This window comes from Rhodococcus sp. OAS809 (assembly GCF_040546695.1).
Classification (GTDB): Bacteria; Actinomycetota; Actinomycetes; order Mycobacteriales; family Mycobacteriaceae; genus Rhodococcus_F; species Rhodococcus_F qingshengii.
The window spans coordinates 3,325,549-3,383,219 of record NZ_JBEPOI010000002.1; the positions used below are offsets into that span (position 1 = coordinate 3,325,549).

54 protein-coding genes (2 of these 54 only partly in view) are annotated in these 57,671 nt (G+C 62.6%); 17 read left to right on the forward strand and 37 right to left on the reverse strand.

Features of this window, described 5'->3' with window-relative positions; translation table 11 throughout:
- The 14 genes from ABIE52_RS18625 to ABIE52_RS18690 all read right to left on the reverse strand — a co-directional run.
- Positions 1-95, reverse strand: partial view of a rhodanese-like domain-containing protein gene (locus ABIE52_RS18625; RefSeq protein ID WP_003945445.1) — the start only. It extends 328 nt beyond the left edge of the window; 95 of the gene's 423 nt are visible here — the first part of the coding sequence; the start codon lies at positions 93-95; its stop codon lies off the left edge, out of view.
- A complete protein-coding gene (locus ABIE52_RS18630; protein ID WP_007726989.1) occupies positions 92-610 on the reverse strand; it encodes a cysteine dioxygenase in 519 nt (172 codons plus the stop codon). The genes ABIE52_RS18625 and ABIE52_RS18630 overlap by 4 nt, the downstream gene beginning before the upstream one ends.
- A gap of 261 nt (positions 611-871) precedes the next feature.
- A complete protein-coding gene (locus ABIE52_RS18635) occupies positions 872-1,687 on the reverse strand; it encodes a type III pantothenate kinase (protein ID WP_007726991.1) in 816 nt (271 codons plus the stop codon).
- 3 nt (positions 1,688-1,690) lie between these two features.
- Entirely contained in the window at positions 1,691-2,137 is a 447-nt protein-coding gene (gene panD / locus ABIE52_RS18640; RefSeq protein ID WP_003945761.1) for an aspartate 1-decarboxylase, read from the reverse strand.
- Positions 2,138-2,164: 27 nt separating this feature from the next.
- Positions 2,165-3,097 carry a pantoate--beta-alanine ligase gene (gene panC / locus ABIE52_RS18645; protein ID WP_003945953.1) on the reverse strand — a complete coding sequence of 311 codons (933 nt, stop codon included), beginning with the start codon at positions 3,095-3,097 and terminating at the stop codon, positions 2,165-2,167.
- Positions 3,090-4,031: a Rossmann-like and DUF2520 domain-containing protein gene (locus tag ABIE52_RS18650; protein ID WP_003945822.1), complete on the reverse strand. Its 942-nt coding sequence runs from the start codon at positions 4,029-4,031 to the stop codon at positions 3,090-3,092. Before ABIE52_RS18650 ends, panC begins: the two co-directional genes overlap by 8 nt.
- A 110-nt stretch (positions 4,032-4,141) precedes the next feature.
- Positions 4,142-5,263: a DUF6779 domain-containing protein gene (locus ABIE52_RS18655; protein ID WP_179090775.1), complete on the reverse strand. Its 1,122-nt coding sequence runs from the start codon at positions 5,261-5,263 to the stop codon at positions 4,142-4,144.
- Between the two features lie 68 nt (positions 5,264-5,331).
- Entirely contained in the window at positions 5,332-5,799 is a 468-nt protein-coding gene (locus tag ABIE52_RS18660) for a DUF3180 domain-containing protein (RefSeq protein ID WP_153213529.1), read from the reverse strand.
- Positions 5,800-5,816: 17 nt separating this feature from the next.
- Complete coding sequence (gene folK / locus ABIE52_RS18665; protein ID WP_003945848.1) at positions 5,817-6,320, reverse strand: 2-amino-4-hydroxy-6-hydroxymethyldihydropteridine diphosphokinase; 504 nt, start codon at positions 6,318-6,320, stop codon at positions 5,817-5,819.
- Positions 6,317-6,682 (reverse strand): dihydroneopterin aldolase, encoded by a 366-nt coding sequence (gene folB / locus ABIE52_RS18670; RefSeq protein ID WP_003945780.1) that lies wholly within the window; start codon positions 6,680-6,682, stop codon positions 6,317-6,319. The genes folK and folB overlap by 4 nt, the downstream gene beginning before the upstream one ends.
- Before the next feature lies 1 nt (position 6,683).
- Entirely contained in the window at positions 6,684-7,544 is an 861-nt protein-coding gene (gene folP / locus ABIE52_RS18675) for a dihydropteroate synthase (RefSeq protein ID WP_020968349.1), read from the reverse strand.
- Between the two features lie 5 nt (positions 7,545-7,549).
- Positions 7,550-8,167: a GTP cyclohydrolase I FolE gene (gene folE, locus ABIE52_RS18680; RefSeq protein ID WP_019746783.1), complete on the reverse strand. Its 618-nt coding sequence runs from the start codon at positions 8,165-8,167 to the stop codon at positions 7,550-7,552.
- Positions 8,168-8,226: 59 nt separating this feature from the next.
- Positions 8,227-10,806, reverse strand: coding sequence for an ATP-dependent zinc metalloprotease FtsH (ftsH, locus tag ABIE52_RS18685; RefSeq protein ID WP_054187900.1), 2,580 nt, complete (start codon positions 10,804-10,806; stop codon positions 8,227-8,229).
- A gap of 267 nt (positions 10,807-11,073) precedes the next feature.
- A complete protein-coding gene (locus tag ABIE52_RS18690) occupies positions 11,074-11,721 on the reverse strand; it encodes a FadR/GntR family transcriptional regulator (protein WP_058227238.1) in 648 nt (215 codons plus the stop codon).
- 99 nt (positions 11,722-11,820) lie between these two features.
- Here ABIE52_RS18690 and ABIE52_RS18695 point away from each other — a divergent pair, with 99 nt between their 5' ends.
- A complete protein-coding gene (locus ABIE52_RS18695) occupies positions 11,821-13,161 on the forward strand; it encodes an SLC13 family permease (protein WP_058039267.1) in 1,341 nt (446 codons plus the stop codon).
- A 28-nt stretch (positions 13,162-13,189) separates the two neighbouring features.
- Positions 13,190-14,599, forward strand: a complete 1,410-nt coding sequence (locus tag ABIE52_RS18700; protein ID WP_063315066.1) for an acyl-CoA synthetase — start codon at positions 13,190-13,192, stop codon at positions 14,597-14,599.
- 73 nt (positions 14,600-14,672) lie between these two features.
- Here ABIE52_RS18700 and ABIE52_RS18705 read toward each other — a convergent pair whose 3' ends face one another.
- Positions 14,673-15,974 carry a hypothetical protein gene (locus ABIE52_RS18705; protein WP_042451975.1) on the reverse strand — a complete coding sequence of 434 codons (1,302 nt, stop codon included), beginning with the start codon at positions 15,972-15,974 and terminating at the stop codon, positions 14,673-14,675.
- A gap of 181 nt (positions 15,975-16,155) precedes the next feature.
- On the opposite strand from ABIE52_RS18705, the gene ABIE52_RS18710 reads away from it, so the two are divergent.
- From ABIE52_RS18710 to ABIE52_RS18720, 3 genes are read left to right on the forward strand one after another with little or no spacing between them, the layout of a single operon-like run.
- Positions 16,156-17,457: a hypothetical protein gene (locus ABIE52_RS18710; protein WP_156511694.1), complete on the forward strand. Its 1,302-nt coding sequence runs from the start codon at positions 16,156-16,158 to the stop codon at positions 17,455-17,457.
- Positions 17,454-19,490: a phospholipase D-like domain-containing protein gene (locus ABIE52_RS18715; protein WP_156511695.1), complete on the forward strand. Its 2,037-nt coding sequence runs from the start codon at positions 17,454-17,456 to the stop codon at positions 19,488-19,490. The genes ABIE52_RS18710 and ABIE52_RS18715 overlap by 4 nt, the downstream gene beginning before the upstream one ends.
- Entirely contained in the window at positions 19,478-22,219 is a 2,742-nt protein-coding gene (locus tag ABIE52_RS18720; RefSeq protein WP_192711835.1) for a DEAD/DEAH box helicase, read from the forward strand. Before ABIE52_RS18715 ends, ABIE52_RS18720 begins: the two co-directional genes overlap by 13 nt.
- 11 nt (positions 22,220-22,230) lie before the next feature.
- Here ABIE52_RS18720 and ABIE52_RS18725 read toward each other — a convergent pair whose 3' ends face one another.
- The 7 genes from ABIE52_RS18725 to dacB all read right to left on the reverse strand — a co-directional run bounded on the left by ABIE52_RS18725 (position 22,231) and on the right by dacB (position 29,619).
- Entirely contained in the window at positions 22,231-22,587 is a 357-nt protein-coding gene (locus ABIE52_RS18725; RefSeq protein WP_230359472.1) for a hypothetical protein, read from the reverse strand.
- Positions 22,584-25,034 (reverse strand): AAA family ATPase, encoded by a 2,451-nt coding sequence (locus ABIE52_RS18730; protein WP_192711834.1) that lies wholly within the window; start codon positions 25,032-25,034, stop codon positions 22,584-22,586. The genes ABIE52_RS18725 and ABIE52_RS18730 overlap by 4 nt, the downstream gene beginning before the upstream one ends.
- An 89-nt stretch (positions 25,035-25,123) precedes the next feature.
- On the reverse strand, positions 25,124-25,501 hold the full coding sequence (locus ABIE52_RS18735) for a PH domain-containing protein (RefSeq protein ID WP_030534814.1): 378 nt from the start codon (positions 25,499-25,501) through the stop codon (positions 25,124-25,126).
- A 99-nt stretch (positions 25,502-25,600) separates the two neighbouring features.
- The gene (gene hpt, locus ABIE52_RS18740; protein ID WP_003941159.1) at positions 25,601-26,155 is read right to left on the reverse strand and encodes a hypoxanthine phosphoribosyltransferase; all 555 of its coding nucleotides are present in this window, start codon (positions 26,153-26,155) and stop codon (positions 25,601-25,603) included.
- Between the two features lie 3 nt (positions 26,156-26,158).
- Complete coding sequence (tilS, locus tag ABIE52_RS18745; protein ID WP_192711833.1) at positions 26,159-27,136, reverse strand: tRNA lysidine(34) synthetase TilS; 978 nt, start codon at positions 27,134-27,136, stop codon at positions 26,159-26,161.
- A complete protein-coding gene (locus ABIE52_RS18750; RefSeq protein WP_054187886.1) occupies positions 27,137-28,210 on the reverse strand; it encodes an Rv3626c family coenzyme F420 biosynthesis-associated protein in 1,074 nt (357 codons plus the stop codon).
- On the reverse strand, positions 28,210-29,619 hold the full coding sequence (gene dacB / locus ABIE52_RS18755; protein ID WP_192711832.1) for a D-alanyl-D-alanine carboxypeptidase/D-alanyl-D-alanine endopeptidase: 1,410 nt from the start codon (positions 29,617-29,619) through the stop codon (positions 28,210-28,212). Before dacB ends, ABIE52_RS18750 begins: the two co-directional genes overlap by 1 nt.
- A 103-nt stretch (positions 29,620-29,722) precedes the next feature.
- Between dacB and ABIE52_RS18760 the strand changes: the two genes are divergently transcribed.
- Positions 29,723-30,214 (forward strand): inorganic diphosphatase, encoded by a 492-nt coding sequence (locus tag ABIE52_RS18760; protein ID WP_003941181.1) that lies wholly within the window; start codon positions 29,723-29,725, stop codon positions 30,212-30,214.
- Positions 30,215-30,339: 125 nt separating this feature from the next.
- Here ABIE52_RS18760 and ABIE52_RS18765 read toward each other — a convergent pair whose 3' ends face one another.
- From ABIE52_RS18765 to ABIE52_RS18775, 3 genes are all read right to left on the reverse strand, one after another.
- Positions 30,340-31,170, reverse strand: coding sequence for a crotonase/enoyl-CoA hydratase family protein (locus tag ABIE52_RS18765; protein WP_003941098.1), 831 nt, complete (start codon positions 31,168-31,170; stop codon positions 30,340-30,342).
- Between the two features lie 46 nt (positions 31,171-31,216).
- Positions 31,217-31,423 carry a hypothetical protein gene (locus tag ABIE52_RS18770; protein WP_124568973.1) on the reverse strand — a complete coding sequence of 69 codons (207 nt, stop codon included), beginning with the start codon at positions 31,421-31,423 and terminating at the stop codon, positions 31,217-31,219.
- Between the two features lie 133 nt (positions 31,424-31,556).
- Positions 31,557-33,086, reverse strand: a complete 1,530-nt coding sequence (locus tag ABIE52_RS18775; RefSeq protein WP_233405644.1) for an LCP family protein — start codon at positions 33,084-33,086, stop codon at positions 31,557-31,559.
- A 122-nt stretch (positions 33,087-33,208) separates the two neighbouring features.
- On the opposite strand from ABIE52_RS18775, the gene ABIE52_RS18780 reads away from it, so the two are divergent.
- The 5 genes from ABIE52_RS18780 (at position 33,209) to ABIE52_RS18800 (ending at position 39,401) form a co-directional block, all read left to right on the forward strand.
- Positions 33,209-34,027 carry a polysaccharide deacetylase family protein gene (locus ABIE52_RS18780; protein WP_065456184.1) on the forward strand — a complete coding sequence of 273 codons (819 nt, stop codon included), beginning with the start codon at positions 33,209-33,211 and terminating at the stop codon, positions 34,025-34,027.
- 4 nt (positions 34,028-34,031) lie between these two features.
- Entirely contained in the window at positions 34,032-36,011 is a 1,980-nt protein-coding gene (locus ABIE52_RS18785) for an amino acid permease (protein ID WP_007727027.1), read from the forward strand.
- Between the two features lie 435 nt (positions 36,012-36,446).
- The gene (locus ABIE52_RS18790) at positions 36,447-36,869 is read left to right on the forward strand and encodes a hypothetical protein (protein WP_228232423.1); all 423 of its coding nucleotides are present in this window, start codon (positions 36,447-36,449) and stop codon (positions 36,867-36,869) included.
- A gap of 142 nt (positions 36,870-37,011) precedes the next feature.
- On the forward strand, positions 37,012-37,611 hold the full coding sequence (locus ABIE52_RS18795) for a TetR/AcrR family transcriptional regulator (protein WP_039972767.1): 600 nt from the start codon (positions 37,012-37,014) through the stop codon (positions 37,609-37,611).
- On the forward strand, positions 37,608-39,401 hold the full coding sequence (locus ABIE52_RS18800) for an alpha/beta fold hydrolase (protein ID WP_007727030.1): 1,794 nt from the start codon (positions 37,608-37,610) through the stop codon (positions 39,399-39,401). The genes ABIE52_RS18795 and ABIE52_RS18800 overlap by 4 nt, the downstream gene beginning before the upstream one ends.
- Positions 39,402-40,348: 947 nt before the next feature.
- On the opposite strand, the gene ABIE52_RS18805 is transcribed toward ABIE52_RS18800, so the two are convergent.
- Positions 40,349-40,813, reverse strand: coding sequence for a hypothetical protein (locus ABIE52_RS18805; RefSeq protein WP_136472130.1), 465 nt, complete (start codon positions 40,811-40,813; stop codon positions 40,349-40,351).
- A 496-nt stretch (positions 40,814-41,309) separates the two neighbouring features.
- Between ABIE52_RS18805 and ABIE52_RS18810 the strand changes: the two genes are divergently transcribed.
- A complete protein-coding gene (locus ABIE52_RS18810) occupies positions 41,310-41,831 on the forward strand; it encodes a 2-oxo-4-hydroxy-4-carboxy-5-ureidoimidazoline decarboxylase (RefSeq protein ID WP_007727034.1) in 522 nt (173 codons plus the stop codon).
- Between the two features lie 56 nt (positions 41,832-41,887).
- On the opposite strand, the gene ABIE52_RS18815 is transcribed toward ABIE52_RS18810, so the two are convergent.
- The 9 genes from ABIE52_RS18815 to ABIE52_RS18855 all read right to left on the reverse strand — a co-directional run bounded on the left by ABIE52_RS18815 (position 41,888) and on the right by ABIE52_RS18855 (position 52,139).
- A complete protein-coding gene (locus ABIE52_RS18815) occupies positions 41,888-42,343 on the reverse strand; it encodes a tellurite resistance TerB family protein (protein WP_003941110.1) in 456 nt (151 codons plus the stop codon).
- 84 nt (positions 42,344-42,427) lie between these two features.
- Positions 42,428-43,984 (reverse strand): TerD family protein, encoded by a 1,557-nt coding sequence (locus ABIE52_RS18820; protein ID WP_192711831.1) that lies wholly within the window; start codon positions 43,982-43,984, stop codon positions 42,428-42,430.
- Positions 43,985-44,024: 40 nt separating this feature from the next.
- A complete protein-coding gene (locus ABIE52_RS18825; RefSeq protein WP_192711830.1) occupies positions 44,025-44,918 on the reverse strand; it encodes an SGNH/GDSL hydrolase family protein in 894 nt (297 codons plus the stop codon).
- A 157-nt stretch (positions 44,919-45,075) separates the two neighbouring features.
- A complete protein-coding gene (locus ABIE52_RS18830; protein WP_192711829.1) occupies positions 45,076-46,470 on the reverse strand; it encodes a TerD family protein in 1,395 nt (464 codons plus the stop codon).
- Positions 46,471-46,497: 27 nt separating this feature from the next.
- Positions 46,498-47,355: an HAD family hydrolase gene (locus ABIE52_RS18835; protein WP_134932171.1), complete on the reverse strand. Its 858-nt coding sequence runs from the start codon at positions 47,353-47,355 to the stop codon at positions 46,498-46,500.
- The gene (locus ABIE52_RS18840; RefSeq protein ID WP_192711828.1) at positions 47,352-48,461 is read right to left on the reverse strand and encodes a cysteine protease StiP family protein; all 1,110 of its coding nucleotides are present in this window, start codon (positions 48,459-48,461) and stop codon (positions 47,352-47,354) included. The genes ABIE52_RS18835 and ABIE52_RS18840 overlap by 4 nt, the downstream gene beginning before the upstream one ends.
- Positions 48,458-49,747: a phosphoribosyltransferase family protein gene (locus tag ABIE52_RS18845; RefSeq protein WP_192711827.1), complete on the reverse strand. Its 1,290-nt coding sequence runs from the start codon at positions 49,745-49,747 to the stop codon at positions 48,458-48,460. The genes ABIE52_RS18840 and ABIE52_RS18845 overlap by 4 nt, the downstream gene beginning before the upstream one ends.
- Positions 49,744-50,901, reverse strand: a complete 1,158-nt coding sequence (locus ABIE52_RS18850) for an HpcH/HpaI aldolase/citrate lyase family protein (protein WP_037129307.1) — start codon at positions 50,899-50,901, stop codon at positions 49,744-49,746. Before ABIE52_RS18850 ends, ABIE52_RS18845 begins: the two co-directional genes overlap by 4 nt.
- A 92-nt stretch (positions 50,902-50,993) precedes the next feature.
- Positions 50,994-52,139 (reverse strand): hypothetical protein, encoded by a 1,146-nt coding sequence (locus ABIE52_RS18855; protein WP_007727045.1) that lies wholly within the window; start codon positions 52,137-52,139, stop codon positions 50,994-50,996.
- 243 nt (positions 52,140-52,382) lie between these two features.
- Between ABIE52_RS18855 and ABIE52_RS18860 the strand changes: the two genes are divergently transcribed.
- From ABIE52_RS18860 to ABIE52_RS18880, 5 genes are all read left to right on the forward strand, one after another.
- Positions 52,383-52,958, forward strand: a complete 576-nt coding sequence (locus tag ABIE52_RS18860; RefSeq protein ID WP_003941199.1) for a TerD family protein — start codon at positions 52,383-52,385, stop codon at positions 52,956-52,958.
- A gap of 137 nt (positions 52,959-53,095) precedes the next feature.
- On the forward strand, positions 53,096-54,217 hold the full coding sequence (locus tag ABIE52_RS18865) for a DUF475 domain-containing protein (protein ID WP_007727046.1): 1,122 nt from the start codon (positions 53,096-53,098) through the stop codon (positions 54,215-54,217).
- Positions 54,218-54,392: 175 nt separating this feature from the next.
- Complete coding sequence (locus ABIE52_RS18870; RefSeq protein WP_007727048.1) at positions 54,393-54,869, forward strand: GNAT family N-acetyltransferase; 477 nt, start codon at positions 54,393-54,395, stop codon at positions 54,867-54,869.
- Between the two features lie 18 nt (positions 54,870-54,887).
- On the forward strand, positions 54,888-55,337 hold the full coding sequence (locus tag ABIE52_RS18875) for a GNAT family N-acetyltransferase (protein WP_007727049.1): 450 nt from the start codon (positions 54,888-54,890) through the stop codon (positions 55,335-55,337).
- 64 nt (positions 55,338-55,401) lie between these two features.
- Positions 55,402-56,763, forward strand: coding sequence for a lipase family protein (locus ABIE52_RS18880; RefSeq protein WP_007727050.1), 1,362 nt, complete (start codon positions 55,402-55,404; stop codon positions 56,761-56,763).
- Between the two features lie 18 nt (positions 56,764-56,781).
- Here the strand turns inward: ABIE52_RS18880 and ABIE52_RS18885 are convergent, their stop codons facing one another.
- Positions 56,782-57,486 (reverse strand): MgtC/SapB family protein, encoded by a 705-nt coding sequence (locus ABIE52_RS18885; RefSeq protein WP_003941187.1) that lies wholly within the window; start codon positions 57,484-57,486, stop codon positions 56,782-56,784.
- A gap of 9 nt (positions 57,487-57,495) precedes the next feature.
- Positions 57,496-57,671, reverse strand: the end of a protein-coding gene (gene mgtA, locus ABIE52_RS18890) for a magnesium-translocating P-type ATPase (protein ID WP_007727051.1). The gene runs 2,518 nt beyond the window's last position; the window shows 176 of its 2,694 coding nt (coding positions 2,519-2,694); its start codon lies off the right edge, out of view; the stop codon is at positions 57,496-57,498.

The following is a 57,671-nucleotide window of genomic DNA, read 5'->3' on the forward strand; positions in this document are numbered from 1 at the left end:
AAGATCGCGCCGCGGTGGAAGGCTTCGGTGAGCTGGAAGACGTACATACGATCGATCTGTGCGCGAGCGTCGTCGAGCATTTGGTCGATGGTCATTTGGTGCCCCCCTCGGGCAGGTCGGTCAGCTCGGTACGGGTGCGGCGAAGTGTCCGGTGATCCGTCACTTCGTAGAAGGACATTGCCGTCAGCGGCGGCGAGTAGGCGTGAACGCTCAGAGTCGGTGCATCAGAGCTGATTTCGATCGGAGCACCGGGAGCATCCGTCGAACGCACGACATCGTGAACCCATCCGAGCGGGAACGAAGCCTGATCGCCGGCGTCGAGCTGGCGTTCCACCAGGGCGTCACCGGCCCAACGGAATTCGGTGAGCGAACCACTGAGGACGGTCAAGGCACCGAACGAGCCTGCGTGGTCGTGCAATTCGGTGTTGCGTTCGGGCACCCAACTGATGAGCCACACATCGACGTCGTCGTCCGCGTGCAAGCGGGTGGACCAACGGTCGAGCGTCGGGAAGGTGTCGGGGATGAGGTGATCGAAACGGCCGTCGAGCACGCCGTTTGCTCCCTCGTCGGTCAGACGCAGCAGATCGGCCGGGCGAAGGCGGGTAGGCAACGACGCACCACTCGGGCGACGTCCGGACGCCCCACGGTTAGCGCTACGACCTGCGGAAACAGCACGGTCAGCAGTAAGAGTCGGGGCCAAAACAGAGAGATCTGCAGAATATGTGGATAGCACGAGCTAGCTCCAAGGAATGTGAATTGGTCAAGGCAGCGGTCAGCCTCGACAACACTCCTGAGCACCCATGCAGCGATTCACGAGCACCATTGTGGCATAACTTTTGCAATCGCGAAACCGCTGGAACGAAACCATCGATCAGGCGACGGGTCGTCGACCGGATCCACGACGCGCCTGATTGCGCTCGAAGACCAACCTCAGCCCCTCGAGGGTGAGGTCCCGTTCGAGGTGATCGATGGTGTCGGACTCGGGAATGATCAGCGGTGCGCTGTCCCCGGTCGCGATCACGGAGACGTCGTCACCACCGAACTCCGGTAGTTCGTCGCGGACGCGGTTGACCAATCCGTCGACGAGGCCCGCAAAGCCGAATACCGCACCGGACTGCATGCATTCGACGGTATTCTTGCCGACCACCGAACGCGGGCGCACCAATTCGACCTTGCGCAGCGCAGCGGACTGCGACGCCAAGGCATCGGTCGAGATCTCGAGTCCGGGCGCGATGCAGCCGCCCAGAAACTCACCCTTGGCGGAAACGACGTCGACACAGGTCGACGTACCGAAGTCCACGACAATGCATGGCCCCTCGTAAAGATGATGAGCGGCAAGGCTGTTGACGATCCGGTCGGCTCCCACCTCTTTGGGGTTGTCCACCAGCAGTGGCACACCGGTGCGAATACCCGGTTCGACCACCACATGGGGAACGTGACCCCAGTACCGCTCGAGCATCACACGGATTTCACGCAAGACGGACGGCACTGTCGACAGCGCCGCAACGCCGGTGATCTGATCGACATGAGAACCCAACAGCCCACGGAAGGTCAACGCCAACTCGTCGGCAGTCATCCGAGGATCGGTTCGCATTCGCCAGTCCTGCAACAGCTTCGAATACTCACCAGTCCCGGAGAACAGACCGAGAACGATGTTGGTGTTCCGGACGTCGACCGTGAGCAGCATGGATTACACCAGGCTGGATTCGCGCGAGGCCTCGAGCGTCGACAGCATGCGTGGGGTGATCAGACCCGAACCCTCCGGCGCGTGAGCCGGGTCGGAACCGAGTTCGATCTGCTTGTTGTCGGCATCGACGAAGACTACGCGCGGGGAGTACTCCTTGACTTCCTGCTCGTTCATCACGCCGTAGGCGATGAGGATGACCAGGTCGCCTGGCTTGACCAGATGCGCTGCCGCACCATTGATTCCGATGACACCGGTTCCGCGCTCGCCGGCAATGACATACGTCTCGAGACGCGCACCGTTGTCGATGTCGACGATGCACACCTGTTCGCCTTCGAGGAGGTCTGCGGCGTCCATCAGATCCTGGTCGACGGTGACGGAGCCGACGTAATGCAGGTCGGCGTGAGTCACGGTGGCGCGGTGGATCTTCGACTTCATCATCGTGCGAAACATATCCAGGTCCTTACTCGTGAAAAGTGCTCAGTGAGACAGCAGGTCGTCGATGGCGTCGGCGGATGGGTCGGTGTCACGCTCGAGGAAGCCGGTTCCCACCGCGACACCGACGTTGTCGATCAAACGGGTGGTTCCGAGCTTGGCGGCCACCAACAGTCGACCGTCACCTCGCTCGGGCGCGGGGCCCAGATCGACGCCCCGAACCTCGAGGTAGTCGACCTCGATTTCCGGAACAGCTGCCAGAACAGCGCGTGCGGTTTCCAGGATTGCTTCCGCTCCCCCAGCCGCCGCGTGTGCACCGGCGATCAGAGCGGCGGACAGCGCGACCGCTGCCGCGCGCTGGTTCTCGTCGAGGTAGCGATTGCGAGAGGACAACGCGAGGCCGTCGAACTCGCGAACCGTCGGAACTCCGATGATCTGTACATCGAAGTTGAGATCCCACACCATCTGACGGATGAGCGTCAGCTGCTGGTAGTCCTTCTCACCGAAGTACGCGTGATTGGGTGCCGCGATCTGCAGCAGCTTCGCCACTACCGTCAGCATTCCCGCGAAGTGAGTGGGGCGCGCTCCGCCTTCGAGTTCGCTACCCAACGGGCCCGGCACGATGGTGGTGCGCTGACCACGCGGGTACATCGTCTTGGCGCTCGGCGCGAACACCAATTCGACGCCCTCGGCGCGCAACAGGTCGAGATCCGCATCGAGAGTGCGCGGGTACGCGTCCAGATCTTCGCCGGCACCGAACTGGAGCGGGTTCACGAAGATGGAAACGATCACGACGGCGCCGGTGACCTTGGCCTGACGAACCAGTTCGATGTGGCCGGCATGCAGCGCACCCATCGTCGGAACGAGCGCCACCTGACGCCCGACACCTCGCAGTGCCCGCGAGACGCGCCGAAGCTTGTCCGGATCGTGGTGCACCGTCAGTTCGCCGCGCTTGTATCCGCCCTGCAGATCACTCACGACGGTCACCTCCCGTTTCAGTCAAGATGTCGAACAATTCGGTGGGGGCGCCCACCCGCTGGGCCGATCGCAAGGACATCGCCCGATAGCCGGCAGCGAGCTCCGGATCCAGGTCTGTCAGTACGCGCAAATGTGTGTCGACAGCAGCAGCGTCGCCGCGTGCCACCGGGCCGGTCAACGCCGAGGGACCGCGTCGTAGCGCGTTGTCCAAGGCCGCCGACAGCAGCGGCTGCAGGACTCGCTCGGCCACTCCACCCGGATCGCCGTCGACCAACTGCTGACCGAGCAGCTCGTCACCTTGCAACGACGCTCGCAGGGCCTCGACGGCGTCGACCACGAGCGTGACCAGGTGATTACTGCCGTGAGCCAGTGCGGCGTGGTAGAGCGCGCGGTTCTCCTCGCGCACTCGGACGGGCTCGCCGCCGATCTCGAGGACCAGTGACTGCGCGATCGCGTAACCGATGTCGTCGGCAGCGGTGATTCCGAAGCATGCCGACGACAGCCGTGCGGTGTCCTCGTCGTGACCGGTGAACGTCATCGCCGGATGGATAGCCAGGGGTAGTGCGCCCAGTTCGGTGAGTGGAGTCAGGATCGCGATCCCGTTGGCACCGGACGTATGGGCGACGAGCGTGCCCGGCTTGACGGCATGGGTGGCCGCCAGACCTCGAACAAGATCCGCAAGCTGATCGTCAGGAACGGCGAGAATCAGCAACTCGGAACGAGCTGCGACGTCGGCAGCCGGAAGAATTTCGGTATCGGGAAGCCGCTTCACAGCGCGGGCAACCGAGGCGCTGGAGACGGCGGAGCAAGCGCTGACAACATGACCGGCTCGCTCCAATGCGGCACCGACAGCTGTTCCGACCCGGCCTGCTGAGACAATTCCTACCGTCAATCGCGCAGGTGCAGGTCCATTAGTGATCCCGAAGGAAGTCACCGGATTCCTCTCGTTCGTTCCAGTCCCGCTCGGCGGGTACCAGACGTTCTGCGTCCGAGGATATCCTTCGCCCGAACCGTCATGCCATGGCCGGGCGAGTGATCTGCGACTCAGTCCTCTCGGCGACGGCGTCGACCGGAGCCTTCGGACGGGTTGTTCGAACTCAGGTTTGCCATGATTTCGGCGACGGTCAATCCGTTGGAATGAGCACCACTGGCGGCATCTTCCGGGGCAGCACGGCGACGACGTCGCGGCTCCGCGTCAGGCTCCGCAGCGGATTCGGGTTCAGCTTCCGCGACAGCTTCGGGAACAACCGCGGGAACAACCTCGGGCACCTCTTCGACGACAGCGTCTTCGATGACGGCATCTTCGATGTTCGGGGCCTGGGCGGGAGCCTTGACTTCAGGCTCGACCGGCGCGACCGGCTCCGAATCCTTCTTCACCGAAACGTCTTTCACCGTTCGTGTCGGCGAGGAACTCACCGGAGAACTCGGTGCTTGGTTCCCGCTCTGGGGCTTCTGCGTCTCTTGTGGCTTCTGCGTCTCTCGAGACTTCTGGGTCGGGATGACGCGCGGCGCCACGAAGCTGCTGTCACGCCACGACGTCTCCGCGAACACGACGGTTGTCTCAGCAGTCACCGGATCGTCGTTGGGCGAAGCCAAGCCGCCGACGTTCGGTGCCGGTTGGCTGGGCCCGCTCTGGCCGGCGCCGGGAACGTACAACCCCGACGGTGCCGGCTGGTACGCGCCGTACGAACTACCGCCAAGTTCCGGCACTCGCGTCGAATCGGTCTTGAGCGCGGTCTGTTCGGGCAGCAGCCCACCTTCGAACAGTGCTTCGAGGTTTCGGCGCAGCGCCACCAATTCGGCGCGCAGGCCGGCCAGTTCCTCCGCGTCCGCGGTCACCTCACGTCGCACGCGACCTTCGACGCTCAGTTCGTACTCGCGTCGAGCAGAAATTTCACGTTCGAGCTGCAGTTCGTACACGGTCTGCAGATCGGCAACCTTGGCTTTGTCCAGTGCCGACTCACGCCGATACTTGGTCATGGCGATAGCGCCGAGGGTGGCTGCCCACAGAGCGACGACCAGACCCACCCGAAGAAGCTGAACGCTGTTGCTGAAAATCAGAAACAGCGAAGCAATGACAGCAAGTGCCAGAAGAGCAGCAATGATCATCTGGCTCGCGCTGCGCTTGCTTCGGCGCGCAGACTTCGATCGACCAGAATTTGTCATGGTTGCCAGGGTACTTGCCGAGACCGGGGTCGCCACGTACCTCGGTGGGTGATTTGCCGACCAGGCTGTCAGTGCGCAGGCTCGTCAGGTGTATCTTCCGGCGTCTTGCAACAATGTTCGAGCCACAGAGCTGCCGCTACCAGCGCAATTGCGGCGCCCAACCCCACCCACGCGCCCGGCGTGTCGGAGGCTGCAGCCTGCAGAACCGAGCGCTGTGGGATGAGATACACCAGCACTCCGACCCAGACACCGACGGTAGCTGAACCGACCAAAGCGGATGCTTTGGCCAATGCCAGCGCTCGGGCGGCGGTGATCGGATGAAGCTGTCTGAGCCCGTCGCCGACCTGCCGGTTCTTGACGCGTGAACGAATGACAAAAGCGAAGACGGCCTCGGCAACGGCCACGAAGTACAGCGACGCTCCCGCATAAACAGGGATGGGCGGCATCGAACCGTAGAACACGCGAATCAGAATCCAGGTGGCCACGGCCGCCACTGCGGCGAGTACCGCGAGTTCACTGATCCGGGTCGGCTTCAAACCCTTGTCGTTTTCGGTCACCGCGCAAGCACCACATCGGTAGTGCGGACACCTTCGCGCTCAGTGCGATCGAGGCCGTCGAGAATTTGTGCCACCGGCAACTTCTGGCCGTCGACGATCAGCGTCGCGTCAGGCTCGACGTCCAGCCAGGGAACGAGAACGAATGCCCGAAGATGCGCGCGCGGATGCGGAAGTGTGAGCACGGGATCGGAACTGACGACGCCTTCGCAGTCGACTACGTCCACGTCCAGGCTCCGTGGCCCCCACCGCTGTTCGCGCACCCGGTCTGCGGCTTCCTCGAGAGCTTGCGAGCGGCGAAGCCATTCAGCGGCATCGGCTTCGGGATCGTCGACCACCACCACCGCGTTGTAGAAATCCTGCTGCTCGACGCCACCCCACGGCGCGGTCGAGTAGACCGGTGAGACAGCAACGACGGCGCTGCCCAACCCGTCGACAACGGACTGTAGGTGAGCCACACTGTCGCCGATGTTGGAACCGATCGACAGAACAGCGCGCGTCATGCCGATCTGGTCCGATGTGCGACGACGGCGACGTCCGCAAAAACCAGCGGAATCGGTGCCGACGGTTTGTGGACAACAACCTCGACGCTCTCGACTCGCGAATCTTTCATGACGTCGTCGGCGATCTCAGCGGCGACGGTCTCGATGAGATCGCGCGACGGGCCGGCGACTATCGCTGCGGCGGCTTCCGCCAACTCGCCGTAGTGCAGGGTCTGCGTCAGGTCGTCCGACGCCGCGGCGGGAGCCAAGTCCATCCATACGGTGATGTCGATGAAGAAGTCCTGACCGTCACGCTTCTCGTGGTCGAACACTCCGTGATTGCCGCGAACCTTCAGTCCGCGCAATTCGATTCGGTCCCCCATGTCAGGCCCTTTCTCGTCCACGGTTCCAGGCGTCGACCACGGCAATGGCGTCGAGCGAAGCTTGTGCGTCGTGCACCCGAACTCCCCAGGCGCCTTCGCGCGCTGCAAGGGCGGAGACCACGGCCGTCGCAGTCTCGCGGCCACCAGGTGGACGCGGATTGCCGTCGGGATCGCTGAGCAGAGACCCGAGGAACCGCTTTCGGGAAGCGCCGACCAGTACCGGGAATCCGGTCGCGTTGAACTCGGGTAGTGCACGCAACAGTGCCCAGTTGTGGTCGGCGTTCTTAGCGAACCCGAGGCCGGGGTCGAGGATGATCGACGACGAATCGACCCCCGCCTTCAACGCCAGATCGACCTGCGACAGCAGTTCGTCACGGACATCGCGGACCACGTCGTCGTAGTGATCGGCGCTGCCACGATGGACATAGTCACCGGCCGAGCGCCAATGCATGAGGATCCAGGGCACTCCGGCGTCGGCCACAACGGAGGCCATGTCGGGGTCTGCGCGACCACCCGATACGTCGTTGACGATGCCTGCGCCCGCTTCGATCGCGGCGGCGGCGACGGAAGCACGCATCGTGTCGACGCTGACGCGAATTCCGGCTGCCACCAGTTCTTCGATCACCGGGGCAATTCGGTCCGCCTCGAGTTTCGGATCGACGCGGGTGGCTCCGGGACGCGTCGACTCGCCGCCGACGTCGACGATGTCGACGCCGATGCGTTGCAGTTCGAGTCCGCGAGCGATCGCCGCGTCACGATCGAGAAATTGACCACCGTCGGAAAACGAATCGGCGGTGACGTTCAGAATCCCCATCACGACCATCCGGGCCGGATCGCTGCCTGCAACGGGAGCCGCGGACATCTTGCTCACTTACGCAGGATGAGGTCCAGCGCTTCGGACCGTGAGGCCGCGCTGGATTGCAGGAGCCCACGAACCGCAGACGTGGTCGTGCTGGCTCCGGGCTTGCGGATACCGCGCATCGCCATGCACAGATGCTCGGCTTCGATGACGACGATGGCTCCACGCGGGTCGAGCTTGCGCATCAAAGCATCCGCGATCTGACTGGTCAGGCGTTCTTGAACCTGCGGACGCTTGGCGTACAGGTCGACGACGCGCGCGAGCTTCGACAAACCGGTGACCTTGCCCGACTTTCCCGGGATGTAGCCAACGTGAGCAACACCGTGGAAGGACACCAGGTGGTGCTCGCACGTCGAGAACATCGGAATGTCTCGCACGAGCACCAATTCCTGGTGACCCTCGTCGAAAGTCGTGTTCAACGCGTCGTCGGGCTCGGAGTACAGGCCCGCGAAGATCTCCTTGTACGAGCGCGCAACCCGGGCCGGCGTATCGAGCAGGCCTGGGCGCTCCGGATCTTCCCCGACCGCGATCAACAATTCCCGTACGGCAGCCTCTGCCCGCGCCTGATCGAACGGGCGGCCCGTTCCGAGCGACACCAGTTCACTGGCCACATCATTCACCGACAACCGAACTCTCCTCGAGAATTGTTCACAGGTCCCCCGCCGCAGAGCCTAGTGGCGCAAGGTCAGCGAGATCCGTCCGGTCCGTCCCAGCGAACGGTGCTCGGTCCCTCGTCCTCAGCCGAATGGTGCGGCGGAGGAGTTTGCGGCTGTTCCGGTGCGGGGCTCTGCCACTGGTTTTCACCCGACGGGTTTCCCCGGTTCGGATCGGCGAAAGGTCCACTGTCCGGGTACTGCACCGGGTAATCGGGCTGCGCGGGGTAACGGCGGCCGGGATGCGGCTGCTCCGGGTACGCCTGCTGCCCCGGGTGCGGCTGGCCGTACTGCCCCTGATCGGGCTGGGGCTGACCGTGTTGGGGCTGACCGTACTGGCCCTGCGACTGGTTCGGCGGGGTCGGATTCTGTCCACCGGTGTACCCACCCGACTGCTGTCCGGGGTACGTCGGCGACGGGTTCTCACGCGGAGGCCACCCCGGTGCCGACCATCCGGCGGGCGCTCCGTAGTCGGGTGTTCCCGGTTGCGGAGTCTGCTGCGGAGCACTCGGCTGCGGGTACGAAGGCTGTGCGTAGCCGTTCGAGGGTCCCTGGTTGCCGTTGTTGGGGAGACCACCGTTGTTGGGGAGACCACCGTTGGGGGCACCGCTGTTGGGGGCACCGCTGTTGGGTGCACCTGCCTTGACGAGAACAGGTGCGGCAGCGGGCTCCGGCCAGGTTTCGCCGCGCTCGATCGCGAGTTCGCGAGGAGTCTTCACCGGCGGACGATCCGAAGGCGTGCGCCCACCGAAATCGTTGAAAGCCGTGATGCGCGGACGCTTTTCGACGCCGGCAAGGATCTTCTCGAGGTCCTTGCGAGTCAACGTCTCACGCTCGAGCAGTTCGGTAGCGATGAGGTCGAGCGCATCGCGGTACTCGTTGAGGATTGCCCACGCTTCGGTGTGCGCTGCCTCGATGAGGTTGCGCACCTCTTCGTCGATTTCACGGGCGATCTCGTGTGAGTAGTCGGACTGAACGCCCATCGAACGGCCGAGGAACGGATCCCCGCCCTCCTGTCCGTAGCGAACCGCGCCGAGCTTGGCACTCATGCCGTATTCGGTGACCATCGCGCGGGCGATCTTGGTCGCCATGTCGATATCGGACGACGCTCCGGTGGTGGGCTCGTGGAACACCAACTCCTCGGCGGCGCGTCCACCCATTGCCATGACGAGACGAGCGATCATCTCCGAACGCGTCATCAAACCCTTGTCGTCCTCTGGCACGGTCATCGCGTGGCCACCCGTGCGACCGCGAGCGAGGATCGTGACCTTGTAGACCGGCTCGATGTCAGGCATTGCCCAAGCAGCCAGCGTGTGACCGCCCTCGTGGTACGCCGTGATCTTCTTCTCGTGCTCGCTGATGATGCGACTCTTACGCCGCGGTCCACCGACAACACGATCCACCGATTCCTCGAGCGAGGCTTCGGTGATGACGGTTCCGTTTTCGCGTGCGGTGAGCAGCGCAGCCTCGTTGATGACGTTGGCGAGATCAGCACCCGACATTCCGACGGTCCGCTTGGCGAGACCTTCGAGGTCGGCGTTGGGATCGATCGGCTTGCCCTGCGAGTGCACGCGCAGGATCGCGCGGCGACCGGCGAGGTCGGGGGCGCCGACCGGAATCTGGCGATCGAAGCGTCCCGGACGCAGCAGTGCGGGGTCGAGGATGTCGGGGCGGTTGGTTGCGGCGATCAAGATGATGCCGGTGCGATCACCGAAGCCGTCCATCTCGACGAGCAACTGGTTGAGTGTCTGCTCGCGCTCGTCGTGTCCGCCGCCCAGGCCTGCGCCGCGCTGACGACCGACGGCGTCGATCTCGTCGACGAAGATGATGCAGGGGCTGTTCTGCTTGGCCTGCTCGAACATGTCGCGAACACGCGAAGCACCGACACCGACGAACATCTCGACGAAGTCAGAACCGGAGATGGTGAAGAACGGGACGCCGGCTTCGCCTGCGACAGCGCGAGCGAGCAGCGTCTTACCGGTTCCGGGAGGGCCGTACAGCAGCACACCGCGCGGAATCTTGGCGCCGAGCGCCTGGTAGCGAGCCGGGTTCTGCAGGAAGTCCTTGATCTCGTACAGCTCTTCGACAGCCTCGTCCGCACCGGCGACGTCGGCGAACGTGGTTTTCGGCATGTCCTTGGTGAGCTGCTTGGCCTTCGACTTACCGAATCCCATGACTCCGCCGCGACCACCGCCGCCCTGCATCCGGTTCATGACGAAGAAGAAGATGCCGAACAGAATGATCATCGGCAGCACGAACAGAAGGATCGACGTCAGCCAGCTCTCCTGAGTGACCGTCGTGTTGAACTTGTCCGCTCCGGCGCCTTCGACCTTGTCGAAGATCTGCTCCGACGCACTCGCGGGGTACTTCGCCAGGATCTGCGTCTTACCGTCGGTGGCGTCGTTGCCGTTCTTGAGCCACAGACGAACCTGCTGCTCACGGTCGTCGATCTGCGCCGACTCAACGTTCTTGGCGTCGAGTTGGGAGATCGCGACCGAGGTGTCGACGGTCTTGAAGTCGCGGGTGTCGTTGCTGAAGTAGCTGAAGGCATAGATCACCAACAGCACGACGGCTACGAGTAGCACGTTACGGAACACAGTCTTACGGTTCATACAGGTCGGCCGATGTGGCCGGTCCTTTCGAGAGTGCGGGTCTGCCAGGTCGCCTTCCGGCTGCCAACCGGACACCTGCAGGTTACCGCGATCGGCCCCATCGATGCCCGCCAGCGGCCGTGCCGCTTGGTTGGAACGGTCGTCACTGTGTTCAACGTGCGCATTGCCGATCAGGTTCCCGGGCTACGTCGCAGCACAGTTTCCTGTGAGCGAACATGCTCATAGTGGTTATCGTGCGCTTTTCCGACGCTTGTCCGTCGTTATTCGTCAGGCCGTGTCGGAGAGGATTCCCGCAACAGCGTCAGCGGCGCCCGATTGGTCACCGTCGATGATCCGGTGCGCGAGCTGATCGAGTCGCGCGGACAGTCGCGCCGAGGACTCGGGCACGTCCGCCTGCTTGGCGATGGTGTCGTCGAGATCAGCCAGTAAGCCGCCACCGGCCAGGTGCCTGACGCAGCGCCATGTCTCGGCGAAGTTTCTCGCGGTCCCGTCGTCGGTCAACATCGCGACCCGAAGCGCAGCGTTGGGATTCGACGCCGCCGCCCGAGCCAGGCCGGCCATGATCGCCTCCCTGGCGGCAGTCAGTTCGTCGACGGTTCGGTCCTGTAGCCGCACTCCCGAGTCCGCAGAGCGGCCCGCGTCGGGCGTCGGAGCTTCACGAATCACCGCTCCGTTACCGTGCTGAATTTCGACTCTGCCCCGAATCTCGAGGGCCACGAGCGCTTGAGCCAGCGACGCGCGACTCACGCCGAGTTCGGCAGCCAGGCTGCGTTCGGGAGGAAGCCGATCGCCGGGCGAAAGGCCTTGAGCCTCGATGAAATTCGAAATGTGCTCGGCCAACTGCTCGTACAGGCGCGGACGCTTCAATCGTCCGGGCAGGCCCGAGCGCGAGCCGGGCGATGACGTCGAATTCATGCCTCGGAGTGTACTTGACAAATGGAGCAGTGGCAGAGAGGCTAGGCCAATTCCAAGTGATGCAGACCACAAGCTGGTCGCGAACGGATTGAGAGTTCGATGGCAAATGTCATAGCCCTGTCAGTACTTGTCCTGGTGTTCGTCATATCCACCGTGAGGTCGGTGAACATGGGTGCGCTCGCCCTGGTGGCTGCCTTCGTCGTCGGAACACTGGTCTTCACCGTCGATACCAGCGAGATCCTCGACGGCTTCCCGGCCAGCCTCTTCGTCATTCTGGTCGGCGTCACCTACCTGTTCGCGCTGGCCAGAAACAACGGCACGGTCGACTGGATCATTCACGCGGCAGTCCGCGCGGTCAGAGGACGAGTGGCCCTCGTGCCGTGGGCGATGTTCGCGGTGTGCGCGGCCGTCACCGCCATGGGCGCGGTCAGTCCCGCTGCCGTCGCCATCATCGCGCCCGTGGCAATGGGCTTCGCCACCCGCTACCGAATCCACCCCATGCTGATGGGCTTCATGGTCGTCCAGGGCGCAACGGCGGGCAGCTTCTCCCCCATCGGAATCTTCGGCGTGATCACCAACGACGTCATGCGTCAGAACGGCCTCCCGTCGAGCCCGGCCTTGCTGTTCGTCTCGACCTTCGCGGCCGCGGCCGTTGTTGCTGCCATCGCGTACGTCTCGTTCGGCGGTCGCGCACTGATTGCGCGCGGCGCCTCCGAGCGCGTGCTCGTCAACGCAGTCGGCAACGCGTCTGGCGGTGGCGACACCATCACCGGTTCGGGTTCCGGTGACAGCTCGAAGGGTGGCGGCAAGTCCTCGGGTGGGGCCGCTCCGCACGAGGGAGCACTCAACCTCGAGCGCCGACTCACCTTGCTCGGACTGGCGTCGCTTGCACTCGGCGCCTTGGTGTTCGACCTCGACGTCGGATTCACCGCACTGACCGTCGCGGTACTTCTCACCCTGATCTTCCCTGCCTCCGCCCGCGGCGCCGTCGACAAGATCAGCTGGGGCACCGTGCTCCTCATCGGCGGAATCGTCACGTACGTCGCTCTTCTGCAGAACCAGAACACCGTCCAGTGGCTCGGGGATTCGGTTGCACACGTGGGGATTCCACTTCTCGCGGCGTTCTTGATCTGTCTGATCGGCGCGATCGTGTCGGCGTTTGCATCCACCACGGGAATCCTCGGCGCACTCATCCCTTTGGCAATTCCATTCCTCATGACCGGTCAGGTCAATGCAACCGGTCTGGTCATCGCGCTGGCAATCTCCTCGTCTCTGGTCGATTGCAGTCCGTTCTCGACCAACGGCGCGCTGGTGGTCGCGAACGCCGCTCCGGAAGAACGCGACGTGGTGTTCGGGCTGACGATGCGGTGGGGCATGACCATCATGGTGGTGACGCCGATTCTCGCCTGGCTGCTGTTCGTTGTTCCCTGGTCCGTCTGAATCTTCGCTCAAAGAAAGGGAACTCGCGATGAACAGCGAATCCACACTTCTGCGCTCCCTCGACCCCCGCATCTTCGACGATCACGGAGCGGCGGTCAGTTTCGGCGAAGGCGCAACCCTCTCTCGCGCCGACTTGTTTGCCGCCGCCACCGCGGTCGCCGATCGAATCCATGGTGCACAGCGAGTGGCAGTACAAGCCGCCGCCGGCCTCGAGACAGTGGTCGCCGTCGCCGGCGCACTGATCGCCGGTGTTGCCGTGGTCCCGATCCCGCCCGACTCCGGCCCGCTCGAACGTCAGCACATCATCGCCGATTCCAAGGCCGAACTGATACTCGGAGAAGGGCCGACGGATTCGAGTATCCCGTTGATTCCCATCGATATTCACGCGCGATCCGCGACGTCCTATCCCGAACCGAGTGCGGCAGCTACTGCACTGATCATGTACACCTCGGGAACCACCGGAGCTCCGAAAGGCGTTGTCCTCTCGCGAGCATCGATCGCAGCGGATCTCGACGCGCTCGCTCATGTGTGGAATTGGACGCCAGAGGACACACTCGTCCACGGACTGCCCCTCTTCCACGTCCACGGGTTGATTCTCGGCGTGTTGGGCGCCTTGCGCGTGGGTTCGCCGCTGATTCATACCGTCAGACCAACTCCGGATTCGTATGCCGCAGCGGGTGGCTCGTTGTACTTCGGTGTTCCGACCGTCTGGTCACGCGTGTGCGGTGATCCCTCGGCGGCAGCAGCATTGCGATCCGCGCGCTTGCTCGTGTCCGGAAGTGCACCACTTCCGGTTCCATTGTTCGAGCGGATGAAATCGCTGACCGGGTTGGCTCCCGTCGAGCGCTACGGAATGAGTGAAACCCTCATCACCGTCAGCACGACGCACGACGGCGAACGTCGCCCGGGTTGGGTCGGGCACGCCGTTCCGGGAGTCAGGACGAGGTTGCGCGGCGAGAACGGCCAATTGTCGGCGCACGACGGAGAGCAGCTTGGGCAACTGGAAGTTGCGGGCGCCGTTCTCTTCGACGAGTACCTCGGGAACCCCTCGAAGACAGCGGAATCCATGACCGAAGACGGCTGGTTCCGCACCGGCGACATCGCGGTGATCGACGACAGCGGATTCCACCGCATCGTAGGTCGCGAGTCGGTCGACATGATCAAGTCCGGTGGATACCGCATCGGTGCCGGCGAGGTGGAACAGGCACTTCTGGCATACCCCGGCGTTCGCGAGGCCGCCGTCGTCGGTATGCCGGACGACGATCTCGGCCAGCGCATAGTCGCCTTCATCGTCGGCGACGTAGCCGACTGCGCTGTGGTTTCGGACTTCGTCGCCGAATCACTGTCGATCCACAAGCGCCCACGCCAGGTTTGTCTGGTGGACAGCTTGCCGCGCAACGCTATGGGCAAAGTCCAGAAGAAGCTGCTGACGCTCTGAGGCTGGACCTGTAGCAGCCACCGACGAACCCAGTGGCTGCTACGTGCTCATTTGCGGTGCGAGTCAGCTCGGACTAGGCGGCCAGGGCGGGAAAGACGACAACCGATCCATCACGCCGTCTTGCGATCTCGATCGCCACGTCGGATTCGTTGTCCGACATTGCGACCCCATCTCCCAACTCCCGCAACAGGTATGCGGTCCGCAGCATCTTGTCGACTTCACTCGACTTGAACACAAAATCACGAACACCGTGGGATCGGTCAAGCCTCAGCTCGGAAAGTCCCATGAGCAGTGACGCGATGCCCGACTCCAACTTCGCGACACGCTGCTGATCGCTCTTCAACGCGCGAGTGAAGCTCTCGAAAGGGTTGGCTTCGTCCATCTGAGCGTGCTCCACAGCTTGAAGGACGATCACACGCTTCTTGAGCGCGATAGCGAGTGCGGCAAGCTCGAGGTGGGCGCGGAACTCGCCACCGTCCTCGTCGATTCCGGTGAACGCTTTTCGCAGAGTATCGAGCTCGACGCGACCGGTCTTCAATGCGTCGAGTCCCTGCTGCCATTTCTTCAGTCGCCCTTCGGCATCCGCCATACCGACACTGATCGCGTGTACGGCGGAGTCCAGTCCAACTGACGCGCCGATGCGTCCCTGATCGAGCAGAATCGCAGTCGCAGTGTCGATCGCGCCCCGACATCCGTTCAGGGAGTTACGTTCCTTTTGCAACGCGTCATCGTGGAGCTTCTCGAGTAACTTGGTGATGTTCTCGATTGCGAGTTCACGCTTGTGGTCGGCGTGGGCGCTGACACCAACCGCGACTGCCATCAACACCAGGGGAGCCGCGACTGTCAGTGCACCCGCACTGGCTGCTGCAAGACCTGCCGTCGCGGCGGACCCGCCAGCGGCACCAACCGCGGCTGCCTGTCCTGCAACAGGCACGAACGAGGCCTGCGCAGCAATCCCCGAAGATCCGATAAGCGCACTGTGCACGCCACCCGCCGCCGCCTTGGACGTCATCGGTTTCACCAGCCCACTGCCAACTTGCGCGGCGACTTTTGCCGGGACAACCATGCGGTACAACGTCTCGCCACTCGCGACCGCTGAACTCGACGAAGCTTTGGATGTCTGGCTGATCAGCTGCGACAGATGGGTAGCCAGTGGACTCGCACTATCCAGGGAGATCCCTCGATCGAGGTCGATCGACTTCGGAAGCGGATGCGCCTCGAGTGTTGCGATCGGGGTCTCGGCCAACACCGCCAGGACTGTCCGCAACTCCGCCAGTCGGTCGGGCGTCATGGTTCCCTCGTCCGGAATAGCGGGCACCTCCGCCTGCTTTGTAGCAAGCGTCCACACCGGAATTACATTGTCATTGTCGACCACATCGAGCCTTCCTCGGTTACGTCGCGCTCACGCTATCCGGTCACTCAGATCTTTGGATGCGTACACGGTATGCGGCTGGGATGGACCAGTGCCGCCAACGTTCCCCCACGCCAAGACTGCAGTGCTGGTACAACCATCTCGTGGACACACCGCTCGCACCAACATGTCATGAGGTGTGCTCATGACCTCAGCGCTCACGGGCTTCACGGTCCCCCAGTTCTCAGAGTTCGATCCGCCGGTCGCAGGAGAAGGGAGCCTGGACCCAATGGGTCTCGGCGCCATTTCGGAAAAGTTGTCTGACAAACTGGTTCCCGACTTCCGCGCGCGAATGACTCGGTTTCGCCTGATGACAGCCATGGCCGTCGGCAGTATCGTCTGTGACGATTTCGAATCCACACGTGCCGCAGACGGCGTGACAACACCCCAAATCGCATTCGAATGGATAGTTCTGGAGGCGTTTGCGCGAAGTTCTAAAAGTGCACTGCGTGGCGTCCCCGGGATGCAGAAAGCACGGGCGGTGGTCGGGCGCCGAGATCGCCTGTCTGCGAACTCGTACCTCAAAGGTCCGTCGGTGTTCGGTTTTCACGGCGTGTACAAGCCGCTCGCGAAAACGCTCGACATCGTTACTTCGAGCTTGACGGCGGGGTCGCAGCAAACAGCATTGGTGTCGATGTGGGAACGCGAAGCCAACCTTCCTGGCTTCGTCGATGAGACCGCAGGAACGGACGGTGGCGAACTACGTCGCGACCTGCGCAACGCCCTACGTCGAAGCTTCGAGTCATCTCGCTGCGATGTTGCTCCTACTGGTAGGACAGTCGGCACACTTGCGCAGGCATTAGATCCCGACGGCCCGGGAGCAGGTGAACGCAGCTTACTCCGGGGCCTGTCCGAAGAACGCCACCCGCTACGCAGTGAACTCGCGCGCTTGCTGGAACCTTCACTCGACGACGAAACCCTGACGGAAAGCGATGTGATTTCGGAGATTGTTCGCGCTTCGTCGCCCGCACTTCGCGAGACGATCAACGCCGTCATCGCATACGAGAACTTTGCGCGCTACCTCGACACTTGCTTCCGTACGGTGTGCCACGTTTCGTATTCGCTGGGCACGACGCCATTGAAAGCCGACGCGTTGAAGCACGATCCGACCTTCGTCCGCGCAGCAGGAAATCTCCCGGCTCTCCACAAGCGCGCGTTCGAGACGCTCTCCGCGACAACGGGCACAGTTGAATTCGATGCGCGTTTCACCGGTTTCGCCGACGAACACACACCCGCCGATCTGGCCCAACTGGTTCTGAATCATCATGGCGCGATACAAGCGTCGAAGCCGCCACTGGGCAAGCGGCCATGGTTCGAGCCGTACAAGAACGGCTGGTTGGTGCGGCCCGGATACGAGGAACGAACCCGGCCATCGCTCGACGGACCATTCATTCATCCCATCCGAATAAACGCATTGCGTCGATTCTTACGAGATACCGCCGTATGACCACAAAAATGCTCGACCACTGGTCCGCGCCGGCAGGCAGCGGATCTGCAGTGGCATGTCTGGCAACAACATTCACATTCGACCCTCAGTTCTTCACGGATGATTGCCTTAGCAGATTTCTTGCGCTATCTGCGGTAACCGGCGAGGGGGACAAGATCAGCTCGATTGCCGCAACCTTCGAAGAGGAGCTTCGACTTAGTGAAACCGCGGCCATCTCAGTCCTGGTCGATCGAGGCACTCGCACCGACAGACGCAATCTTCGATGGGACCTGATACCGGTTTCGACGGGCAATGGCCTACTACATGCCAAAGTCGTAATACTCATATGGGAACGCCATGCGCGCATCGTCGTCGGCTCGGCAAACCTCACCCCTGCGGGCTACCGAGAAAAGATCGAGGCGGCGCTTGCATTCGACATCACCCAAGGCTGCCAGATACCACGCCCAGTCCTTCTCGGCATAGTGAGCGAACTGCGCAGCTACCTTGAATTGTTGCCTGGTGCAGCTAGTTCGACGACGGATCGGGCAACGGACACGCTCAACCGCATCACCAGCCGCATCGAGCAACATTCCCCTGCCTTGCCGACAGAAACCGCAGTGCACCTCGCGGTCGCGCCTTCAGCTCCCGGTTCTTCCCCACTCGACGGTTACAAGGCTGTGTGGCGAACATCGAAGAAACCACTGCGGGCATCCGTACTGTCACCCTTCTGGGATGCCGCAACGAGCACGACGGCATTGACCTCGGTTCGATCGCTACTCACCGGCCAGCCGAAGACTGCGCGAAGCGTGACCGCTGTCGTCGGCCTTGATCGTGTGGGTGCGGTAATGGCACCGGTTGAGCTCGCCTCACAAGTGGATCGAGTGCGAGCACTGGCGCCACTCGATGCCGAGCAACGCACCTTGCATGCCAAGGCACTTGTGTTGGAGAACGACGAGTGGGTCGCGGCACTCATAGGATCATCGAACGCAACCACGGCCGGTTGGGGGCTCGCAACGACCCATGGCCACCGAGAACTCAATGTGTGGGTCGGCGCCCCGCGTACGTCGCCCACAGGTCGAGCTTTGCGCGCACTGGTCAGTACACAGAAATCCGTCGACTTGAATGCCATCGAAACGGTGAACACTGATGACGACGACAGCAACCTTCCTTCACTTCCGCTCTTCTTCTCTTGGTGCACAATCGAACTGACGTCGAATTCCGCACAGTTGGCGCTTTCGTTCGATCGAACGGAGCAAGAGCCGGACTCGTGGTCTGTGCACGCACTTGGCCTCGAGTGCGCTGTGGACCAAGAGTTGTGGCGGAAGCAATTGCAACCTGAACAACTTTTTGTGACGGTAGACAGAACCGCAGTACCTTCATTCCTCGACGTCGGTTGGACGGCTGACGGAACCCCGGTATCAGCCCAATGGGTAGCGAACGTCGACGACACGAGCAAGCTGCCGATTCCCGCAGAACTTGAGGACCTTCCTGTGCAACTCTTACTGGACGCCCTCGGATCGACCCGTCCGCTCCCAGCTGCGGTGGAGCATGAACTCCGGCGAATCGAAGCTCGAAAGCTGGCGGGTACGGATGCAACCGACGCCCTACGCCGATTCGATTCGAGCGGTCTACTGCTGCATCGCACACGCGCGCGGTCTGCAGCCCTCTGGGCGTTGCGTGAGCGACTCGGCACACGTGCTGCTTCGCTCGAGGTATTGCGAAATCGCCTGTTCGGTGTGGTCGGGCCAGTCGAGATCGGTAGGCTCCTCGTACTTGACCAGACAGCTCTCGATGGGGGTTCGTCGGGCACAGGGACCGCAGCACCCGCCGAGACTCATTTCCTTCTCGCTGAGATCGCACTGACGGTCGGGACCGTCGACTGGAAATGCGCTCTCCAATCTTTGGATCGCGCTGTCGCACAGAGTGTTCTCGCCGAGGCACTTTCGAAGATCGAGGACAGACAACGATCCCTGAATTCCGATGAATTGGAGAGTGACATGCTCGAATACGTTGCCGACGCATTCAAGGAGGCACGGCGCTCATGTGGACTTTGAGCCCGGACATCGACCTCTCGAACGACAACCTCCCCACAGCAGACTCGACGCGCCAGCAGAAAACCGCTGAGGAGATTCTTCGTAGATTCGCGAATCAGCCGGGTCTGGTACTTGCCGACGAAGTCGGCATGGGGAAAACATTTGTGGCACTGGCAGTCGCAGCATCGGTCGTTCGAGCAACCGGCCACCGGCATCCGGTCGTGGTGATGGTGCCACCATCCGTCGCCGAGAAATGGCCTCGAGAGTGGAATGTCTTCGCCGAAAAGTGCTTGCCGGACGCGTCGGACATTCGTGTCTCGGGAGCCATTCGACACGGAATCGAGTTCTTGAAGCTTCTCGATGATCCACCAGAACGCCGACGTCACATCATCTTTCTGACGCACGGAGCCTTGACAAGAACGACAAATGATCCGTTCGTCCGACTCGCACTACTTCGACGTGCGGGCCGCAGAAGAGCTGAATTACAGAGGCGACGGCCGGCGATCGCTCGGCATGCATCATTCCTCCTCTCAGACAAACGCTTCCGCGACGAAGCCCTTGTTACGCGCCTTCTCGAAACGCCCGAGAGCAACTGGATGGACTTGTGGAACAAGCACTCGGGGGCTGCACCATTGGATGACGACCCGGTTCCCGCCGCGTTTGTCGATGCCATCGACAATGACATCCTCGAACCACTCCGCGATGCACTCACACTGCTACCAATGAAGCAATCGATCAATTTCGACGATCGGTTGTCCGGAGCCAAGAAAGCTTTGACGACGGCGATGCGCGGCGCTTGGGCTGACGGGCTTCGCCAACTCGATGTCACCCTCCCATTGCTCGTGTTGGACGAAGCCCATCACGTCAAGAACGACAACGCCACATCCGGTTTGTTCGCGAACGAAGAGGCCCAAGGAGATGCCGAAGCACTCCGGGGCCCACTCGGCGGAATGTTCGAGCGCATGTTGTTCCTGACTGCAACCCCGTTCCAGCTCGGACATCACGAATTACTCAGTGTACTAAGGCGGTTCGACGGTATTCGATGGCCGAACCCCGTCGACCGCGTCGCGTTCGAAGACTCGATCAGCGAACTCGGTGATGCATTGGACACTGCGCGATCAGCCGCCCAACGGTTCGAGCAGCGTTGGACAGCCATTGACCCCGTACAGGATTCCAGTTTGAAATCGCTTTCGAGCTTCGACAATGCCGACATCGAGAGTTTGAGTCGTTCGGCCCGTGCCGCTGTAACAAGCGGGATCGATGCGCGTAAGGCCAAAGACTGCGCCGCAGAGGCATTGCGCCCGTGGGTCATCCGCCATCTGAAGTCCAACGACACCGAACGTCGTCGCTATCGTGCCGGTGCGGCGGTCCTCGACAGTAGGGCCGGCGATCTCGGGTTGCCGATCGACGGCGCCGCGGCTTTGCCGTTCCTGCTTGCAGGTCGCGCAGATGCTGTCGCACGGTTGTCTGGCGACTCGACAGGCTCCACCCGATCGCTCTTCTCTTACGGGATAGCATCATCGTTCGAGGCCTATCGCAGAACTCGATCAAATGGGGCGGCAGATATCGACGATGTCGAGGGCGCAAAGCGCACCGCGCCCACGACAGGCCCCGTCAAGTGGTATCTGGATCGTATCGAACAACAACTCCCCGACAATCCAGAGAGCCTCGCGCGCCATCCGAAAATTGCTGCCACAGTGGAGCTTACACTCCGTTTATGGGACGAGGGCCACAAGGTCCTGATCTTCTGTTTCTACCGAGAAACCGGGCGCGCACTTCGGTTGCACATCGCACGAGCACTACAGAAGCGCATAACCGAGCGAGCAGCGGGCGCACTGTTCGTCGATGCCACTGATCCGACAGCAGTCGGCGAAGCCGTCAATCGATTGCGCAATCGCCTGTTACGTAGCGATTCCTCTGGAAACAAACGCATTCGAGATACTGTCGAGGAATGGGCCGACCTTCTCGATAAAGAATCTCGATACCAACTCGGCGAAGTAGTCGTGAGATTTCTTCGCACGGATTCCTTCCTCGTTCGGTTCACGCCCATTTCCCCTTCGATGACCGTCGAAGAACTGATGAAGGGACTCGAAACAGCTCCTCCGGGTGGCATTCCACTACGAAAGCGTATCGAGTCATTTGCCGAGTTTCTTTCCAAGAGAACCCCGGAGGACCGCGAACGCATTCTGAATATTCTGCTGACAACGCGAACCGGCGACATCACAGTCGACGAATCCGCGGACGACGAAATCGATCCAGCAGAGCACTCACCCCTTCACACCACGGTTGCACCCAATGTGCGGCTCGCGAATGGTGAAGTAGCTCAAAAGACTCGACAAAGGCTCATGGCGTCATTCAACTCCCCGTTCTTCCCCGATGTGCTCATCGCCAGTTCCGTGATGTCTGAGGGTGTGGATTTGCACGTTGCCTGCCGACATGTCATTCACCACGACTTGGACTGGAACCCCGCGACGCTCGAACAACGAACGGGTCGCCTGGATCGACTCGGCTCGGCCGCGCAACTGGCGGGCGGACCTTTGATCGTGTACGAGCCATACCTCGGCGGCACCCACGATGAACGTATGTATCGAGTGGTCAAAGATCGAGATCGTTGGTTCGGCGTCGTCATGGGAGATACGCGTACTGCGGACAATGCAGAAACGGGTGGTGTGGAAACTAGGGTGCCTCTTCCGTTGTCACTGGTACGTGAACTCACAATGGACTTGGCAGTCACGGAGTCATCCCACTGACGCACACATACTCAGCCGCTCTCCAACAGGACGGCAACAACTCCACACAAATGCCGCACCTCGGCGACGGTCGGCGCAAGTTCATACGCATGGTGATGACAGACATTGCTCAATCTGTTCCATGCCACTGCTGCGGCGTCGGCGCGTTTCGTTGTGTCGAGGGAACGGAGAATCACCAATCGCGAGCGCATGCTTGCTTGCGGCGCTTCGGCATTCAGCGCGATACACCGTTCGGCTACCAGTTCCTCCAATGCCTGTCTGGCCAGAAAAGCAGCCAACCGTGCCGAACTTCCAGCAGCACCGACACTTCCATCGAGCAGTAGCTCCGCATTTCGCAGCACGACAGCCGGCGGCATCTGTGTTGTCATTCCGCGAGGATCCCGTCGACCGTCTTCCTGAGGTCATTCACTTCGCTCCTCGTGATCGACATGTCGGCCCCGACATGCGAGCCGGCGTTGGCAATATTGAGCGTCGCTTTGCGCCCTTCTCGCAGAATTTGCCACTGCGACAAAGGCTTCTCGGCATCGCCGTACACCGCGAGCGCGATCTTGGCCCGCGTCTTTTTCACCGACGTCCACCGGTTCTCGGTGTCGACCCGACCCTCGCCCGCCTTGTGTTGCTTCGCGTAATACACCTGCTGCGCCGCGGATTCCAAGGCCAACCGGAACAAACCTGGTGCCACTCGGCGCTTGACCTCGTCGGGAACGTTCTCGTCGAGCACCAGCGCGCGGACGTCGTCCACATAGCGGGTCGCCTGGTTCAGTGTCTCTGCGACACAGACCTGCGATCCGGTCTCACGTGCAACCTCGACCAGTCGCGCATTCACCGCAAGTTGCCGTATCGCAGTGGCCAATCGGTCGTCGTGGGAGAACACGATGACCTGCCGTGTCTCCGACAGCTTCGACAAAACTCGGATGAACCCGTCGATCTTGGCCGGGTCCATCGCCTGAATCGGATCATCGAGAACGATGAAGCGGAACGGACTGTTCGGTGTGGTCGCACGTGGAATGAACAGTGCAAGCGCCAGAGCGTGCAACTCCCCCTGACTCATCACCGCCAATGCTTCGGTCGGTACTCCGTCCACCGACCCTTTCAGCACCGCCCTGCGTCGAGTATTGCTGCCTTCCAGGCTGATCGACCCGATGTCGACGTTGCTTTCCTGCCTGAGCTCCGACCAAATCTCGCGCGCCTGCTCCGCGATCGGCTCGAGTCTCTGATTCCGCAGTTCTGCCGCATGGGCGGCTACCCACCTCTTCGCCGCATCCAGGGCTTTGACGGTGTCATCACTCAATCGTGCGTCACGCTCGAGGTTGACCCACGTCATCAAACGACCCGCGATCGGAGCCCATGTGTCTTCCTGCTCGGCGATTGCGACCGCCGCCTCTTCGCGCACGGCGTTCGCAGCGTCGATCAACGCAGGCAAGGTCTTCTCGATGTGCTCGGCGAGCTCGGTTACCCCGGTCGGCGCACCTTGGGCAGCGGCCACTGAGTCTCGGTACCGGATCAACGACTCCAATTCCGGACCCTCGACCGTTTCCAGACGCACCAGCTCGTTCAGCAATTCCTTTGCTGCCCGACATGCGTTGTCAAGATCGCGTCGAGACTTCCGATACTTCCCCAGCTTGCTGTTCTGTTCCGCGAGGCGCGTTCGGGATTGCGTAGCCCAGGCGTCGTCGAGCACCCCCGCCGCACATACCGGGCACTCGATTGTGCCTGTCTCACTGTGCAATTGAATGGCTCTATCGAGGATATCGCTGCGCTGTTCCACTACCGACAAAGCATCGCCAGCGTGCTCGACGGTGTCGGCGACCGCAACCCGAAGATCGGCGACAACCATGTCGATCGCCGGCTTCTGTGGGACCGCCAGATTCGCGCACCTGCGCAGACCAGACAGGGTGGACGCAACAGCCGAACCAGAGCCTGTGGCGAGCGCAAGCACCTCGTCGAGATCGTGAGTCCGCTTCTTCAACTGAGTGACGGCGGTTTGTGCACGCTCGTCTGCTGATTCGGCGACAATTTCCTTGAGTTGACGCAGCTCCTCATTCGCGCACTGACGCGCAGTCTTGGCAGACTTCAGCGCGGCGGTGAGCCGTTTCTCGGCGTCCGCGATCTCGTCCAGTCCCAATAGCTTTGCAAGTGCGTCGTACAGCGTGGACGGGCTGTCCTCGACCAGCCCTCCGATCTCGTCGTAAGACAAGATCGGCCGATGCAGCTCGACGGCGGACTTCCATCCGAGTTCATCGGTACCGACAGTGCGCTTCTGTTTGCCCGTCTGGGTCCACGCTTCGTTGTCGTGCAACGTGGCACCGATCGGCCAGTCGACGGCGACGACGGTCGGTTCGGAACCCTCGACGGTCAGCCCAACGCGCACCTCGCATGGATCCGGGCTGTGCAGGTTTCGCCAGCTGTCAGCCCATAATTTCGCCTTGTTTTTCCACCGGTAGCTCGAGCTGGTAACTGCAAATTCAAGAGCTTCCGCAAAACTCGACTTACCCGACCCGTTGCGTCCACTGACGATCGTGATGCCAGGCGCAGGATGCAGATCGAGAACGGCTTTCGGTCCGATGCCGCGGAAGCCGGCGACCGAGATAGATGTAAGGAATGCTCCAACTGGTTCTTCTGCTGGGCCGCTGGCGGTTTCGGGTCGGGTTCTGAGCTGCTCCGTACCGCCAATCTGCTTGCTGAGCGCATCATCACCCTCGAGTGCTGCAAGAACGAGATACTTCGCTGCATCAGGCAGATTCGTGTCTTCGTCGATCGCGTCCCAGACGACCTCGTCGAGCGATCTTTCTGCATCTCTGTTGGCAGTTGTCACCAAAACTCCCTCGCCTCGTCGATCCCAACCGACCCAACGGTTTCATATGGGACCGACAGTACGTCTTGGCGAGGGAGCTCAGCTGCACATCAGGACACGACAAAATGCGACAGGATCGCCTGGACTTCGTAGATGTCGACCTGCTTGGTGAACTGTTTCTGGATCGGTGTCGCGTTCCCCGAGATCCATATCTTCAGCTCGGCGTCGAGATCGAAGGTTCCGGCTGTCTCGACCGCGAAGTGGGTGATCGACCGGTACGGCACACTGTGGTACTCGATCTTGCGACCCGTCAGCCCCTGCTTGTCGACCATCAAGAGTCGCCGATTCGTGAACAGAAATGCGTCGCGAACCAACTGATACGCCGCATGAACCTGCTCCCCGTGTCCGAGCAGACGCGCGTATTCGTGGTGCGCCGCAGCGGGATCGATCTTTCCAGCGTTACCGATCAACCCGTCCATGAGACCCATCAGGCCCGATACCTCCGTGCTCGTCCAAGCTGCCTCCACGGTCGAAGGCGACAGCGACGCTATCGGTGGACGAGTCAGTGGTGTTACCGGCGAGCAGGCTCAGCCGCCGTAGACCTCGGGGTCCAGGGTGCCGATGTACGGCAGATCGCGGTACCGCTCGGCGTAGTCGAGGCCGTAACCTACGACGAACTCGTTGGGGATGTCGAAGCCCACGTCGCGGACGTCGACGTCGATCTTGACCGCATCCGGCTTGCGGAGCAGGGTGACGACCTCGAGCGAAGCGGGATTACGTGTCTTGAGGTTGCGCATCAGCCACGACAGCGTGAGACCGGAGTCGATGATGTCCTCGACGATCAGCACGTGGCGACCGGCAATGTCCTTGTCGAGGTCCTTGAGGATGCGGACGACACCCGAAGACGAGGTCGAGGATCCGTAGGAGCTCACGGCCATGAATTCCATCTGCGACGGGATCGGCAGGGCGCGGGCGAAGTCGGTCATGAAGAAGACCGCTCCCTTGAGGACGCCGATCAGCAGGAGATCCCCTTCGGGGGCGCCTGCCGGGTAACGCTTGGCGATGTCCTCAGCCAGTTCCGCCGTTCGTGCACGGATCTGTTCTTCGGAGATCAGTACCGATGCGATGTCGCCCTCGTACACGCGTCAAACCCTTCGTCGGTCTTCGAATCCGAGGATCAGCCTGCCACGTCGCCGGGCCGCCACCAACCTCGCCTCCGGTGTTCCGCCGCCGATCGCGACGCCGCCTTGCCCCCGCCAGTCGGTCACCAGGGCGTCGACTGCGCGTAACTGTTTGTCCGTCAATGCTTTTGCGCCGCCCTGCAGCAGCCAGGCGCGCAGAGCGCGTCGACGGATTGCGGTGGGCGCTTCGGCAAGTGTGTCCACTTCCACTTCCCCGTCGACGACAACCCGTAGGAGTAGGGCCTCGGCGTACTCGTCGAGCGCCTCACCGTCCTCACGCAACTGCGTCGCGGTTCGGGCCAATGCTTCGGGAACTCCCCCGCCGAGAATTTCTTCGAGCAGCGGCAACGCCTCGTGCCGCAGACGCACGCGAGTGAACTCGGGATTGTTGTTGTGCGGGTCCTCCCACGGCGTGATTCCCAGGTCGACGCAGGCCGCCCTGGTCACCGATCGCCGGAGGCCGAGGAGCGGCCGTCCCCAGGGAGCGTCGAATGCAGCCATACCTTGAATCGATCGCCCACCGGACCCGCGCGAGAGTCCGAGAAGCACGGTCTCGGCCTGATCGTCGAGCGTGTGTCCGAGTAGAACCGGGAGGTCAGTTCTGGCGCCGCGCAGGGCGTTGTACCGAGCCTCACGCGCAGCGGCCTCGAGACTCCCACCATCGGCTACGTCGACGGTCAGGACCGTCGCGGTCCGGCAACCCAGCGCCAGCGCCTGGTCTGCGGCCGAGCGTGCGACGGCATCGGAACCGACTTGCAGGCGATGGTCCACGATCAACGCGTCGACCGAATCGGCTTCCGCCACCGCTGCTGCGGTCAACGCCAATGAATCGGCGCCCCCGGACAGGGCGACGACCACACGGCGCCGCGGCTCGAATGCGAGCGTCCACGCCCGCACGGCCTGTCGCAGCGCCAGGAGGGCAGGCGTCTCAGGCAGCAGCATCTAGCCGAGAACGCGCTTTACCCACGCGTCGGGATTGTCGATCTCGTCGAGCAACGGCAAGGTCTCGGGCCCGGTCCAGATGGTGTTGAACTGCTCCATGCCGACCTTGAGAACCACCGCGTCGACGAAGGCCTTGCCGCGCACGTACTGCGCCATCTTGGCGTCCATGCCGAGAAGCATCTTGATGATCCGCTGCACGGGGTTGGACTTGCGCTGCCGACGCTTGTCGAAGGCCGCGCGGATCGTTGCCACCGACGGCACCACGGCGGGGCCGACGGCGTCCATCACGTGGTCTGCATGCCCTTCGAGGAGGGTGCCGAGTACAAGCATCCGATCCAGCGCGTCACGCTGAGGCTCCGCCTGCGAGGCGCGCAGCAGCCCGATGATGCCGCCCGCCGTCGCACCGTCACTGGAGTCGGGTTCCTTCCGCGAGCGCAGCTCTGCAGCAAGGCGCCCGACAACGTCGGTCATCGACTCGTCCACCGTCGCACCAAGCGTTTCGACGGATTCCTTCATGTACTCCGCTAGCCACGGCGAGGACGAGAACTGAACCCGGTGCGTGACCTCGTGCAGGCAGACCCACAACCGGAAGTCACTCGGGTTCAGCCGAAGGGACCGTTCGACGGAGACGATGTTCGGTGTGACCAGAAGCAGGGTGCCGTGCTCGCCGGTGAACGGGTCGTACTGCCCGAGGATCGCCGAAGACAGGTACGCCAGCATTGCACCGGCCTGCAGGCCCGCCGGCTTTCCGACGATGAGATTGCCACTGCCGTCAGGGTCGGCGCCGGTGAGATGTGCCATCGACCGCGAGGCCGCCGTGATCCACCCGGCCCGGTCAAGCACGTCAGCAGCCGGGACCGGTAGACCGTCGGCCAGCCCGGTCACTTCACGAACCGGCAGTTCTGCGCGCTCGGACGCTTCGGCGAGTTCTGCGGTTGCCGTCTCGGCCGTGTAGCGAGACATCGCGGGGCCGCCGCGCGCCAGTTTTATCCCGGCTTTGGCGGCAAGACTCCAGTCGACGGCACCACCGAGCGGAGCCGAGGCGTCATCATCTTGTGGAGTCTTTTCGGCCACTATTGGCACCCGCAATTCCTCAATGCTCCGGCAATCGCGTCCAGGGCAGGACGGCTCACTTCTGGCGGCCGGTCATTGGACATCAGTGCGAAGGTGAGCACTCGCCCGTTCTGATCGACCACGAACCCTGACAACGCGCTGGCCGTTGAGAGAGTTCCCGTCTTGGCTCGCACCCAACCCGCACCAGTTCGGTTTCCGGACGCGTAGCGGTCGGACAAACTTCCTGTTCCGCCGGCCACCGGAAGGTAGTCCAGCAGGGGGCGCAGTTTCGGATCACCGTCACCGGCCGCAGCCGTCATGACGCGATCGAGTACCTGAGCGGGAATGAGATCGTCGACGGACAGTCCGCTGGAATCGTGCAGCGAAACTCCGGTGTAGTCGAACCCGGCCGCCTGCAGGGTCTTGCCGGTCGCGTCGACTGCTCCGGTGAACGAGGCTTCTATTCCGGAGGCAATCGCGACCTCACGCCCGATGGTCTCGGCGAGCACGTTGTCGGAATGTTCCATCATCTGCAGCAGCCGGTCGCTCAGCGGCGCCGACTGCACGGTGGCGATCGGCTTGGCACCGGCAGGCGCCGCGCCGAGACTCACGTTGGCGGGATCGACACCGAGCGCCTGAGCGAGCACCTTGCCCGCGTCCAACGCGGGAGTTTCCGAACGCGGCGACTCGTCTTGAGTGCCGTCGTACCGACCACCTTCGATCATCACCGATTCGATCGGGGTGATGTAGCCGGCCGCGATGTCCGCGGGGAACCAGCCGGTGGCCATGTTGTCGCCCTTGAACAAGCTCGAGTCCACCACGACGCTGGTCACCGGCGTACCGGCAGCCTTGATCTGGTCGACGAGATCCGCGATGTGAGCAGCATTGGCGTAATACCCGCTCTGCCCCTTCGGCGTGGCCGTCAGCGTCGGGTCACCACCGCCGACCAGAACGACCTGCCCGGGGCTCGCTCCGGGAACCACCGTCGTGGACAGCCGGTGGTCGAGCGGCAACTTCAGCAGTGCCGCCGATGCGGTCAGCACCTTCGTCGTGGACGCAGGCGTCATCGGCGTCGACGGGTCCGTGCTCCAGAGAATGTTTCCGGTGAGCGCATCAGCGACTACTCCGGTGAACTTCCCCAGATCCGGGTTGGCCACGGCCGGGCCGATCGCCGCTGCGATTCCCGACGCGCTCGGGATCGGTGCGTCCGTCGGGACGGGCACCACCTGGGGTGACGGCGTCACGAGCGCAGGCTGAGGCGACGTAGTCACGGTCGTGCTGCCCGCGGTGTCGTTCGACGTACCGAGTTTCACGACGACAACTCCGGCGACGGCCAGTACAACCACTGCACCGACCGCCAGAAGGATGCGGAAGTTACGCCGTCGACTCTCTTCCAACGAGCCGATCTTCTTCTTTCCTTGGCCCGCCAACGCCCCTCCGTCTGTGCTCTGCCTACTGGGTGGTCAGGCAACCTTATCCTTGACCCGATATCCTTCCGACGAATCATTACCGACACGACAGCGAGGAATCGGCGTGGAGTTCGACGTCACCATCGAGATCCCCAAGGGTCAGCGCAACAAGTACGAGGTCGACCACGTAACCGGTCGCGTCAAACTCGATCGCTACCTCTACACAGCTTTCGGCTACCCGGCCGACTACGGCTTCATCGAAAACACCCTGGGTGAGGACGGCGATCCGCTCGACGCCATGGTCCTGCTCCCCGAGTCGGTCTTCCCCGGCGTCATCGTCGAGGCTCGCGCAGTCGCGATGTTCAAGATGGTCGACGAGGCCGGCGGAGACGACAAGGTCCTCTGCGTTCCGGCCGGTGACCCCCGCTGGGATCACATCCAGGATCTGGGTGACATCTCACAGTTCGAGCTCGATGCGATCAAGCACTTTTTCGTCCACTACAAGGACCTCGAGCCGAACAAGCACGTCGAGGCAGCCAACTGGGTCGGCCGCGCCGAGGCAGAGGCCGAGATCGAGGCTTCGATCAAGCGTCTCGCTGCCAACGGCGGTCACTGAGCTCGAGTTCTCAGGCCTAACGAAAATCCCCGCACATCGGAAGATGTGCGGGGATTTTTGTGCTGTTTTTACTCGCCCTTGCAGTTCCTACTCACCCTTGCAGTTCCTACTCACCCTTGCAGTTCCTACTCACCCTGGAAGACTGGCGGGCGCTTCTGGAAGACGGCGGTGATGGCCTCGGTCAGATCCTGCGAAGGCAGGAACGCCGCGTTCCAGGCTGCGACGTAGCGAAGGCTGTCGTTCACGCTCGCGCTGCGGGTGTGATCGAGCACGTCCTTGATCCCGTGGACGACGAGCGGCGGGTTGAGCGCAATCTCCTTGGCGGTCGCGCGCGCCGCTGCCAGTACCGCGTCGGCATCGTCGAAAACGTCGTTGACGAGGCCGATCTTCTCGGCGCGCGCTGCGTCGATGTCCTTGCCGGTCAGAGCCAACTCACGTAGGTGTCCGTCGCCGATGATCGCGGGCAGACGCGCGAGGCTGCCCATGTCTGCGACGATCGCGACCTTGACCTCGCGGATGCTGAACTTGGCATCGGCACTTGCGTAGCGGATGTCCGCCGCCGTGATCAGGTCGACGCCGCCGCCGATGCACCAGCCCTGCACAGCTGCGACGACGGGCTTGCGGCAATCTGCCACGGCATTGATGCCCGACTGCATGCGCTTGATCATGTCGTGGAACTTGGTGCGCGGGCCTGCCTGAGCCTTGTCCGCGAGGACGGCACCGAATTCACCGCTCATCGCCGGCAGGTCCAGTCCGAACGAGAAGTGCTTGCCGGAACCGGCGATGACGATTGCACGCACCTCGGGGTCGGCGTCGAGGTCGGCGAAGATTTCGGGGAGTTCACTCCAGAAATCCGGCCCCATCGCGTTGCCCTTGCTCGGCCCGATCAGCGTCACCTGGGCGATGTTGTCTTCGCGCTCGACGGTGAACGCATTCCAGCTCTTCTGTTCAGTCATTACTCAAGAGTAACTAAAGGTCGGGCTCAGCCGAAGACCGCTGCCTTCATCCGAAGATTCCTGCCTCGTCAAGTACCAGTACGACGAGGGTGACGGCCATCAGGGCGAACATGATGAGCATCGCCATCCTGGCCGCCCGCTCACTGGTCGGTGGGAAAACGCGCTGCGCCGGATGCTCGGCCACGTACTCGGACAAGGACATGGTCCTGGCACGTGAGCGTGTCGGATTCTGTACCGCTGCTGTTGTAGCCATGTCGGTGATCCTTTCAACTACGCAATCTCAGTCAGGTACCCCAAAGGTGAAGTACCCGACTGAGTTCGACTTCTCCAATGTAGACCCGCAGATCGAAGAAGTCAGCGTGAGTTTGGTGCGAATTACCTGAGAGTCAGTCCACACAGGGAATGCCGCCATTCGCGTCGGCCCGGATGGGTGATCCCTGCGCTCCCGTATCGGGAACGGTGCCGGCGGATACCGACGAGTCCGACTGCGCCGGAGCGGCCGAGAACACGGTCTGCGCATTGTCCTCACCGATCAGTACAGACACTGATTCGGCCGCTGCCTGCTCGTTAGGCACTGCGGCCACGCCCAACTGCTCGGCCAGCGCCTCTGCGACGGCTTTGGCGCCGACTCCATAGCTGACCACCGACTTTGCCGTCGCAGCTGCGGTGCTCACCTCTCCGACTTCGACTCCCGACGCTTTCGTCGCCGCTGCCAACGCGGCACCCAACCCGTCCGTCGCGGTTCCGTTGCGGATGTCCACAACTTCGTTCCCGGTCGAGACAGCAGTGTCCATCGCAGGTGCAGATGCCGAGTCACCTCCCGCGAAGATCCGCGACACTTCACTACGCAGACGCGCCGGATCGACCATGTTGACGTCCTGGCCGTCGACGGTCTCGTATCCCTCGATGGGCAGGGTGTAGAAGTCGATGTTCCCACCTGCGAGAGCGCTTGCCTGAGAAGCGAATCGGACGGGATCCATGGCAGAATCGATCACCACGTCCTTCTTCACCACGTCGGCCAGTGCCGTCATCTTCGGAATGTTTCCGATGACGCCGGAGCCCTTCAAGTTGGCGATCACCGCGCTGATGAAAGCCTGCTGCCGGTGGGTGCGATCCAAGTCCCCGTTGTCCAGGCCGTGGCGTTGACGGACAAACGAAAGTGCCTGTGACGCATCGAGAGTCTGAACTCCGGCCGGGAAGTTGGCGCCCGAGAAGTCATCCTGCACCGGATTGTTGAGGCACACCTGAACGGGGCCGATAGCCGAGACGACGTCGTAGAAGCCCATCAGGTTCACTTCGGCAAAGTGATCGATCGGAACCTTGAGCAGATTCTGCACGGTGGTCAGTGTCGACCGTCTTCCGACTTCACGCGCTTGTTGTTCTCGTGCAGCAGGATCCGTCACCCCGTCCGCTATCAGTTTGGCGTCCGCATCAGCCTTCGCCATTCCGTACGCTTCCTTGATCTTGGCCATTCCGTAGCCGGGTACCGCGACGTAATCGTCGCGTGGAATTGCCACCGCACTGGCCTTGCCACCATCGCCCGGAACATGGAGCAGGATAAGCGTGTTCGTGTTGTACCCACCCACATCACTGTCCCCCGCATGCAGCTTGTCGGTGACGAACTCAGCCGGCAGGTCGCTGCCGTCCATCGCTTTGCGACTGTCGAGCCCGATCAACAAAATGTTGGTATCCCCGTCGAGCGAACTGCCGGCGTCGTCACCGAGGGCGGAGAGCGCATCCGACCGGTACAGCCCCGACGTCAAATCCGACTGCACGTACCAGCCGATTCCGACGCCCACCAGAATCGTCGTCGACAGGGACGCCGCCGCCAGCTTGCGCCCTACCGAGAGCGTCGACCGCTGCGGTTGACGCCTACGCCTGTGTCTGGTTGCCGAGTGTCGAGGTCGCGGTTCCACGGCCGACACGCTATCCAGCGTTCCTGAGTAGAACCTGTCGATACCGGACACGGCTGGTCATTGGCTGAAAAAACGCTGAGAATGAAGTCCGAATAGGGCAAATCTGCTCTAGGCTCCGCCCTGTGGACCGCCGACGCTTCCTCAGTGCCCTCGCAGCAGCAACTCTGACCGGAACCGCCGCGGTGACCATGGGAACCGCTTGTTCGTCACGTTCGGTCGGGACGGCAATCGCCGCAGCCGACGAACCAACCGACCCCGTCCCTGTCCCGGATCTCCCGCCTGCCTTGTTGCCGCCTCCACCGCCGTCTGCCCGGGTGCCGCTGCCCGCCGGCGGATCGTTGACCGCGTTACCCGGCGGTGGGGATCTGTTTGCCCTGACGGTTGACGACGGAGCCAGCTCCGAAGTCGTGCGCCTCTACACACAGTTCGCAAAAGACACCGGCATCCGTTTGACGTACTTCGTCAACGGGCAATACAACTCGTGGACCGAAAACGCCGGACTTCTCAGACCGCTGGTCGAGAGCGGACAAATTCAGCTCGGCAATCACACCTACTCGCACCCGGATCTGACGTCCGTGTCGAAGCAGCAGATCGCCGACGAGCTGACGAAGAACGGCACGTTCCTGCGCAACACCTACGGCGTGGACGCGGCGCCGTACTTTCGGCCGCCGTATGGAAGGCACAACGCGACAGTCGATTCCGTGGCCGCGAGCGTCGGCTACACCGTGCCCACCCTCTGGTACGGATCACTGTCGGATTCTTCGTTGATCACCGAGGAGTACATCCTCCAAATGGCGAACCAGTACTTCAATCCGGGGGCCATCGTGATCGGGCACCTCAACTATCTGCCCGTGACCCACGTGTATCCGCATCTGGTGGACATCATCCGGAGCCGAAACCTGCGGACTGTCACGCTCAACGATGTTTATCTGAAGCCGTGACGCCGTGGTGACCGCAGCCGACAACGAGGTCCCGGCCGAAAACACGGCTCCGTCCGTGAAACAACGCACCGAGGCCTGGCTGCTCGCGGACATCACCGAGGAACCCGCCGGACATCTGGGGCCCCACCGGATGGCGCCGAAAAAGGAGAAGCGCCACCCGTGGTGGAAGGTGATGTGCCTGACGGGTGTCGATTACTTCTCCACTCTCGGTTACCAACCCGGTATCGCGGCACTGGCGGCCGGCACGTTGGCTCCCATCGCGACAGTCGTATTGATCCTGCTGACACTCTTCGGCGCTCTACCGGTCTACCGGCGAGTGGCTCGCGAGAGTCCGCACGGCGAGGGTTCGATCGCCATGCTCGAGAAGCTGCTGCCCAAGTGGCGCGGCAAGATCTTCGTTCTCGTGCTTCTCGGCTTCGCGGCCACCGATTTCCTCATCACTATGACGCTCTCGGCTGCCGATGCCACGGCGCACCTCGTCGAGAACCCTTTTGCTCCAACCTTTCTCTCCGGACACACCGTCGCCGTCACCCTGGTTCTGCTCGCGCTCCTCGCTGCGGTCTTCCTCCGCGGATTCACCGAAGCGATCGGTATCGCGGTCGGATTGGTCGCCGTCTATCTCGCCTTGAACGTGGTGGTCATCTCCGTAGGTCTGTGGCACATCGCGACCGCGCCGTCGTTGGTCACCGACTGGACGCGCGCCATGACCACCGAGCACGGAAACCCGGCGATGATGATCCTGATCGCGCTGATCGTCTTCCCGAAGTTGGCTCTCGGTCTGTCCGGCTTCGAAACCGGCGTCGCGGTCATGCCGCAGATCAAGGGCGATCCGCACGACACGGAACAGAATCCGCGTGGCCGCATCAAAGGCGCACGGCGCCTGCTCACCACTGCGGCGCTGATCATGAGCGGATTCCTGCTGACGTCGAGCCTGGTCACCACCATCCTGATCCCAGAAAACGAGTTCCAACCCGGAGGCGCTGCCAACGGTCGCGCGCTTGCCTTTCTCGCCCACGACTATCTGGGTGAGATCTTCGGAACCGTCTACGATCTCAGCACGATTCTGATCCTCTGGTTTGCCGGTGCATCGGCAATGGCAGGGTTGCTCAATCTTGTTCCGAGGTATCTCCCCCGCTACGGCATGGCGCCGTCATGGGCCCGCGCCGTGCGTCCGCTGGTCCTCGTGTTCAGCGTCATCGCCATCACTGTCACGATCTACTTCGACGCCGGTGTCGACGCTCAGAGTTCCGCGTACGCAACCGGTGTCCTCGTGCTCATCTCGTCGGCGACCGTCGCCGTTGCACTGTCCGCTCGTAAGCACGGTCAGCGAAAACTGTTCGTGGGGTTCAGTTTTGTCGCAGTTTTGTTCGTCTACACGACGATCGCGAACATCTTCGAACGTCCAGACGGTGTGAAAGTGGCGTCGTTCTTCATCGCCGCGATCATGGTGGTGTCCTTCCTTTCCCGGATCTCGCGAGCCTTCGAACTACGGGCAACCTCCGTCGAATTCGACGAGACCGCGCTGCAATTCATCGCCGAGGCAGCCGAGAAGGGTTACCTCGCGATGGTGGCGCACGACGTCGACCGTCTCGACGAGGACGAGTATCGGCAGAAGGAATCGCAGCAGCGCGCCGAAAGCAACATCCCGGAGGCGGAGTCGATCATCTTCATCGAAGTCAACGTCACAGACTCCTCCGAATTCAGCACCGACCTCCTCGTCCACGGCCGACAGCGCGGTGAGCACCGGATTCTCTGGGTCGACAGCCCTGCCGTCCCCAACACCATTGCGGCGGTTCTCCTGCGGACGAGAGACATCACCGGCGTGATTCCCGACGTCTACTTCGAGTGGACGGAGGGAAACCCGATCATGTACCTGCTCCGCTTCCTGTTCATCGGTGAGGGCGAAACCGCTCCCGTGACCCGTGAGGTCCTCCGCCGCGCCGAACCCGACCAGTCCCGCCGGCCACACGTCCACGTCGGTTGACGCCCACTCCCACTAACCGCTCACAAGCCCGCTCGCGATTGCTGTCGAACATCGCTGCATCCAGGGCTGTGGTGGCCGAGGTGGCGGGCGACCAATGCGGGCGCGATGGTGAGGGGCGTCGTTCGTCATGGCGACCTTCCATTCGTGTCTGGGGGGCCAATCTCGGTCCCCTTCATGGATTTCGCCTTCTGACGACGGAAATTGCACCGGCAAGAGGGACTGGCGTGCAACTGGTGAGCGAAAAGTCTGTCCGCACGCGCGAGTGCAGATTGAAAGGCCTTTCGACCCGCAGGTGGACGGGACGATGCGACGGAGATCGAGAATGACCGCGACATACAATCGCGATCAGAGCGAAGCTCCAGGCCGAGATTCCGGCGCCGCTGTGATGGAGGGGTCAGGATGTTCGGTTGGAAAAAGAAGCGCAACGATTCAAAGATGACGCTCGACGATGTGATGTCGAAGCTCAGGCCTGACCTGAGTCGGGAATCACTCGGCGTCGGACCCGACTTTCCGGGCGTCGCCCCGAACCCGCTCATGAGCAGTGATGCACGCAAGCGCAATGCGGAACTGCGGACGGGGGTGCTTGCGCTCGGCGTTCTCGTCGACTGGCGGGAGGTCAACAGCAATCCACGCGTGGTCCTGATGTTCGACGTGGAGACCTCCGACGGCATCTTGTTCCGCGGTATCGCAGACGAAGACCTCACGATCACCGAGCTGACACGACTCGCCCCAGGACAGACGTTGCCCGTGCGCTACCGGCCGGCCGTCATGGACCACTACGTCGCCCTTGCCCGGGACGCGGACGCCGCCCACGTTCAGCAGCTCTCCGACGAGATCGCGACCCGCAAGCGGACCTGACCCGAAGCCTTGGCCGGATCCTAGGTCGCCGGCACTCCGATGATGGCGTCGGCGGTCACACGCATGTCGATCACGACGAGACTGGTTGGTAGACGCATTCTCTCGGTTGAAAATAATATGTAGACCGGTCTATTGTTGGCTCATGGCATCCAAAGGAGACCTGACAAGGGCACGGCTCGCAGAATCCATGCTCGAGCTCATCCAGACCAGCGGCTACAGCGGCACGGGCCTGAACGCCGTGATCGAACACGCCGCAGCGCCGAAAGGGTCGATCTACTTCCACTTCCCCGACGGGAAGGAAGGCCTGGGCGTCGCAGCGATTGAGCTCGCCACGAAGGCATTCGGGACGCTGATTGCAGAGGCCGCGATTTCCCGGGTCGATGCGGCCGAGGCAGCACGCGCCGCGATCGAGGCCCTGACGACCATCGTCAGCGAGAGCAACTTCCGGCGGGGTTGCCCGGTCTCTGTCGTCACCCTGGAGATGGGCGCGGAGAACGAGCGTCTGCGGCAGGCGTGCGCCGCTGCCTTTGAGTCGTGGATCGCCCTGACAACCGCGTTTCTCGAGGCCAGCGGCGTTGTCCCCGACGAGGCCCGATCCCTGGCGACCGTTGTTGTGTCGACGATCGAGGGGGCGGTCATCGTCTCTCGCGCTACGCAAAACACGCAACCCCTGATTTCGGCCGCTGACATCGTTGCGGAGCTCATCAACCAGCGCTGCCAGACCGTTGGCGGAACGCGATGACTCCACGCGACGTCTCCCGTCACGCCCTGGTCTTCGGGGCCTCAGGTCTGGTCGGTCGGCACCTCGTCCTGACCCTCGCCGAGGCTGGTACGAACGTCACGGCGGCAGTTCGGACCGCCGAGTCCGGGGCCCGTGTCGAGCGATGGGTCAGAGAGCATGGCCTGACGCGGAGCATCAGCACGACGATCGTCGACTTCGACGCTCCTGAAATCGTCGCGGGTGGCCCATCGGCGTTCCCTTTCATCACAGAGATCCACAACTGCGCCGGGTCCTACCGATTCGGAATGACCGCCCAGGAGGCACGCAGCGCGAACGTCGGCATCGTCGAGAAGCTGATCGACTTCGCCAAGGACCTCCCCAACCTGCAGCGCGTGATCCATGTGTCGGGCTACCGCGTCGGCGGACAAGACCCCACAACGGTTCCATGGCCCGACGATCACCGCACCGCGGTTTACAAGGACCTTGGCGCCTACGAAGCGTCAAAAGTGGAATCCGACGCAATCTTCCAGGCCCGAGCCCTCAAGCACGGAGTTCCCTGGACCATTGTCAATCCGTCCAGCGTGATCGGCGACAGCGCCACCGGGGAATCCGACCAGCACATCGGGCTGGCCAGCACAGTCGAGCAGATTTGGAACGGCACCGCAGCAGCGTTGCCTGGAAACGAATCGACGTTTCTCCCGATCGTCACGGTCGACTATCTGGCGGCCTTCATGACGGCAGCTGCGGTCGATCCCGCTGCTGAGGGCATGGCCTACTGGGTTCTCCACGACGACACCCCACCGCTAGCGGACCTGCTCACACACGTCGGTCGGCATCTCGGTGCGAAGGTCCCGCGGGTCAGGATTCCGATCGGCGTCATCAAGCGGCTCCCGCAGCAGATCACCAAGGCCGATCCCGAGACTCTCACCTTCATGTCCGCCGACCGCTATCCGACAGAGTCCGCCGTCGAGTTCGCCGACAGACACGGGATCCTGATGCCCGACGTGCTGGTGTCCCTCGAACGGTGGGCCGACTACCTGGCAGCGCATCGGTTTGGTGCCGTCATGTCCGCCGACCGTCGATTCGTCGACGTCGGCGGCCTGAGGACATTTGAGCTCGGCGTACGAGGATCGAGTCGGGTGATTCTTCCCGGCATGCCCGTGAACGCGGACACGTGGGCAGAGGTAGCTGCCGGCATCGAGGGGCGGGTCGTCGACTTGCCCGGCCTCGGCCTCAGTAGCGGGGCCGGCGTTCAGGACTGGGATGAGTGGCTGCCGGCGGTAGTAGCTGGTGAACCTGCTGACCTCGTCGGCCACTCCATCGGTGCGGCTGCTGCAGTAGTTGCGGCTGACCGGTTCCCGGCGCAGGTGAAGTCCCTCACGTTGATCGCACCGTTCTTCCTCCAGGCCCCGATGGGTTCCTCGGCCAGACTGAAGCCGCTCGTACGCGCCTACTTGCGACACGCAGACCCGGCACGGCTCTCACGCAAACTGACCGGATCAGAAGCGAGCGCGGATTCTCTCGTTTCCAGTCTCAGTGACCTCGAGCGAAGCAGTTCCAAGAGCGTGGCCGAGCATCTCGCCCGTGCGGGATCGAAGCGGTGGCGTGCTGAACTCCAAGAAGCGCTTAGGCGATTCAGTGGCCCGGTCCGCATCATCACAGGAAGCAAAGACCCAATCGACCCGGCCGCGGTTGCGCAGCTCGAGTCACTTCCGAACATCAAGCTGATCTCGCTGCCGGGTGCCGGGCACCATCCGCAACTAACCCATACCGATGCTCTCGTCGATCTGCTCGAGGGATCGCTCGCGTGACATAGACGCCTGCGGTTTCAGCAGCTGACAGAGATACGGGCATCCAATCTGTAGCTGGCCAGTCTGTCGGTGACCATCACACTCAGCACAACTCCAGTCCTTTGAGCAGTCGACGTAAGAGCTTCATGGCTGCCGAAGTGTTCACCAGGGCGTCAGTAAAACTGCGTTCCGCTTGAGCTCGCATGGAGTCACCTAGGAGAGCGCTATCCGCCATTCCCACGGCAATGGAAGCCACCGAATCCCACCCCAGCGATCATCTGAAGCCTCCTCGAATGCGTTGTTGCTCCGGATCAGTGACAACCGGGGAGGTCGACGGGCCGTGCAGTATTCGAATCGCGCAGTGTTCCTTCACTTCAATTGCAACGGAGGGGAGCGTTGAGTGGCTCGAGGCCGCATCACCGGAACCCGATACGAGTAGCGAGGCAACATGATCGGCGGGGCCGGCGCTGCAGCTTCGAGGGTGCCCGCCGCGAGCCTGGTGAGCAACACCCCATCGCCGGCGGCATCAACCTCGTCGGCATCAGGCGGGTCCTCGAACTCGAGGACAGCACCGCAGCACTACGCCGCGACAACGCGCAAACAACACTGAAATCCGCACAGCCAGAAGGACACACCGCACAGTAAGGACCACCGCCATGGAAAACGACCGCGTACCCGCAGCCGTCGACGCGACGCCCGACGCCGACTACATCGAACAATCAATACCCGTCGTCCAGGACGAAAACCTCTGAGTGAGTCACGGCACCTCATGGAGAGTTCGCCGTTCACACACCAACGGCGCAGATAAACTGTGGAAGATCGTGACGTCTACGAGCTACTTCCGAGGCCGCGAGCGCTTGCGTCGCCCCACAAAAAGAATCGCCGAGCTACTTGCGTTCGAATGGCGTAGCCGCGAGGACGGTTACGTGAAATTCCGGTTTCCCTGCCATCGCCGCCGCCATACGGACTCACATGTTCAACGTCCCCACATCACTACGCCCCTTCCGTCGAGCCGGCCACGCCCGAACTGCCTTCCGCCCGGAGAAAACCGCCAACGCTCCCGTCGCCAATGACAGCGAACTGCTCAAAGCCACGATCAGCGTCGGACTCGATCCGACCAAGTGACCACTCGAACCCCGCCACAACCTGACCGTCTGCCCCACAGCGTATTCGTGCGCGCTGGAGCACTCGACGAACGATTCGATGTGGTCCACCTCGTCCTGCGCCCATCCCACCGTATAGGTGCGCGGATGCACACAACGGCCCAGCGTGGCACCGTCCTCCACGTCCAGCACCCTCGCTTCGACAGCAGGACCCATACCACCGGAGATCGACTGCACAGCAATGCTGAACGTCACCACCGCGCAGATGAGTGCTGCCAGAGCAAGTATCGACAATGCGGCGACGATCCACATCCCCCTCCGCTCGCCCACCGTATCCACCCTCGACCTCATAGATTCTTGATATGACATCTACGGCCCGATACAAAATCGAGCCAACCGCGAACTCGCGCGGAGCCTCCACGACTGCCAGCGAACGAGACACACTCCCTGCCCATTGCAGGGGCCGACGCCGAGAGCCTCAAACGAGAGCCGACCCTGTCAAGCCGCTGGTCGCCTTTCGGAGACGGCGGGATCGCCAACCGATCTCCGTGAAGTTGCATCAGACGCAACGTTATTGGCCTCTTTTCGGGACAGATTGCTCGCCATCTCCTGTGGTCATCGGCGCCCGGTTGAGTCGGCTTCGTCAGCGAACCTTGTCGGGTGGAGACCGTGTCGGTCAGCTCGTTACGCCGCGTTAAGAACCTGAAAACTCGGGGAGCAAACCTTCCTTTCCCAGGTGAAGCAGTGAATTATCGATATGGTCGCGCATCTGGTTACCGCGCGGCATGTCGAGCGCGCCTGAAAGCACAACGGGCCGGGAGGTCACATGCTGCTACATCAATCGATCGGGTTGGAGCGCTTCAACGAACTACCGCGGCAGAAGGCGGTTCACGCATTGTTCGAGTGCTGCTGCTCGCTGACGTGGGCCGGGTGGGTCAGCGACGGACGTCCGTTCGCCGATCACGCGGAGATCCTCTCGCGCGCCGAGGACGCGATTCTCAACCTCTCGGACGAGGACGTCGAACGCGCCCTGCAATGCCATCCACCCGTAGGCGTGCGCAAGAACAGCGTGCCGTCCCACCTCGAGCAATGCTCGATCTGGGTTCCGGACGACGCCGTCATGGCAACCATCTATCGCGCCGGCGAGGAGTACGAGCGGAACTTCGGCTTCCGGTATCTGTGGTGTTCGCACGGCCACGACGCCGACGACCTGCTCGAGAACATCGGCCAGCGCATGTCCAACGAACGGTCCGTCGAGCGCAAGGTCTGCGTCGACGAGCTCGCCAAGATCACGCGGACGAGGATCGAGCGCATGCTGGGACCCGAGGACGGTTATCCCGAGTACTGAAAAGAAGAGCGGGTGCAGCGCTTTCGCGCCGCACCCGCTTTCATGCTCTGAATCGATCAGAGATCGAACTCGGCCGGAGAGATTCCGACTGCAAAACACATGTCGCGTACGACGCCGCGCTCGTGCTCGTCGAAGTTGCCGTCCGCGCCGCCGATGATGATGCCGATCTGGATGACCGCGCGGGCCTGATCCTGCTTCGACTTGAGCTTGGCGATGGTCGCGGTTGCCTCGACCTTGCCGAACTCGTAGTCCGAGGACAGCTTGCTGCAGTACCAGTCGAACTGCTCACGAAGCTCGTCCGGCGGGAAGACCGCGAGCGACTCGTTGCTCATGATCAGCGCGGCGGTCTTCTGACGCTCCGACGGATCGATCGAACCGTCTGCGGCGGCGATCAACGCGCACATTGCCATGCTCGCGTTCTTGAATTCCTTGTTCTGGAACTGGCTGGTCTTTGTCTTGAGCTGGCCGTTCATCTCCTGAGCCTTAGCCTTCAACTGATCCCAGAATGCCATGAGTCTCCTCGAGTATTGCCGCCACACACCGCGCGTGGTCGTACCACCACTCTGCCTGTGCGCTCGGCAATCCGCCATCGGCCGCTAGGTGCGGTCGAACACTGCCAGAATTCGCGACTCGGAGATCGGGTCGAGCACGTCCGGGGTGAAGTGCCATTGCGTGCGGGTCCACGGATCATGAACCTCCGTCTGCCCTGCTGCCAAAAGATGTTGGCACCCCTCGGACAGTGCGGCGACGGATTCTTCCGCGAAGTTCGACTCGTCCTCTCCGACAATCAGTATGGACAAACCGATTGCCGGCCCGCGTTCGGCGAGGAACATGATGGTCTGTGCGTCTTCGGCGGAGTATCCGTGCGGGAAATCGCTGAGGATCAACAGGCGCAGGGAACTCGGCCCGTCGGCGACGCCACTCATTCGCGCGAGTTCGCCCATGTCGACGGCTTCGGCGAGTGCCCGCAGACGCGCTGAGATCTCGGTGTGAGTGGTGATGACCGGCCCCGCGAGCATCGGTGCCAGTCGGTCGGTCAGTGGCGTGAGCGAGCCGGTCAGGTCGACGACGTCGAGTAGCGGCATCGGGCCTGCTGCCATGACGCGCACGGTGACGGCACTGATCAGACCGAGCGCTGCTTTGCTCGACGTACTGTCCACCCAGATGGGCCGACGCAGTGGGAGCGGGACGCAGTAGGGAACGGTGAGCGTGCCGCGGTCCGGAGCCGACAGCTCACCCAGACGCATTCCGTCGCTGACGGCTGTGATCTGGGCCGGATCGGTTGTACCCGCCCAGGATACCGACTTCCACGACGCCATCGACCGTGGGAGCACGCCGTCGATCACGCCGAGTTCGTGCGCAAGCTGAGCGCTGTCGCGGGCGTGATTGTCCCGCGCGAGTGAGACGAGGTCGTCGTGACGCTTCTGTGCGGCATCGCGCGCCGCCACTCCCGCTGCCGAGTTCCGCAACGACGGATCTGCGACGGCAGCGGTCAGATCTTCGTCCAAACGGGCAAGCGCGTACTCGCTGCTGGAGACGAAGGAAGCGGCAGATCGTGAGGCATCCTCGAAGATCATCCACGCGCGCTCGAGGCCGCGGCCCACCTCCAACGGCTCCACCGCGGAGTCCCACGCGGGCGCGGCTGTCGGGGCTGGTTGTGCCGGCTCGTCGTCCACCTCGACGCCGTGCACCGAGATCAGTTCCGCCAGACCACCCGCATAGCACTGCCCTACGGCCCGAATCTTCCAGGCACTGGACTTTCGGTACAGCTCCCAGCAGATGACCGCTGTCTCGGTACCTGCGGTGGGGATCGCGAATTCGGCCAGGACCGAACCGGATTGATCGCTCAGGGTGGCGGAGAGCCCGGCTGTGCGAAAGGCGCCCGCGGCCGTCGCCGCCGGATCCACGCTGACGATGCACAACACGGCCGCGGCATCGGGGTGAAGTCGATCGAGTTCCACCCGGATGCCGCTCTGGTCGAGTTGCACTCCAGCGGTGGATGGTTGGTTGTAGAAAACGAAGTCCGCGGACGTCAATGCCCGCAGGTTCGCGTCCGCTACCAGCGCCGACACGTCGAACGGCGTCTGGCTCTCGGCTCGAAACGTCACCACGGGCGCCTGCAGCGGCGCGTTCTGTCCGGGAACAAAAGTCATACCCACAGCAGCGAACTATGCCATGACCGGGCTCTCTCGGTCAGCCTTGCAGGTCCGCCACCACTAGATCGGCGACCGCGGTCATCCCGGCGTCCGTGAAGTGCAAGCGCTGCGCCGTCGACTCCGAGAACAGGCCTTCGAACCAACGCTGATCTGCACTCGCACATGCGTCGTGCCCGCCGGCGATGCTCGCCGCCGCAATGTCGACAGTGCGCACACCGTGGGCGTGGGCGACCTCGTCGAACTTCGTGTTGTAGCGAGCGAAGTAGTCCATGAACCAGGATGCGTCGGCGTCTGAGAACGGAATGTTCGGCCAGCATCCGCGAGAGGAGATCATGCCGCCCTCACCGATCAGGTAGATGCGAGCGTTCGGCGCGCGCTGCGTGACCGCGGTCAGGATGCGATCCAATTCTCCGGCAGCCCGGTCGATTCCGGACTGGGCGACGGAATTCGCGAGCGGGTCGTACCGGCATCCACGATCGGTTCCTGGCCCCGGAGCGACGCACAGGGGGCCGAGGAAGATGCTGTTGGAGTCGTTGCCGCCGATCGAGATGGTGATCAGGTCGGTGTCCGGGTGAACGGCATCGAGTTGGACAGGCCAGTAGTTCGGAATCAGCTGTGGAGTGTCGATGATGTTCTCGGCGCGTGCCGCGCTGCAAGAGACGTCGGCGAACTCCGCGACCTCGAGTGCCCGAGAGATCTTGCCCGCGAAGTTCTCGTACGAACGCGAACAGGCGTCGGGGTACATCGGTTCCAGCCTTGGGCCGGAGGCGCGGGAGTCACCGAGGGCGACGTACTTGATCCCGGTGCCGGATACACCTGACAGCGTTTCCGACTGCGGCACCGAAGCCTGCGCGATCCCGGTGCTCACGATCGCCAGCACAACGCCTGCGACAGCCGCCGCCCGACCGAGAAGTTTCCCTCGAATGATCATCTACTGTGCCAAGTCCTCTCGCGCACGGCCGCTCGACTGACGGCTCGACATGCCGCATGAGGTTAACGCACAGAGGGGAAACGATGTCCGGTTCGACGGACGGCGATCGAAATCACCTACCGCCGAACCGGATTCATCTCGACTATGCAGTCTCGACTCAAGCAGTGAGGAAACGGCCCAGCTGCGGCGCAGCTTCTCCTGCGTGCTTGGCTTGGATACCTTCACCGATGGCCTGCAGCTTCCATTCACCGTTCACGCGGTACACCTTTGCCATCACCATTCCGGTGAAAGCCATGCCGCCCTGGAGCGTGTATCGAGCGAGCTCGGAGTTGGTGGTGCTGTCAACGAGACGGCAGAACGCGTTGGAGACCTGCTCGAACGTGTGTCCGCGGTACGAGGTCACGGTGAAGATCACGGTGGTCACGTGAGCCGGGACCCGCTGCAGATCGACGAGCATGACCTCGTCGTCGCCGTCTCCGTCGCCGGTGAGGTTGTCACCCATGTGACGGACCGAGCCGTCCTTGGACGTCAGCTGACCGTAGTAGCAGACGTCGACGAGGTTGCCGTCGGCGTACAGGAGTGCCGAAGCGTCGAGGTCGACGTCGGCGGTACGGCTTCCGAACAGGCCGCTCTTCTTGATCGGATCCCAACCCAGACCCATCTGGATCATGGTGAGCGCGACGCCGCCCTCCTTGCGGAGTGTGACCTTCTGTCCCTTGGTCAGGCTGACGGGGCGTCCCTTGACCAGGCTCACCTCGGGCTGCTGCGCCGGCGGCTGGTTCTGCACGGGAGGCGCCGGGGGTGCCTGGTTGTACGTCGGCTGCTGGTTGTACGCAGGCTGCTGCGCCGGCGGGTAGGCCGGCGGCGTCGGTCCCTGGTTGTAGGCGGGCGGTTGGTTGTACGCGGGCGGGGCCGGCGGAACCGGCGGAGCGTTGTACGAAGGCTGCTGCTGCGGCGGCTGGTTGTATGCCGGCGGTGTAGGAGCGACGGACGACGGCGGGGTGATCGGCGCCGGAGCCGCGACCGGAGTGGGCGGCGGCGGCGCGGGAGCATCGTCGACGGACACACCGTGATCGGTGACCAGCGCGGCAAATCCACCGGCGTAACCCTGGCCGACGGCGCGCACCTTCCATGCACCCTGGCGTCGGTACACCTCGAGCGCGATGACGATGGACTCGGCGGTGAGGCCGTCGATCACGTACTCGTACAACACGTTCCCGGCCGCATCGGAGACCCGAGCGGTCGGTGCAGCAGTGCGCCCGAAGTTCGACGAAGCGTCGTCGAGCGTGATGACGGCGCGAACCTGCTCGATATCGGCGGGTACGCCGGCGAGTGAGACTCGGAGTGAGGCAATGCCACCCGGGTTGGGTACCAATTGCACGCCGGGTCCGGTCGGCTGGTTGAAGAAGACGAAGTCGGCGTCGGAACGAACTTTTCCGTTGCTCGTCACGAGGAGTGCAGACAGGTCAGCGGCCGCAGCCAGCTGAACCGAGACAACTACATCCGAGACGTCCAGCGGGCCGTTCTGCCCTTTGGCAAGCGATACAGACAACTAAATCCCCTTCATAGAGAGCGTGTATTACCCGAGCGCGGAAGAGAACCACCGCAAGATCTCCGCGCTCGCTGCGATACCGGACCTTTCTGTCACAGTAACGGTCGGCCGTTGCCAATTCAGTTCTTCCAGCTCACCGTGCCTGGGCCTGATCGCGAAATCGGAGTATTCGAGCATGTCCGCATCCAATGCGCCGTCACCAGCCGAGATCACGACGGCGGACTGATCCAGATCACCCGACTCGACCAGTCTGCGGCGCACCTCTGCCAGCGCTCGTGACTTCGACACGGCGTCGGGCATCGTGTAGATCTTCCGGCCTTGACGCGAAACATTCCAGCCCCGCGTCACGCACCAGTGATTCCATTCGGTTTCGAATTCACTCGGCATCACGGCCAGATCGACGACCAGGTATGGAAACAGGTCGTCGGCAACACGAATGGAGCTGACCCAGCTCGAGTCGATCCGCGATTCCAGTTCGGCCTGAACCTGCGGCAACTCGGCGCCGGCCTTACGGGTCGACCGGTCGATCTCGTTTCGCCAGTCGCGATCGGCTTCGCCGTCCACCAGGATGTTTCCGCCGTTGCTCGTGATCGCGTACTTCCACGGTCCGCCCGGAAGATCGATCCGCTGGAACTGCGCAATGGTCCTGGTCGTCGTCGGAATCACCGGAACCCGCGAGCTGAGCGCAATCAGCAGTTCGATCGATTCGACGCTCATGTGCGAGAGCGGACCGCCGTTGTAGTACTCGACGCACAGCGGGCTCGGTGCCGAATCCAGGTCGGAGCCACTGGGATCGCCGCCGATCGCGGCCTGCGAATAGATCATCGTGCGGTCCAGATCCGTGGCGATCAGGACCTGGGACGCAGCGGTGTCCACACGGCTCACGTGATGTCCTTGATCAGGCCGACACACGAGTAGGCGAGATCCGGGACGACCTCGACCGGGACCCCACGGGCCTGTGCCAACAACCGGATGTGCGCGTGCTCCGGGGCTTCGAGTTCGCGCACCAGAACCTTCCAGGGAAGCCGGCGCAGCAGCACCCTGGTTGTTTCTCCGACACCGGGTTTGACGAAGTTGACCGTCGAGATCCCGTACTCGGCCTGCACCTTCTCCACCGACTCCCAACCGGCCCAGGTCGGCGTCCGATCGGAATCGAGCACTGCAGCAAGAGAATCCGCTGCGTCGCCGCGAACCGAATCGAACTCGGCCGAGACCACGTCGAGCAACCTGTTGGAAACGTCGACGTCGGCAAGGTCGGCGTAGAACTTGGCGCCGTGGAAATCGCCGGGCCCGATGAGGGTGTCGTTGAGGACTGTTCGTGAGACCAAGCCGGACACCGTCGAATTGAGGCACGCCGACGCGATCAGGAAGTCGTCGCGGGTTCCGTACGTTCGCACGCAGTGTCCGGGGTCGGCGAGAACAGCCAGATCGGAGTCGAACTTCGCTCCGCCTGCCTCGTGGTACTCCGTCAACGCTGTGTCGAGTTCGCGGGCGATGGCGCCCTTACCTGTCCAGCCGTCGACGAAGACGACGTTCTCCGAGTCGTGATGGTGCGCAAGATAATCGAGTGCGACGGAATCGATACCCTTGCCGCGGACGATAGACACTGCATAGTGCGGCAACGTGAGCCCGCGGGTCTGCTGGGCCCAGCGCCGCATCAGAATCCCGATCGGTGTTCCGGCCCGGGCGAGTGAGACTAGCGTGATGTCACTCCCCCGCTCGGCCAAGACCAAGTCCATCACGGTCCCGACCGCGCGCGCCAACCGTGGAGCGCTCTCGGCGAGCACCGTCTCGAACAGATCCCGGTATGCCTGATCGGGTTGGTACTCGATGGGAAGAGACTCGGCATAGTGCGCCTCACCCGACTGAATACGCTTCTCGCGCACGGATACATCCGCTTCGAGATCCACGTGCGAAAGATCCTTGAGCAGCCACTTCACTTCGCCCGGCGCGTACGAACCGAATTCGGGCCCGACCAATGGTTCGTTCATGACGAGCTCCCTGCTCTGGATTCTCGCAGCGCCGACGGATCGGCCCCGCGAACGGTGGCGACCAGGACGTCGGTGCCGGAGTTTCGTAACACCTCGATCACTCCGTCCATCGCCGTCAACCGATCGGTGTCTGCGGGCTCGTCGATGACCAGCAACGCAAGGGCGTCGACCGCCGCATCAGGCCACTGCGCGTTGTAGACGTATCGAGGGTCGTTCTCACCCAGTTCGGGTGCCGGAAAGGTGAACCCGCGACGCAGCGGGTATCCCGGCACGTCGACGACGTACGCGGGTGAGCGAGTTGTGGTCTGGTACCGAACCGCTCGCCCAGAGCTTTCCAAGCCTGCAGCGATGCGCAGTGGCAGGTACATCAACTCCTCGTGACCGATCACGATCACAGCACGCGACGCGTCGATCGACGATCCGAGAATGGACACCGCTGCCTCGACGGCTGACTCGAATGCCGTGGTGTCGCCATCGAGAAAGCCGTGCCTGCCACCATCGGGGACATGTGCCGGCCACGGCAGATCGATCCGTGCCAGCGTGCCACGGCGGTCACCGATCGGATTGAGATCCGGAGCATCCAGCGCCGTGACGCGCTCGGTCAGGCCGTCGGGCAAGACCGTCGAACCCGAAGCGAGAGAGACGTAGTCGATTCGTACATTCAACTCTGCCGCCGCGGCTTCGCCGGCGACTCGGTGTTCCTCGGTTCTCATGTCCACCAGCGAGGCCACGACGTAGCGGCTTCGCGGGCATTGCCCGTGCAGCGCCCGGATGGCATCGATCGCGGTGGCGCCGGTGGAGATCTCGTCGTCGACGAGGACCAGAGGCAGGTCGTTCTCGAACAGTTCGGCGGACGTCGGCTGCATCAGATGGCTCGTGGCGTGCGAGTGCCCCTCCTCGAATCCGGCGAGCGTCGTAGCCCCTGGTACGTCTCGGCGCGTGGAGTGCAGGTAGCAGTGAGCGTGCAGGCGAGCTGCGACGCAGTGGCCCAAACCTGTTGCGGTTTCGGCAAACCCGAGAACGACGACGTCGACACCCTCACCGAGGGTTGTCCGCACCAGATCGCCGAGGTCGTCGGCAGCGCCGATGACCACGGACGGCTCGGTGGGCACGTGCTTTCCCAGCACGGTGGACACCAGCAGATGAGCGCGACGCGGATTCCGCCGAAGTCCCGGGATCACCAGATCGGGCACCGAATGCCCGAGTGACGAATCACCGTGAACGAGGTCCAAGCCGAATTCTGCTGTAGCCCAGGGAACGTCCTTGGACTGGACAAGCTCTGTCATCGATCGACCAACGCCGTCAGCAACTCGACGAACGTGATTCCCTTGTTGGTCACACCGAACACGTGAGCTCGGAGCGCAGTCTGATGGGCCCAATTGCGGTGCGGCTTCATCTCGTTCATCTTGTTCCGGTAGCCGGACGCCTGAACTCCCCCGGCGTCGGCACCGAGAATGTCGAGGGCATCGTGATATTCCTCGTGCGTGACAGCGGACAGTGCATTGACCGCTGCGACGTGCGACGGGTGGATGACCGTCTTGCCCTGGATTCCGTTGGCTCGGTCCAGCGCGATCTCACGGAGCAGACCGTCGAGGTCGCGGCTGACGAGATGCTGACGGAACCGGACGGCGTCGTGTTCCTCGAACGGAGTGGCGCGCAGCATCGGCCGGAACATGCGTTCGTGATCGGCGAAGTACTCCCACACGGGCCCGGTGATTACAAAACCCGAACCGTCCGCGCGCCCGAGATAGTTGACGATGTCGGCGATGACGTCGACCACCACGCGCACGTCGTAGATGGTCAGATCGCGGTCCCGGCGGATGCCGAAGGTGCTGCACATGTCGGTGGCGCCGATGCGGACGGCAAGGATTCGATCGCGGTGCTGCGCGAGAATCCCACTGATGGTGCGCAATTCGAGATCACGTGTATCGCGGTGAACCAGCGCGGGTGATTCGAGCACCGGCATCGCGTAGAGATGCTTACCCAGCAGTTCGGATGCGTCCGCGACGGCGTCGAGAAACACGGGGCCGGACTCGCTGCCGAACTTGGGGATTACGAACCCGGTGAGCGCGGCGCGCCCCTCGGTCAACGACGCGGCGACCTTGTGGATGTCCGCGACTTCACGAACCCGCACGAACAGCAGCATGCCGACGGCGTCGGTGGACGCGATCTTGTCGAGAGCTTCGACCGCGTTCGCTCGCGCCGATTCGACCTCGTGATCGGCGACGGCATCCTCGAGATCGAGCACCATCGAACTGACGCCCTCGGACGCACGCTTGGACACGATGTCGGCCAACCCGGCCCGGGTGGCAGGAACGTAGAGAGTTGCACCCAGAGCAATCGCGAGCAGATCCCTCTCGTCGGAATCCGCGAACGATCGAGGCGCATGCAGGAACAGTTGCTCCCGCACGTCATCCTCGAGATGTTGAAAGTGCTGCATTTCTCTTCTCTCTGTAACCGCAATCAAGTCCATGAAACGACCCCCTGTGACAACGCGTCGGGCAACTCCGATCCCCCGATCGGCCCGACCATTCAGTTTTTGCCGGCTCGCGCCCGCATCTTCTCGACAACTTCGGTGATGAACGTCGATACCGAGTCCAGCTGTAATACATACGACCAGTAGTCCGGATGAGTTCCCGACAGTGACGCACTCGCTCGCTCGATCCTTGCTAGTTGAGCATCGAGTACAGAGCCCCACTCCGCCACCAACCCTTGGTTAACAGCGAACATCTGGGCGTCTTTCAGCCGGAAACGAACCTCACGTTCCTTTTGGCTCGGATCTGCCCGAACTGCACGCAGAGTAGCGAGACGGTCCGTCACGGCGTCGGCACACGCTTCGGCGTCGGCGAGGTGCACGCGGGCTTCGGCCATCAAAGCCAGTGCATGTTCGGGGTTTCCCGCAGCCAGCGACTGCTTCGCTTCCTTGAGATCGATGTCGGCCTGATCGATATGCGCTCGGCTGCGACTGCTGTTGTCGACGAGGTCAGCGGAACTCGCGGCGTTGAACTCGCGCAGCAATGCGGAGTACGCCGGATCCAGGCGGTCCACTCGAGTGCGCACTGCCGACAACCTGGTCGAGACCGAGGAAATCGTCATCTCGGCACGGTGCTGGGTCGACGGGGCTTCTGCCAATGCTTCCTCGAGCGCCGATACCGCTTCGCGGACACTCTCGGCCCGCGTGCGGACTGCGTCGGCGCGACCGGATGAGCGCGCATTGTCGAGCGCTGCAACCGCGTCGTCGAGGTGTTCGGAGGCCGTCACCACCGACGGGTACTCGCGATAGCGCTGATCGGTGGCAGCCAGTTTTTCCCGGACGGCGTTCGCCAGGGTTCGGGCCTGCTGGCCGAGGACGGGAATGGCGGACATCGTGACCGTCGCCTGCTCGAGGTGCGCACGATGCCCGTTGTAGAAGGCGTCGACGCCCTTCGCCGCCTCGACGAGTTCGGCTACCGACTTTTCGAACGCCGCCCGAGCACCGTTCGGGTTCTGGTGAAGTACCTGATCGTTGCCATAGCGCTCGGATGTGTCGAGGTAGTCCGACGCAGCCTGGAAGCACCGATCCCGAACGGGTTCCCACGCAGCGCGCAGCCCTCGCTCGGGGTACAGCTCGGCGGAAGCGTCGACTGCTGCCGACGCGATGGTCTGCCGCTTGTCCATGTCGAGGAACGCCGAAACCATGGCCGTCTGCGCCTCCCGCGCACGACTGACCGACTCCCCCACTCTTGCCCCCCGATTGAAGCGCTCCGACCATCTTCCCACCACGATTGAATCCTACGGGTCCAGCACTTCGCTTCTCGGTTCGTAATTCTGCTGTTACGGCGAACACACCGGAACTGCGGTTAGGGTGGTGGAGGTAAACACACTCCCAAGACGACTTCGCGTCGTAGTGGGCCTTGTCTCTCCTCTTGAAAGGACCCCTGAATGGGCGTCAGCTTGACCAAAGGCGGCAATGTCTCTCTCACGAAGGAGGCCCCGAACCTGACTGCAGTGGTCGTCGGCCTGGGCTGGGACGCACGTTCCACCACCGGAGCTGCTTTCGACCTCGACGCCAGCGCAATCGGCGCAGGCTCGAACAAGAAGGTCCTCTCCGACCAGCACTTCATCTTCTTCAACAACCTCCGTTCGCCCGACGGCTCGATCGAGCACAAGGGTGACAACACGGACGGCGAAGGCGAAGGCGACGACGAGCAGATCGACGTGAACCTCGCAGCGGTTCCTGCCGAGGTCGAGAGCGTTGTCTTCCCCGTCTCGATCTACGACGCAGAAGCTCGCTCGCAGTCCTTCGGCCAGGTCCGCAACGCGTACATCCGCGTCGTCGACAAGTCGAACGGCAACGAGCTCGCTCGTTACGACCTCTCCGAGGACGCTTCCACCGAGACCGCCATGGTCTTCGGTGAGCTGTACCGCAACGGTGCAGAGTGGAAGTTCCGCGCAATCGGCCAGGGCTACGCGTCCGGCCTCGCGGGCATCGCGCGCGATTACGGCGTCAACGTCTGATCTTCGCTCTCGACGAGCTGACTCGGGGAAGGTTCCGCAGTAGTCTGTGGAACCCTCCCCGTTTTCACGTTCGGATGCGGTGAGAGACCGCTTGCAGTAACCACTCTGCATTGACCAACTAGAAAGGGCCACGCTCCGTGGTACTGCGAATATTCGGTTTATCCATCGCAATTTCGATCCTCGCGATGATCGTTGCGTTCATCTACGGCGGACCCGAGGCACTGTTCCTCGTCATCATCCTGTCGATTCTGGAAATCTCGCTTTCCTTCGACAACGCCGTCATCAACGCCACTGTTCTGCAAAGAATGAGTGAATTCTGGCAGAAGATCTTCCTCACCATCGGCGTCATCATCGCCGTCTTCGGTATGCGTCTGGTGTTCCCGCTCGTGATCGTCTGGGCTGCATCCGGTCTCGGACCCGTAGCTGCACTCGACCTCGCACTGAACCCGCCTGCGGACGACGCCGCGTACTTCGCCAACGGCGAGCCGAGCTACGAAACCATCCTCACCGACGCTCACCCGCAGATCGCTGCCTTCGGTGGCATGTTCCTGCTGATGCTCTTCCTCGGATTCATCTTCGAAGAGCGTGAGATCACCTGGCTGTCCTGGCTGGAGAAGCCGCTCGCTCGCATCGGCAAGCTCGATCAGCTCTCCGTCGTCGTGGCCGGCATCGTCCTGGTTCTCAGTGGTTCTTTCCTCGCTGCTGACGACAAGGTCTCCACCGTCATGATCTCGGGCGTTCTGGGCATGATCACCTACATCGCGGTCAACGGATTGGGTGAACTGTTCAACTTGCCGGAAGAAGGCGAAGAAGAGGAGACCACCAAGTCCGGTGGTCCCACCGAATTCGCGAAGGCAACCGGCAAGGCCGGCTTCTTCCTGTTCCTCTACCTCGAGGTCCTCGACGCGTCCTTCTCCTTCGACGGCGTCATCGGCGCATTCGCCATCACTGCAGACCCGATCATCATCGCCCTCGGCCTCGGCTTCGTCGGCGCGATGTTCGTCCGTTCCATCACGGTCTTCCTGGTCCGCAAGGGCACGCTCTCCGATTACGTCTACCTCGAGCACGGTGCGCACTGGGCCATCGGCGCTCTGGCCGTCATCTTGATGGTGTCCATCGGCGTTCACATCAACGAGATCATCACCGGCCTGGTCGGTGTCTTCTTGATCGGCGCTGCTTTCATCAGCAGCCTCATTCGCAACAAGCGAATCGCGAACGAAGATCCGAAGTTGGACGAGAACACTCCGGCAACTGTCTGACGTTCTTTTCACGAAACGCCCGCGACCAATTGGTTGCGGGCGTTTTGTTTGTTATGCCTGAATTGAAACTCTCTGCATTCCCAGCCGCGCGCCAATTGTTCAGCCGCGCGCCAAATTCAGCCTGCGGCTGAACAATTGCCCTGCGGGTGCGAAAAACCTATTCGTAAGGGAAACCATGAACGAGATAGTCATAGAGCGCGCAACGGACGAGGACGCCGCGGAAATCCTTGTTCTACAACGCTGTTGCTGGGTCTCGGAAGCAATCTCCAACAACAGCATGGACATACCCCCGCTCCACGAGGACCTACCCACGGTCCGAGCCTGGGTTCAGGAGTCGACTGTCTGGACCGCACGACGCGGCGGCCGACTCGTCGGGGCCGTGCGAGGAACCGCGGACGGAACCGCATGGCAGATCGGTCGCCTCATGGTGGCGCCGGACTTGGCGGGCAACGGCCTCGGCCGACGCCTCTTGCAGCACGTGGAACAGAACGCTCCGGAGCGCATCACCCGTTTCGAGCTGTTCACCGGAAGCAGGAGCCTGCGGAACATTCGCCTGTACACCCGAGCGGGCTACTCCCAATTGCCGCCGGACCCCAGCCAAATCCCCGGAGTCGTCTACCTGTCCAAGCCGAACGCCATCAACTCCGACTGAACGGCGATACTGACTTCTGTGGTGAACATTCGCGTCGCAGCGCAGACAGACTTGCCGTTCTTACGTGAGCACGACTCGCACGTCGCTGCCGAGGAACTCGCGTCAGTGGTCCAACGCGGCCGGATACTCATCGCCGAGGACAACGGTAATCCAATCGGATGGCTGCGCTGGGGCTTGTTCTGGGACGAGATTCCGTTCATGAACATGCTGACCGTCCTGTCTTCGAACCGCGGCCAAGGCATCGGGCGCGCTTTGGTCACAGATTGGGAAAAACGCATGAGCCGCGCGGGACACTCGCAGGTCCTCACCTCCACACTCGCCGACGAATCAGCCCAGAACTTCTATCGCGCAATGGGATACACCGACGCGGGAGTTCTGTTACTCCCAGGCGAGTCCTCCGAAATCTTCCTACGTCGAGACCTCGATACGACGACCGATCTGACCGATCCCCACATTACCCACGAGTAATATATGGTGGTCGTCACACCACGATCTCAGGGTGGGGCGTGGCACACCAATGTGGAGGACGAGTATGTCGTCAAGGGTCTTATCTCGCGCAGTTGTCGGAGTACTCGCGCTTGCACTGACAGGCGTCGGCGCACCGGTAGCGCTCGCGCAGCCAGTCCTTGCCAAGTCCCCCGATGACGGTTTCTACAGCTACGACGGCGCGGCACCCCTCTCGTCGTACGCTCCGGGTGCGGTCCTCGAGACTCGCACCGTGCCGTACACCGTGCTCAACATCCCGACCCCGATACAGGCAGTGCAGGTTCTCTACCGATCAACCGACGCCCTGGGACAGCCGTCCGCCAACGTCACCTCGATCCTGCGCCCGGCCAACGCCCAACCGAACAAAGTTGTTTCGTACCAGTCCTTTTACGATTCGCTGAACCCCGACGACAGCCCGTCGCGAGCCATCGCGGGTAACACCCCGATCGGCGACTGGACTCCCAGCGGACGCAACTTCAACATCGGCGGTACCTTCACGAGCATCGAAGCCGCGCTGTTCGGGCCGCTCTTCGCATTGGGCTACACGATCGTCGTCCCGGACACCGAAGGCCCGGCCGCCAACTTCGCTGCCGGACCCGAATACGGGATGATGACGCTCGACGCTCTGCGTGCCGCCCGCGATGTCCCGGAAACCGGAATCACCGACAACGCAGAGATCGCGCTCATGGGATACTCCGGCGGAGCCATCGCCACCAACTGGGCTTCGATCCTCGCTCCCGCGTATGCACCGGAGATCAACGACAACTTGATCGGCGCCGCGCAGGGCGGCGTGCTGGTCAATCCGGCCAACAACCTTCGCTACGCGAGCGGAAGCATCGGGTGGGGTGGCGTTGTCGGCATGGCAGTCGTCGGCGTTGCGCGTTCGTACGACATCGATTTCGGGAAGTATCTCAGCGACCGTGGACGCGACGTCATGGCTCGACTCGAAGACGCGTCCATCGGCAATGTGCTGGCACAGTATCCCGGACTGACCTGGCAGGATCTGGTCAAACCCGAGTACGCCGATCCCAATACTGTTCCCGAGTACGTCGATGTCGTGAACAAGATCAACATGGGCACCGCGGCGACACCGACCATTCCGATGTTCATCGCGCAGGCGGCCAACGGCACCATCGAGGGCACCCAACCCGGCGGCCCCGGTGTCGGAGCGGGAGACGGCGTGATGATCACGGGCGACGTCCGCACCCTCGCACGCAAGTACTGCGACGCCGGCCTGGCGATTCAGTACGACCAGTACGACACCATCAGCCACTTCCTCGGCGCCATGCTCTGGCTCCCCGGTGCGCTCGCCTGGGTCGACGACCGCTTGAACGGCAAGCCTGCACCGTCCAACTGCGCGAACATTGCACCGGGGAACTCACTTGCGCCGCAAGAACACGCGCGCTGACTGACAGCGAGCCTGAATCTACTTCGACGGTTCCACCTCCCACCGAACGTGAGTCACCAACGGTTCAAGGCTAAGTCGGCTGACGGCGGATTCCAGGAGTCCGTCGTCTCGCTCCGCGGCAGCCAGTTCGGCCACCACCCGCACGCGGTCGCTGTCCGGGATGTCGAAGGACTGCACTGACCGGAGCTGAAACTCGGGCCTCGAAATGGACTGCACGGTAAGACCTCTGATGTGAGCTTCGGCGTCACCGTGGCAGGTCACCTCGAAGGTGTAGTCCGCGGGTGGTTCTTCGCGTCCGGTTCGGGCAGGCTGGTGATCCATCATCCGACCCAACGGCCTCAACAGCGTGTTCGCCAACATGATTGCGCCGGCACCGAACACCGCGACCCAGTACATTCCGCCGCCTGCCAGTGCGCCGACGGCGGCAGTGGCCCACAGAGTGGCGGCAGTGTTCAGGCCGGTGACCGACGCACCCTGCTTCATGATCACTCCAGCACCGAGGAAACCGATCCCCGAGACGATCTGCGCTGCGACGCGCGTCGGATCAGCGTCCGGGCCCTGAAACCCGTACGCGCCCATGATGACGAAGAGCGTCGCACCCAAGCTCACCAACGCGTTGGTTCGCAGACCCGCCATCCTTGCGCGCCATTGCCTTTCGATCCCGACGGCAGCGCCGAGGACGAGCCCGAGCGCTATCCGCACAAGGATGACGTGGATTTCCACGGTGAACTCCTAGAGCCAGGTCGCGAATCGACGGATGAACATTCCTTTGGCCACCTGCGTGACGACGCAGTATGCCCCGAGGGTGAGGACCAGCCACGGGAAGTAGTTCCACGGCAGTGAAACCAACCCGAGGGAATGACCCCAGGACGTGAACGGGAACACCAGCGCGAAGACGCAGGCAGCGC

Coding starts and splice junctions, on each gene's coding strand:
- ABIE52_RS18715 (WP_156511695.1), top strand. CDS start 17,454: ATGACCACAAAAATGCTCGACCACTGGTCCGCGCCGGCAGGCAGCGGA.
- ABIE52_RS18700 (WP_063315066.1), top strand. CDS start 13,190: ATGAACAGCGAATCCACACTTCTGCGCTCCCTCGACCCCCGCATCTTC.
- ABIE52_RS18735 (WP_030534814.1), bottom strand. CDS start 25,501: ATGGGTCTCATGGACGGGTTGATCGGTAACGCTGGAAAGATCGATCCC.
- ABIE52_RS18855 (WP_007727045.1), bottom strand. CDS start 52,139: ATGGTTTCGGCGTTCCTCGACATGGACAAGCGGCAGACCATCGCGTCG.
- ABIE52_RS18710 (WP_156511694.1), top strand. CDS start 16,156: ATGACCTCAGCGCTCACGGGCTTCACGGTCCCCCAGTTCTCAGAGTTC.
- folP (WP_020968349.1), bottom strand. CDS start 7,544: ATGTCCGCGGCTCCCGTTGCAGGCAGCGATCCGGCCCGGATGGTCGTG.
- ABIE52_RS18845 (WP_192711827.1), bottom strand. CDS start 49,747: ATGACAGAGCTTGTCCAGTCCAAGGACGTTCCCTGGGCTACAGCAGAA.
- ABIE52_RS18795 (WP_039972767.1), top strand. CDS start 37,012: ATGGCATCCAAAGGAGACCTGACAAGGGCACGGCTCGCAGAATCCATG.
- ABIE52_RS18695 (WP_058039267.1), top strand. CDS start 11,821: ATGGCAAATGTCATAGCCCTGTCAGTACTTGTCCTGGTGTTCGTCATA.
- ABIE52_RS18850 (WP_037129307.1), bottom strand. CDS start 50,901: ATGCAGCACTTTCAACATCTCGAGGATGACGTGCGGGAGCAACTGTTC.
- ABIE52_RS18825 (WP_192711830.1), bottom strand. CDS start 44,918: ATGATCATTCGAGGGAAACTTCTCGGTCGGGCGGCGGCTGTCGCAGGC.
- ABIE52_RS18720 (WP_192711835.1), top strand. CDS start 19,478: ATGTGGACTTTGAGCCCGGACATCGACCTCTCGAACGACAACCTCCCC.
- ABIE52_RS18820 (WP_192711831.1), bottom strand. CDS start 43,984: ATGACTTTTGTTCCCGGACAGAACGCGCCGCTGCAGGCGCCCGTGGTG.
- ABIE52_RS18870 (WP_007727048.1), top strand. CDS start 54,393: ATGAACGAGATAGTCATAGAGCGCGCAACGGACGAGGACGCCGCGGAA.
- ftsH (WP_054187900.1), bottom strand. CDS start 10,806: ATGAACCGTAAGACTGTGTTCCGTAACGTGCTACTCGTAGCCGTCGTG.
- folK (WP_003945848.1), bottom strand. CDS start 6,320: ATGACGCGCGCTGTTCTGTCGATCGGTTCCAACATCGGCGACAGTGTG.
- ABIE52_RS18860 (WP_003941199.1), top strand. CDS start 52,383: ATGGGCGTCAGCTTGACCAAAGGCGGCAATGTCTCTCTCACGAAGGAG.
- ABIE52_RS18815 (WP_003941110.1), bottom strand. CDS start 42,343: ATGGCATTCTGGGATCAGTTGAAGGCTAAGGCTCAGGAGATGAACGGC.
- panD (WP_003945761.1), bottom strand. CDS start 2,137: ATGTTTCGCACGATGATGAAGTCGAAGATCCACCGCGCCACCGTGACT.
- tilS (WP_192711833.1), bottom strand. CDS start 27,136: ATGCTGCTGCCTGAGACGCCTGCCCTCCTGGCGCTGCGACAGGCCGTG.
- folB (WP_003945780.1), bottom strand. CDS start 6,682: ATGGGGGACCGAATCGAATTGCGCGGACTGAAGGTTCGCGGCAATCAC.
- ABIE52_RS18765 (WP_003941098.1), bottom strand. CDS start 31,170: ATGACTGAACAGAAGAGCTGGAATGCGTTCACCGTCGAGCGCGAAGAC.
- ABIE52_RS18655 (WP_179090775.1), bottom strand. CDS start 5,263: ATGACAAATTCTGGTCGATCGAAGTCTGCGCGCCGAAGCAAGCGCAGC.
- ABIE52_RS18810 (WP_007727034.1), top strand. CDS start 41,310: ATGCTGCTACATCAATCGATCGGGTTGGAGCGCTTCAACGAACTACCG.
- ABIE52_RS18725 (WP_230359472.1), bottom strand. CDS start 22,587: ATGACAACACAGATGCCGCCGGCTGTCGTGCTGCGAAATGCGGAGCTA.
- ABIE52_RS18880 (WP_007727050.1), top strand. CDS start 55,402: ATGTCGTCAAGGGTCTTATCTCGCGCAGTTGTCGGAGTACTCGCGCTT.
- ABIE52_RS18690 (WP_058227238.1), bottom strand. CDS start 11,721: ATGAATTCGACGTCATCGCCCGGCTCGCGCTCGGGCCTGCCCGGACGA.
- ABIE52_RS18635 (WP_007726991.1), bottom strand. CDS start 1,687: ATGCTGCTCACGGTCGACGTCCGGAACACCAACATCGTTCTCGGTCTG.
- ABIE52_RS18770 (WP_124568973.1), bottom strand. CDS start 31,423: ATGGCTACAACAGCAGCGGTACAGAATCCGACACGCTCACGTGCCAGG.
- ABIE52_RS18800 (WP_007727030.1), top strand. CDS start 37,608: ATGACTCCACGCGACGTCTCCCGTCACGCCCTGGTCTTCGGGGCCTCA.
- ABIE52_RS18840 (WP_192711828.1), bottom strand. CDS start 48,461: ATGAACGAACCATTGGTCGGGCCCGAATTCGGTTCGTACGCGCCGGGC.
- ABIE52_RS18790 (WP_228232423.1), top strand. CDS start 36,447: ATGACGCTCGACGATGTGATGTCGAAGCTCAGGCCTGACCTGAGTCGG.